This is a genomic window from Tardiphaga robiniae (assembly GCF_001618955.1).
In the GTDB taxonomy this organism is placed as follows: Bacteria; Pseudomonadota; Alphaproteobacteria; order Rhizobiales; family Xanthobacteraceae; genus Tardiphaga; species Tardiphaga robiniae_A.
On record NZ_LVYV01000005.1, the window covers coordinates 1 to 53539 of the forward strand.

General features: G+C 61.8%; 62 protein-coding genes and 1 pseudogene. 30 read left to right on the top strand and 33 right to left on the bottom strand.

Annotated elements, in window-relative coordinates; translation table 11 throughout:
* On the top strand, nt 1-286 hold a 286-nt coding region (locus tag A4A58_RS31255; RefSeq protein WP_204378172.1), incomplete at its 5' end, for a hypothetical protein.
* A gap of 499 nt (nt 287-785) precedes the next feature.
* On the opposite strand, the gene A4A58_RS08925 is transcribed toward A4A58_RS31255, so the two are convergent.
* The 4 genes from A4A58_RS08925 to A4A58_RS08940 all read right to left on the bottom strand — a co-directional run bounded on the left by A4A58_RS08925 (nt 786) and on the right by A4A58_RS08940 (nt 5004).
* Entirely contained in the window at nt 786-1640 is an 855-nt protein-coding gene (locus tag A4A58_RS08925; RefSeq protein WP_068731135.1) for a TIGR01459 family HAD-type hydrolase, read from the bottom strand.
* Between the two features lie 14 nt (nt 1641-1654).
* Nucleotides 1655-3130 (bottom strand): EAL domain-containing protein, encoded by a 1476-nt coding sequence (locus A4A58_RS08930; protein ID WP_068731136.1) that lies wholly within the window; start codon nt 3128-3130, stop codon nt 1655-1657.
* 153 nt (nt 3131-3283) lie between these two features.
* The gene (locus A4A58_RS08935; RefSeq protein WP_068731137.1) at nt 3284-4411 is read right to left on the bottom strand and encodes a YihY/virulence factor BrkB family protein; all 1128 of its coding nucleotides are present in this window, start codon (nt 4409-4411) and stop codon (nt 3284-3286) included.
* Nucleotides 4411-5004, bottom strand: coding sequence for a hypothetical protein (locus tag A4A58_RS08940; RefSeq protein WP_068731138.1), 594 nt, complete (start codon nt 5002-5004; stop codon nt 4411-4413). The genes A4A58_RS08935 and A4A58_RS08940 overlap by 1 nt, the downstream gene beginning before the upstream one ends.
* 185 nt (nt 5005-5189) lie before the next feature.
* On the opposite strand from A4A58_RS08940, the gene hisS reads away from it, so the two are divergent.
* Together hisS and A4A58_RS08950 are read left to right on the top strand one after the other, a co-directional pair.
* Nucleotides 5190-6752, top strand: coding sequence for a histidine--tRNA ligase (gene hisS, locus A4A58_RS08945; RefSeq protein ID WP_068731139.1), 1563 nt, complete (start codon nt 5190-5192; stop codon nt 6750-6752).
* 39 nt (nt 6753-6791) lie between these two features.
* Entirely contained in the window at nt 6792-6995 is a 204-nt protein-coding gene (locus tag A4A58_RS08950) for a tautomerase family protein (RefSeq protein ID WP_068731140.1), read from the top strand.
* Nucleotides 6996-6999: 4 nt separating this feature from the next.
* Here the strand turns inward: A4A58_RS08950 and A4A58_RS08955 are convergent, their stop codons facing one another.
* From A4A58_RS08955 to A4A58_RS08965, 3 genes are all read right to left on the bottom strand, one after another.
* Complete coding sequence (locus A4A58_RS08955) at nt 7000-7791, bottom strand: thioesterase family protein (protein WP_068731141.1); 792 nt, start codon at nt 7789-7791, stop codon at nt 7000-7002.
* A gap of 116 nt (nt 7792-7907) precedes the next feature.
* Nucleotides 7908-8399, bottom strand: coding sequence for a DUF3617 domain-containing protein (locus A4A58_RS08960; RefSeq protein WP_433993618.1), 492 nt, complete (start codon nt 8397-8399; stop codon nt 7908-7910).
* 101 nt (nt 8400-8500) lie between these two features.
* Complete coding sequence (locus A4A58_RS08965) at nt 8501-8794, bottom strand: hypothetical protein (protein WP_068731365.1); 294 nt, start codon at nt 8792-8794, stop codon at nt 8501-8503.
* Nucleotides 8795-8961: 167 nt separating this feature from the next.
* Here A4A58_RS08965 and A4A58_RS08970 point away from each other — a divergent pair, with 167 nt between their 5' ends.
* From A4A58_RS08970 to A4A58_RS08985, 4 genes are all read left to right on the top strand, one after another.
* Nucleotides 8962-9432, top strand: a complete 471-nt coding sequence (locus A4A58_RS08970) for a hypothetical protein (RefSeq protein WP_068731142.1) — start codon at nt 8962-8964, stop codon at nt 9430-9432.
* 86 nt (nt 9433-9518) lie between these two features.
* Nucleotides 9519-10220, top strand: coding sequence for a ribonuclease T2 family protein (locus A4A58_RS08975; RefSeq protein ID WP_068731143.1), 702 nt, complete (start codon nt 9519-9521; stop codon nt 10218-10220).
* 104 nt (nt 10221-10324) lie between these two features.
* Nucleotides 10325-11185, top strand: coding sequence for a 23S rRNA (adenine(2030)-N(6))-methyltransferase RlmJ (locus A4A58_RS08980; protein ID WP_068731144.1), 861 nt, complete (start codon nt 10325-10327; stop codon nt 11183-11185).
* Between the two features lie 253 nt (nt 11186-11438).
* The gene (locus A4A58_RS08985) at nt 11439-11654 is read left to right on the top strand and encodes a cold-shock protein (protein WP_068731145.1); all 216 of its coding nucleotides are present in this window, start codon (nt 11439-11441) and stop codon (nt 11652-11654) included.
* Between the two features lie 150 nt (nt 11655-11804).
* Here A4A58_RS08985 and A4A58_RS08990 read toward each other — a convergent pair whose 3' ends face one another.
* Nucleotides 11805-12425 carry an outer membrane protein gene (locus A4A58_RS08990; RefSeq protein WP_068731146.1) on the bottom strand — a complete coding sequence of 207 codons (621 nt, stop codon included), beginning with the start codon at nt 12423-12425 and terminating at the stop codon, nt 11805-11807.
* A gap of 317 nt (nt 12426-12742) precedes the next feature.
* Here A4A58_RS08990 and uvrC point away from each other — a divergent pair, with 317 nt between their 5' ends.
* From uvrC to A4A58_RS09020, 6 genes are all read left to right on the top strand, one after another.
* Complete coding sequence (gene uvrC, locus A4A58_RS08995; protein WP_068731147.1) at nt 12743-14836, top strand: excinuclease ABC subunit UvrC; 2094 nt, start codon at nt 12743-12745, stop codon at nt 14834-14836.
* A 121-nt stretch (nt 14837-14957) separates the two neighbouring features.
* Nucleotides 14958-15569, top strand: a complete 612-nt coding sequence (gene pgsA / locus A4A58_RS09000; protein ID WP_068731148.1) for a CDP-diacylglycerol--glycerol-3-phosphate 3-phosphatidyltransferase — start codon at nt 14958-14960, stop codon at nt 15567-15569.
* Nucleotides 15566-15817 carry a molybdopterin converting factor subunit 1 gene (moaD, locus tag A4A58_RS09005; RefSeq protein ID WP_068731149.1) on the top strand — a complete coding sequence of 84 codons (252 nt, stop codon included), beginning with the start codon at nt 15566-15568 and terminating at the stop codon, nt 15815-15817. The genes pgsA and moaD overlap by 4 nt, the downstream gene beginning before the upstream one ends.
* 24 nt (nt 15818-15841) lie before the next feature.
* The gene (locus tag A4A58_RS09010) at nt 15842-16312 is read left to right on the top strand and encodes a molybdenum cofactor biosynthesis protein MoaE (protein WP_068731150.1); all 471 of its coding nucleotides are present in this window, start codon (nt 15842-15844) and stop codon (nt 16310-16312) included.
* On the top strand, nt 16312-17349 hold the full coding sequence (gene prmB / locus A4A58_RS09015; protein ID WP_068731151.1) for a 50S ribosomal protein L3 N(5)-glutamine methyltransferase: 1038 nt from the start codon (nt 16312-16314) through the stop codon (nt 17347-17349). Before A4A58_RS09010 ends, prmB begins: the two co-directional genes overlap by 1 nt.
* 145 nt (nt 17350-17494) lie before the next feature.
* Nucleotides 17495-18892, top strand: a complete 1398-nt coding sequence (locus tag A4A58_RS09020) for an MATE family efflux transporter (protein WP_081421787.1) — start codon at nt 17495-17497, stop codon at nt 18890-18892.
* Between the two features lie 62 nt (nt 18893-18954).
* Here the strand turns inward: A4A58_RS09020 and A4A58_RS09025 are convergent, their stop codons facing one another.
* Nucleotides 18955-20067, bottom strand: coding sequence for a branched-chain amino acid aminotransferase (locus A4A58_RS09025; RefSeq protein WP_068731152.1), 1113 nt, complete (start codon nt 20065-20067; stop codon nt 18955-18957).
* A 237-nt stretch (nt 20068-20304) separates the two neighbouring features.
* On the opposite strand from A4A58_RS09025, the gene A4A58_RS09030 reads away from it, so the two are divergent.
* From A4A58_RS09030 to A4A58_RS09040, 3 genes are read left to right on the top strand one after another with little or no spacing between them, the layout of a single operon-like run.
* Nucleotides 20305-20871, top strand: coding sequence for a MarR family winged helix-turn-helix transcriptional regulator (locus A4A58_RS09030; protein ID WP_068731153.1), 567 nt, complete (start codon nt 20305-20307; stop codon nt 20869-20871).
* Nucleotides 20868-21593: a response regulator gene (locus A4A58_RS09035; protein WP_068731154.1), complete on the top strand. Its 726-nt coding sequence runs from the start codon at nt 20868-20870 to the stop codon at nt 21591-21593. The genes A4A58_RS09030 and A4A58_RS09035 overlap by 4 nt, the downstream gene beginning before the upstream one ends.
* Before the next feature lie 18 nt (nt 21594-21611).
* A complete protein-coding gene (locus tag A4A58_RS09040; protein ID WP_068731155.1) occupies nt 21612-23000 on the top strand; it encodes an ATP-binding protein in 1389 nt (462 codons plus the stop codon).
* Here A4A58_RS09040 and proC read toward each other — a convergent pair whose 3' ends face one another.
* The 3 genes from proC to A4A58_RS09055 all read right to left on the bottom strand — a co-directional run bounded on the left by proC (nt 23001) and on the right by A4A58_RS09055 (nt 24833).
* The gene (gene proC, locus A4A58_RS09045; RefSeq protein ID WP_068731156.1) at nt 23001-23834 is read right to left on the bottom strand and encodes a pyrroline-5-carboxylate reductase; all 834 of its coding nucleotides are present in this window, start codon (nt 23832-23834) and stop codon (nt 23001-23003) included.
* 70 nt (nt 23835-23904) lie between these two features.
* On the bottom strand, nt 23905-24336 hold the full coding sequence (locus A4A58_RS09050) for a GNAT family N-acetyltransferase (protein WP_068731157.1): 432 nt from the start codon (nt 24334-24336) through the stop codon (nt 23905-23907).
* On the bottom strand, nt 24333-24833 hold the full coding sequence (locus tag A4A58_RS09055) for a YbjN domain-containing protein (RefSeq protein WP_068731158.1): 501 nt from the start codon (nt 24831-24833) through the stop codon (nt 24333-24335). Before A4A58_RS09055 ends, A4A58_RS09050 begins: the two co-directional genes overlap by 4 nt.
* A 423-nt stretch (nt 24834-25256) precedes the next feature.
* On the opposite strand from A4A58_RS09055, the gene A4A58_RS09060 reads away from it, so the two are divergent.
* Nucleotides 25257-25769 (top strand): 6,7-dimethyl-8-ribityllumazine synthase, encoded by a 513-nt coding sequence (locus tag A4A58_RS09060; protein WP_068731159.1) that lies wholly within the window; start codon nt 25257-25259, stop codon nt 25767-25769.
* An 11-nt stretch (nt 25770-25780) separates the two neighbouring features.
* On the opposite strand, the gene A4A58_RS09065 is transcribed toward A4A58_RS09060, so the two are convergent.
* From A4A58_RS09065 to lgt, 5 genes are all read right to left on the bottom strand, one after another.
* Nucleotides 25781-26734, bottom strand: coding sequence for a ribose-phosphate pyrophosphokinase (locus A4A58_RS09065; RefSeq protein WP_068731369.1), 954 nt, complete (start codon nt 26732-26734; stop codon nt 25781-25783).
* Between the two features lie 166 nt (nt 26735-26900).
* Nucleotides 26901-27509, bottom strand: coding sequence for a hypothetical protein (locus A4A58_RS09070; RefSeq protein ID WP_068731160.1), 609 nt, complete (start codon nt 27507-27509; stop codon nt 26901-26903).
* Between the two features lie 198 nt (nt 27510-27707).
* On the bottom strand, nt 27708-28475 hold the full coding sequence (gene pgeF / locus A4A58_RS09075) for a peptidoglycan editing factor PgeF (protein ID WP_068731161.1): 768 nt from the start codon (nt 28473-28475) through the stop codon (nt 27708-27710).
* Complete coding sequence (locus A4A58_RS09080; protein ID WP_068731162.1) at nt 28472-29596, bottom strand: class I SAM-dependent methyltransferase; 1125 nt, start codon at nt 29594-29596, stop codon at nt 28472-28474. The genes pgeF and A4A58_RS09080 overlap by 4 nt, the downstream gene beginning before the upstream one ends.
* 1 nt (nt 29597) lies before the next feature.
* Entirely contained in the window at nt 29598-30449 is an 852-nt protein-coding gene (gene lgt, locus A4A58_RS09085; protein WP_068731163.1) for a prolipoprotein diacylglyceryl transferase, read from the bottom strand.
* A 176-nt stretch (nt 30450-30625) separates the two neighbouring features.
* On the opposite strand from lgt, the gene A4A58_RS09090 reads away from it, so the two are divergent.
* The 4 genes from A4A58_RS09090 to ychF all read left to right on the top strand — a co-directional run bounded on the left by A4A58_RS09090 (nt 30626) and on the right by ychF (nt 33583).
* Nucleotides 30626-30877, top strand: coding sequence for an accessory factor UbiK family protein (locus tag A4A58_RS09090; protein ID WP_068731164.1), 252 nt, complete (start codon nt 30626-30628; stop codon nt 30875-30877).
* A gap of 243 nt (nt 30878-31120) precedes the next feature.
* The gene (locus A4A58_RS09095) at nt 31121-31831 is read left to right on the top strand and encodes a 50S ribosomal protein L25/general stress protein Ctc (RefSeq protein ID WP_068731165.1); all 711 of its coding nucleotides are present in this window, start codon (nt 31121-31123) and stop codon (nt 31829-31831) included.
* 21 nt (nt 31832-31852) lie between these two features.
* Entirely contained in the window at nt 31853-32476 is a 624-nt protein-coding gene (pth, locus tag A4A58_RS09100) for an aminoacyl-tRNA hydrolase (protein WP_068731166.1), read from the top strand.
* A 9-nt stretch (nt 32477-32485) separates the two neighbouring features.
* Nucleotides 32486-33583, top strand: a complete 1098-nt coding sequence (gene ychF / locus A4A58_RS09105) for a redox-regulated ATPase YchF (protein WP_068731167.1) — start codon at nt 32486-32488, stop codon at nt 33581-33583.
* 72 nt (nt 33584-33655) lie between these two features.
* Here ychF and A4A58_RS09110 read toward each other — a convergent pair whose 3' ends face one another.
* A complete protein-coding gene (locus tag A4A58_RS09110; protein WP_068731168.1) occupies nt 33656-33979 on the bottom strand; it encodes a DUF4282 domain-containing protein in 324 nt (107 codons plus the stop codon).
* A gap of 178 nt (nt 33980-34157) precedes the next feature.
* Between A4A58_RS09110 and A4A58_RS09115 the strand changes: the two genes are divergently transcribed.
* From A4A58_RS09115 to A4A58_RS31100, 3 genes are all read left to right on the top strand, one after another.
* Nucleotides 34158-34616 (top strand): MaoC family dehydratase, encoded by a 459-nt coding sequence (locus A4A58_RS09115; protein WP_068731169.1) that lies wholly within the window; start codon nt 34158-34160, stop codon nt 34614-34616.
* A 9-nt stretch (nt 34617-34625) separates the two neighbouring features.
* Nucleotides 34626-35108: a MaoC family dehydratase gene (locus tag A4A58_RS09120; protein ID WP_068731170.1), complete on the top strand. Its 483-nt coding sequence runs from the start codon at nt 34626-34628 to the stop codon at nt 35106-35108.
* 122 nt (nt 35109-35230) lie between these two features.
* Nucleotides 35231-35374, top strand: coding sequence for a hypothetical protein (locus tag A4A58_RS31100; protein ID WP_172980332.1), 144 nt, complete (start codon nt 35231-35233; stop codon nt 35372-35374).
* Nucleotides 35375-35447: 73 nt separating this feature from the next.
* On the opposite strand, the gene A4A58_RS31105 is transcribed toward A4A58_RS31100, so the two are convergent.
* From A4A58_RS31105 to A4A58_RS09140, 5 genes are all read right to left on the bottom strand, one after another.
* Nucleotides 35448-35585, bottom strand: coding sequence for a hypothetical protein (locus A4A58_RS31105; RefSeq protein WP_192855898.1), 138 nt, complete (start codon nt 35583-35585; stop codon nt 35448-35450).
* A gap of 143 nt (nt 35586-35728) precedes the next feature.
* Entirely contained in the window at nt 35729-36175 is a 447-nt protein-coding gene (locus A4A58_RS09125) for a hypothetical protein (protein ID WP_068731171.1), read from the bottom strand.
* A 171-nt stretch (nt 36176-36346) separates the two neighbouring features.
* Nucleotides 36347-37240 (bottom strand): hypothetical protein, encoded by an 894-nt coding sequence (locus A4A58_RS09130; RefSeq protein WP_068731172.1) that lies wholly within the window; start codon nt 37238-37240, stop codon nt 36347-36349.
* A 122-nt stretch (nt 37241-37362) separates the two neighbouring features.
* Nucleotides 37363-37794 (bottom strand): nuclear transport factor 2 family protein, encoded by a 432-nt coding sequence (locus A4A58_RS09135; RefSeq protein WP_068731173.1) that lies wholly within the window; start codon nt 37792-37794, stop codon nt 37363-37365.
* Between the two features lie 193 nt (nt 37795-37987).
* Nucleotides 37988-38263: a hypothetical protein gene (locus A4A58_RS09140; RefSeq protein ID WP_068731174.1), complete on the bottom strand. Its 276-nt coding sequence runs from the start codon at nt 38261-38263 to the stop codon at nt 37988-37990.
* A 144-nt stretch (nt 38264-38407) separates the two neighbouring features.
* On the opposite strand from A4A58_RS09140, the gene A4A58_RS09145 reads away from it, so the two are divergent.
* Both A4A58_RS09145 and A4A58_RS09150 read left to right on the top strand, forming a co-directional pair.
* Complete coding sequence (locus A4A58_RS09145; protein WP_068731175.1) at nt 38408-38587, top strand: hypothetical protein; 180 nt, start codon at nt 38408-38410, stop codon at nt 38585-38587.
* A gap of 34 nt (nt 38588-38621) precedes the next feature.
* Nucleotides 38622-38936, top strand: a complete 315-nt coding sequence (locus A4A58_RS09150) for a hypothetical protein (RefSeq protein WP_068731176.1) — start codon at nt 38622-38624, stop codon at nt 38934-38936.
* Between the two features lie 9 nt (nt 38937-38945).
* Here the strand turns inward: A4A58_RS09150 and A4A58_RS09155 are convergent, their stop codons facing one another.
* On the bottom strand, nt 38946-40268 hold the full coding sequence (locus tag A4A58_RS09155) for a dicarboxylate/amino acid:cation symporter (protein WP_068731177.1): 1323 nt from the start codon (nt 40266-40268) through the stop codon (nt 38946-38948).
* A 198-nt stretch (nt 40269-40466) separates the two neighbouring features.
* On the opposite strand from A4A58_RS09155, the gene A4A58_RS09160 reads away from it, so the two are divergent.
* Nucleotides 40467-41489: a S1C family serine protease gene (locus tag A4A58_RS09160; protein ID WP_068731178.1), complete on the top strand. Its 1023-nt coding sequence runs from the start codon at nt 40467-40469 to the stop codon at nt 41487-41489.
* Nucleotides 41490-41492: 3 nt separating this feature from the next.
* Here the strand turns inward: A4A58_RS09160 and A4A58_RS09165 are convergent, their stop codons facing one another.
* Nucleotides 41493-42197 carry a hypothetical protein gene (locus A4A58_RS09165; RefSeq protein WP_068731179.1) on the bottom strand — a complete coding sequence of 235 codons (705 nt, stop codon included), beginning with the start codon at nt 42195-42197 and terminating at the stop codon, nt 41493-41495.
* Nucleotides 42198-42409: 212 nt separating this feature from the next.
* Here A4A58_RS09165 and A4A58_RS09170 point away from each other — a divergent pair, with 212 nt between their 5' ends.
* A complete protein-coding gene (locus tag A4A58_RS09170) occupies nt 42410-43234 on the top strand; it encodes an ABC transporter substrate-binding protein (protein WP_081421796.1) in 825 nt (274 codons plus the stop codon).
* A gap of 581 nt (nt 43235-43815) precedes the next feature.
* On the opposite strand, the gene A4A58_RS09180 is transcribed toward A4A58_RS09170, so the two are convergent.
* From A4A58_RS09180 to A4A58_RS09200, 6 genes and pseudogenes are all read right to left on the bottom strand, one after another.
* The gene (locus A4A58_RS09180; RefSeq protein ID WP_139069815.1) at nt 43816-44421 is read right to left on the bottom strand and encodes a hypothetical protein; all 606 of its coding nucleotides are present in this window, start codon (nt 44419-44421) and stop codon (nt 43816-43818) included.
* Nucleotides 44422-44683: 262 nt separating this feature from the next.
* On the bottom strand, nt 44684-45226 hold the full coding sequence (locus A4A58_RS09185; protein ID WP_068731182.1) for a hypothetical protein: 543 nt from the start codon (nt 45224-45226) through the stop codon (nt 44684-44686).
* Between the two features lie 271 nt (nt 45227-45497).
* Nucleotides 45498-45818 (bottom strand): annotated as a pseudogene (locus tag A4A58_RS29610) (transposase); the annotation flags it as partial.
* 15 nt (nt 45819-45833) lie between these two features.
* Nucleotides 45834-48863 (bottom strand): excinuclease ABC subunit UvrB, encoded by a 3030-nt coding sequence (gene uvrB, locus A4A58_RS09190; RefSeq protein WP_081421788.1) that lies wholly within the window; start codon nt 48861-48863, stop codon nt 45834-45836.
* A 40-nt stretch (nt 48864-48903) separates the two neighbouring features.
* Nucleotides 48904-49293: a calcium-binding protein gene (locus A4A58_RS09195; RefSeq protein WP_068731183.1), complete on the bottom strand. Its 390-nt coding sequence runs from the start codon at nt 49291-49293 to the stop codon at nt 48904-48906.
* A 111-nt stretch (nt 49294-49404) separates the two neighbouring features.
* Nucleotides 49405-50469, bottom strand: coding sequence for a hypothetical protein (locus A4A58_RS09200; RefSeq protein ID WP_068731184.1), 1065 nt, complete (start codon nt 50467-50469; stop codon nt 49405-49407).
* Here A4A58_RS09200 and A4A58_RS31110 point away from each other — a divergent pair.
* Nucleotides 50468-50917: a hypothetical protein gene (locus tag A4A58_RS31110; RefSeq protein WP_192855899.1), complete on the top strand. Its 450-nt coding sequence runs from the start codon at nt 50468-50470 to the stop codon at nt 50915-50917. The genes A4A58_RS09200 and A4A58_RS31110 overlap by 2 nt on opposite strands.
* The gene (locus tag A4A58_RS09205; RefSeq protein ID WP_139069816.1) at nt 50878-52068 is read left to right on the top strand and encodes a hypothetical protein; all 1191 of its coding nucleotides are present in this window, start codon (nt 50878-50880) and stop codon (nt 52066-52068) included. The genes A4A58_RS31110 and A4A58_RS09205 overlap by 40 nt, the downstream gene beginning before the upstream one ends.
* 90 nt (nt 52069-52158) lie before the next feature.
* Here A4A58_RS09205 and A4A58_RS09210 read toward each other — a convergent pair whose 3' ends face one another.
* On the bottom strand, nt 52159-52923 hold the full coding sequence (locus A4A58_RS09210; protein WP_068731186.1) for an anti-sigma factor: 765 nt from the start codon (nt 52921-52923) through the stop codon (nt 52159-52161).
* Nucleotides 52920-53498 carry a sigma-70 family RNA polymerase sigma factor gene (locus A4A58_RS09215; RefSeq protein WP_081421797.1) on the bottom strand — a complete coding sequence of 193 codons (579 nt, stop codon included), beginning with the start codon at nt 53496-53498 and terminating at the stop codon, nt 52920-52922. The genes A4A58_RS09210 and A4A58_RS09215 overlap by 4 nt, the downstream gene beginning before the upstream one ends.
* Nucleotides 53499-53539 lie beyond the last annotated feature (41 nt).

A 53539-nucleotide genomic window follows, 5' to 3' on the forward strand; every position in this document is an offset into this window, starting at 1 on the left:
TAAGGTTTATATTCCCCTTCGTCCTGCCCCACCGAGAGGGGCGATCGCGATCGTCACGTTCGCGGGGTGGGATGCGGTGGACGCCGGAGATGCGGCGTCACGCGGTTCATGGGTGACGGCTGTCTTCGGGCAGGCCGGATCGTCTGTGGTCAGGATACCACTGGGACAGGCGGCACGGTTTGCCTTCGGGTGGCAAAAACCTGCAGATCACGCGACGGACGACCAGGTCAAAACGCGTTCGGCTTACTCGCTTGAGGCACCCTGTCCCTTCGCCTTGGGACTGTAATTTTGGTGATCGGATCGTTCGCCATGGCGAAGCGCAAGCAACCGAAAAAACACCGCATGCGGAACGTCGGGCAATCGCTCGGCGCCTCCGAAAGTCCTGATGCATTACCCCATGCGGAAGACCGCATTCGCATCAGGCCCAAGGGTGCAACGGGCACCTGGCGTTCCGCACGCCCTCTCACAAGGGGGCGGGAATGCAAACCACGACGGCGCCCCCGCGCCGCAAACAATGGGGGTGATGACGCATGTCTGAAGAGCAGTGGCTGTTTGATATTTGAAGAAGCTGAGACGCGCAGGCGGTCGCGATATCCCTCCCTCAAGCGGCGAAGCCGCGCAGTGGGGAGGGTCGGCCAAACGAGGCGATGCGCAGCATCGACGAAGTCGAGGCCGGGGTGGGGTGCCTCTGCGGGCTCCGAGCTTGCGATACTACCCCCACCCGACCGGCCCTTGGCCGGCCACCCTCCCCACGCAAGCGCGGGGGAGGGAGAAGTCGCCTCAGCTCACCACTTCAATTCACGCATCAGCGCTTTCGGTGGATGGCCGAACAGTTCCTTCACTTCCGCGGCGCCCATCTGTTCGATGCCTTCGAAGTCGCCGGCATGGATGCCGCGGGTGACGAACAGCAGGTCGATGCCATAGGCATGCGCGCCGGCGAGATCGGTGCGCACGGAATCGCCGATTGCCAGCACGCGATCCAGCGCCGTGTCCTTGCCGCGCCTCGCCTTGGCCAGCGTCATGGCCTGATCGTAGATCGGCCGATGCGGCTTGCCGTAGAAGATCACCTCGCCGCCCATCTCGCGATAGAGTTCAGCGACCGCGCCGGCGCAGTAGATCAAGCGGTCACCGCGCTCGACGATGATGTCGGGATTGGCGCATACGAGCGTCAGCTTTCGCGCCAGCGCCTGGCTCATCATGTCGCGATAGTCGTCGGCGGATTCGGTCTCGTCGTCGAACAATCCGCTGCAGACGATGTAGTCGGCCTGTTCGAGCGGGGTGAGCTTCACATCGAGGCCGCGATGGATCGAACTGTCGCGGTCCGGTCCGATCAGATACATCGCCTGACCCGGCTGGCCGGCGACGAAATTGCGCGTGAGGTCGCCGGACGAGACGATGGCGTCATAGGTGTCGTCAGCGACGCCGAGCTTGCGGAGCTGCCGCTGCACGGAGTCGGCGGGGCGCGGCGCATTGGTGATCATGATCACCGTGCCGCCATTGGCGCGAAACGTATGCAACGCCTCGCAGGCTTCGGGGAACGACTCAAGGCCGTTATGGACGACGCCCCAGATGTCGCTGAGAACGATGTCGACATGTCCGGTGAGGTCGCGCAAGCGCTCGACGAAACGCAGTGTGGTCATGAATTGAGGGCCGATCAGTTCGGGCCGGTGGCGCGGCGCGCCAGCGCGGCATTGCCGGTGGTGCGCGGCGGCTCAGGCCGCGCAGGCGTGGTTGGGGCGGATCTCGCTAGGCTATTGGGGTCGGTGGGCGCCTTTGCGGGGTCCTTGGCGGAGGGATTTGGCGCACCGCCATTGGCCGGCGTTTCCGGCCTGAGCGGGCGGGGCGCCGCGAACAGGAAGCCTTGCCCGAACCGGACGTCGAAGTCGAGCAGGTCGACCACGGCCCGTTCGCCCTCGATTCGCTCGGCGATCAGATCGATTCCGAACCGGCCGAGCAGGTCGGAGAGATCGGCGGGGTGAATGTCGGAATTCGACGTCTGCTTGGGGTCGAGCAGGAGTGCTGCCGGTACCTTGATAAAGCGCACGCCGCGATCGGCGAGGTCGCGGGGCTCGATCCGCAAATCCGTGACGTGATCGATGGAGAAGCGGTAGCCGCGCTGGGCGAGGGCGGCGAGATGCTCGCTTTCGATCGGGCCGAGATTGCGGAACACGTTCTGCTTGAATTCCAGCACGAAGGACGGCGCCAGCGCGCGGTTGGCTTCGAGGAAGTCGATGCATTGCGCGAAGGTCTCGGCATTCGACAGGGTCGCGCCAGCCATGTTGCAGAACACGCCGACATCCTTGTTGCGCACCATCAGGCGGCGCAGCACCTGCATGCAGCGCAGCAGCACGATGTGATCGATCTGGCCCATCAGGCCTGCGGCTTCTGCGGGACCGATGAACTCATCGGCGGTGATCACCTGATCCTTGTCGTCGCGCAGCCGGGTCATCGCCTCGTAGAAGCGCACCTTGCGCTGCGGCAGCGTGACCATCGGCTGCAGATAGATGTCGATACGGTTGTCGGCGATGGCACTCTTCACCATGGCGGTGAACTGCGCATTATCGCGCGCTGGCGCTGCCTCCGGCCTGACGACGATCGCAGGTGCCGTCGGTGTCACGGTGTCTTCGGCGACCTCGACGGCGAGCGGCACATCGGCAGCGGTCACGGGTTTGACCGGTGGCGATGGCGGCGCGATCGCCGCAGAAACAGTCGCCGGCGCAGGCATCGCTGTCAGCATGTCTTCGTGGGTGGCGACCGATGTGGCGAGTTGCTTCACCAGCGCACCCAATTCGCCGATCTCCCCGGCGACGGTCTGGATACGGTCCTGATTGGCTGTGCCGGCGGATGCGATCTTGCTCTCGACCACGGCGAGCCGGCGGCCGAACTCGGCGACCTGCCGGGCGAGGTCGGCGGTGCCACGCGACAGATCGGTGATCTGGCCAGTGGATTCGGCGCGGTCTTTGATGCGCATCGACACCGCGTTGTAGAGGATCATCACGGTCAGCGCAGTCAGTGCGACGATGGCCGATTCGTAGCCGCTGATGCCGGCGATCGCATACAGCACCAGGCCAAGCGAGGCTGAGACCAGCACCATGCAAATGCCGACAAAAATCGTGGAGATGCGGATCATAACGCGCGCAACATCCTCACATCCAAACTCCTGCACGGCACGACAAAGGTCCGGCCGCGAGCGCTCCCGGCGCTAAGTACCCGGCCAACCTTAGCATTATTGTTGATTCGGAAAGCAGGGCTGGGAGAACTTGCCCACCGGTGCTTTTGCACCTCAGGCGCTGGCGCGGCCGAGCGTATCGGCAATGGCGGCGCCACGTGCGCCCATCGGTCGTCCCGGTCCGACGGTGGTATCCACGGCGGTCTGGTGCTCGATCTCGGAATTCAGCTCGGCCCCGCACAGAACGATGATCGCGGACATCCACATCCACATCATCAGGCCGATGGCGGCGCCGAGCGAGCCGTAAGTAGCGCTGTAATTGCCGAAATTGGACAGGTACCAGGACAGCAGCGCCGAGCCGGCAAGCCAGAGCAGGGCCGCAGCGAGGGTGCCGATGCTGAGCCATTCCCAGCGCGCGCCGGGGCGGCTCGGACCGAAGCGGTAGAGGATGCCGAGTGCCAGCACGACCACGAGCAGCAGAAGTGGCCAGCGGGAGAGGCTGATGATCGTCTTGCTGTCGGTGGCGAGACCGATCCGGTCCAGCGTCAGCGGCAGCGCAACGACGGCGCTCACCATAAGAAGGAGCGCGGCGATGGCACCGGCGGTGAAAGTGAGCGAGAGCATATTGAGCTTGATGAAGCTGCGCTTCTCGCGCTCGCCATAAACGACATTGAGCGCGTCGATCACGGCCTTCACGCCGGCATTGGCGCTCCACAGCGCCAGCGCAAGGCCGAACAGGAAGGTGAGGCCGAGCTTGGCCTGCCCATTGGCGAGCACGCGCGCGATCTGATCCTGCACGATCTGGAACGAGCCATCCGGCAGCATCAACGCCAGCGTCTGCAGATTGTCGGAGATCGTCGAGGCATCGGCGAACAACCCGTAGCAGGAGACCAGCGCAGTGATCGCCGGAAACACGGCGAGCAGGCCGAAGAATACGACGCCGGCCGCAATCGCCAGCAGCCGGTCCTCATTGATCTGCTCATAGGTGCGCCACAGCACGTCCTTCCAGCCGGTCCATGGAATCTGCAGCGGACTGGACGAATGGCGGCCGCGGCCGGGCTGAGCGAGTTCGCGGGTGAATGTCTGTGGTGGCGGGACGTCGGTGTCGCCGATCGGTTGCGGCTCATCTGCCACGGACCTCTCGGTATTGCGTGTCGAGAAAAAGCTCTGCAACGCGAGCACGGCAAAGGTTGTCGCTGCGACAAGCAGCAGACTGTCCGTGTCGGATCGGCGGACGGCCATCAGGCGTTCGCTTTGCTCGCGGGTCTGCGGACAGGGGCCGGCTGCGCAAGGCTGCGGCGCCGGGCGAAAGCCCAGCCGGCAAGCGTCGCGGCCAGAACGAGGCCGGCTTTGACGGGGCCATTGTTTGGCAGGGGCTGTGCGGAGCGTGTGCTCGGCCTGAATTCGTTCGGCGCGGGTGCGCGACGCGGTGCGGCCGATGTGACCTGCTCATGTTTGCCGGGGCTCGCATTGATCGCGACCCGCAAGCGGCTGCCGAGACTGGGAAACTGTTTCGCCGGGCGTTTCAGTCGGCTCGCAGCGAGGACAGCGAAGAGGGCAGCGAGCACCAGCAGCAATCCGCCGGTTGCGCCAAAGGCCTGAAACAGCCCGTAGCGCAGTTCGACCCAGCGAAACAGCGCGGCGGCGCCGACCAGCAAGGTGGCAATCAGAAAGATGCCTGCAGCAGCATAAAGTCCGGCAGCGACCGCATAAGAGACCGCGATGCCCTGGGTCTGCTCACTGCGGTCACGGATATAGGAGGACGTGGCGCGCTTGACCTGATTGAGCTTGAGCGCGAGCCCTGTTCGCACCAGGGCGCTTGCGAGCGGTGGCATATTGAAAGCCTCGTTCTGCGCCGGCAGATGTCTGAAATGGTATCGCGGCCGGCATTTGAAATTGAACGGGGAGGCATGACGAAGGTTCCGCCGTGGCGAACCTTGTGGCGTCGCGCATGGCCAACCTCAAGTGATCGCGGGGCCGAACGCTTGCCGGTTTCTGCCTGCGCTGGTACCACGCCGCTATGAGCGAAAAGTCTGAAAAGCCCAAAAAACCCCAGAAACTGCGCGCGCGTCTGCCGCGCGGCCTTGGCGACCGCGGACCTGCCGATATCGCCGCGACCCGGCGGATGACCGACACCATCCGCGAGGTCTATGAGCGCTACGGCTTCGAGCCGGTCGAGACCCCGACCATGGAATTCACCGATGCGCTCGGCAAGTTCCTGCCCGATCAGGACCGGCCCAATGAAGGCGTGTTCTCGTTCCAGGACGACGACGAGCAGTGGATCTCGCTGCGCTACGACCTGACGGCGCCGCTGGCGCGCTATGTCGCCGAACACTGGGACGCGCTGCCGAAGCCATATCGCAGCTACCGTGCAGGTTACGTCTATCGCAACGAGAAGCCGGGCCCCGGTCGCTTCCGCCAGTTCATGCAGTTCGACGCCGACACCGTCGGCTCAGGCTCGCCGGCGGCGGATGCCGAAATGTGCATGATGGCGGCCGATGCGATGGAAGCGCTCGGCATTCCGCGTGGCAGCTATGTGGTGCGCGTCAACAACCGCAAGGTGCTCGATGGGGTGATGGAGAGCATCGGCCTCGGCGGCGACGAGAACGCCGGACGACGCCTCACGGTACTGCGGGCTATCGACAAGATGGACAAGTTTCCGGTTGATGAGATTGCAAAACTGCTCGGGCCGGGGCGCTGGGACGGCGGCGAGGAAGGCAAGGGTGACTTTACGAAGGGCGCAGGTCTTTCAGATCATCAAGCCAGCGTCATTCTGGGATTCTTGAAGACCAGCATTGGTACCGCTGAAATCCGAAGCCGTGGAGGCTTCGGGAATTTTGCATTCAGTGGCGACTTGCTAGAACTGCTATCGACTTCAGTAACCGGTACTGAAGGTGTCAAAGAGCTCATCGAGATCGCTAATTTGACTTCTGCGTCCGGATACCAAGATGGCCGGATCCTAATTGATCCCTCAATTGTCCGCGGCCTCGAATACTACACTGGCCCGGTCTATGAAGTTGAACTCACGCTTGAAGCAAAAGATGAGAAGGGCCGTCCCGTCCGCTTTGGTTCGGTCGGCGGCGGTGGGCGTTACGATGGTCTCGTCTCGCGCTTCCGCGGCGAGCCGGTGCCGGCGACGGGGTTTTCAATTGGCGTGTCGCGACTGCAAGCGGCACTCGAACTCATTCACAAAGACAAGCCAAAGCCTGTCATCTACGGCCCCGTCGTCGTCACCGTGTTCGATCGCGACCGCGTCGCCGATTATCAGAAGATGGTCGGGAGCCTGCGCAATGCCGGCATCCGCGCCGAACTCTATCTTGGCAATCCCAAGAGCATGGGCAACCAGCTGAAATATGCCGACCGGCGCAATTCACCCTGTGTGATCATTCAAGGCTCCGACGAAAAGGCGACCGGCGAAGTGATGCTGAAGGATCTGATCCTCGGCGCCGGACTGTCGGATCTGGAAGGGGATCGCGACGCCTATCTGCAGAAGCAGGCAGAGGCGCAGACCAAGATTGCGGAAAACGATCTCGTGAGCGCGGTCCGCAAGATTCTCGACAAGCACGGCGTGAAATGGAATTAATCCACGCGCCAACAATTGGTAGAGCAATGGGAGACATCAATGCCTGAGATCACGATCAACCTGGCGGCAGGCCGCACCGACGAGCAGAAGAAGGGCATGATGCTCGACATCACCCAGGCGCTGGTGAAGAATCTCGGCGTCACCGCCGATGCCGTCGTCATCCAGATCAACGAAGCGCCGCTCAACAACAAGATGAAGGGTGGCCAGACCTTCGTCGAGCGCGCCGCCGCCGCGAAGAAGTAAGCGTCTATCCAAACACTGCGATATTCTGACGGCTGGCCATGATGGGCCGGCCGTTTCGATTCCACAGCGTCATCGCCTGGCTGGAATAACCGCCGGCGATCTGCTCGGCGACATTGCGGATCAGCCACCAGCCGTCATCGGTGGTGATCTCGTCGGTGAGCATGTCGATCGACCAGGTCATCGTGCTGATCGGCGAGGGCGTTGTGGATCGAACGGAAGCTGCCGGCGGCGGCGCGTCGGCCAAGGCCAGCAACGCCACCAGCGACGGCTGGATGCCGGGCTCGCAGTGGCGCAGCCACAGCATCATCTGCGGATCTTCGCTGCCGCTGAACGGCATCGAGCCCCCCATATGCCGGCCTTCGATATGCTCCAGGAAACGCAGCGTCGGCGGCGCACGGCGAAAGAAGTCCGGGCAATGCTCCGGTGCTTTCAGTTCCGGCGTCCCGGTCTCCACATGGGCAAAAGCCGATTCACGCGCGGCGCCGAAGCAGAACATGGCGCGGGTCGCGAGGCCTGCTTCGCCGACAAGATCGACGCTGGCGAACAGTGTCGATTTGCCCTTGCGCAGAACGCTGGCGCGCAACTGCAATGGACCGGGGGCCGGGCCGACGAAGGCGATCTGCGCCGAGCGAAGCGGCGGCACGGCGCCGAATTCATTGAGTGCAGCCTGCATGCACAGTGCCGCGGCCAGACCGCCATAGATGGTACGGCCCTGTAGCCAGTCGTCGCTGACGCTGACGGCCCAGCCGTCGCCGGAGCGGGTCATGGACGACATCAGTGCGGTGAATTCAGTCATGGAGCTGCCCTTTGGAGTTTCCTGTCGCCGGCGTTGCGCACGCCATTGGGATGATTACCATCATCTATAGCGGAGAACGCAGCGGTGGAAAACATCGAGTCAGCGGGCCTGCGGCTCTATTGCGGCCGGTGCATGCCCTTCATCTTCTCCATGTCCTTGACATTCATCTTCATGCCGCCGGGCATCATGATGTCGCCGGGCTTCTGGTCCGGCTTGCAGGCGCCGAGCCATTTGGCTTCCAGCTGCGTGGTGCTGTCGCCAGTATTGGCCTTGGCGCCGCCCGAATTCTGCGAGGTGATCTTCATCGTATAGGCAGAGTTGAAATCGCCGGTGATCTCGGCATGCGACGTGCTTGTGGTGCCGCCGATATTGCAGACCGAATCCGTGACATAGCCTGTCGCGGTCTTCTTCATCTCGTTCTTCGAACACATGTCCTTCGCCATCGGCGAGAAGGTCGTGTTCATGGACTTGTCGGTGGACTCATCAGTGCAGTGCTGCATCGTCATGCCGGGCATCCCGGCGCTGCCCTGCATCTTCATTTCCCAGAGCCCGGCCTTGCGTGCTGGCAACTCGATGGGATCGGCGATAGCGGGTACTGCCCACAACATCGCAGTGGCGCTCAAAACGGAAATATTCAACAATGAAACATAGCGTCGCATCATGCCTGGTTCTCTCCAAGCCGATGAGACGCTGTGTCGCGTAAAAAGGTTCAGTAGCGAACGCGGAGCGGCCGATCCGAGGCGCCATAAGGCACCCAGCGGCAGGCGAACGAGACGTAGGCGCCATATTCCTGCGGTGCGCTCAGGAATTTCACGACCTTGCCGTAACGCGCGCAATGGTCGATCGCCAGGGCGCGAATATCGGTCTGGCTGATCAGGGATGTGGAGATGATACCGCCGGTGTCATTGCCCTTGAATGGCGGCACCCAGTCGGCCTTGGCCGCGCTGCTCATGATCGCACCGCTCAGACCTGCAGCCAAAATCGCCAACCGAATCATTCGCATCACCGTCTCCATCGTCGTTATGGGCACCTTAGAGGGCATCGGCGACGCTGAAAAGAACGCCGTCAAGGTTCTGACGGAGTTGTGCGCCGGGTGTGGCCGCGATGCACTTGACCCTGCACGGGCTTCGCGGCACGTTCCGGGAACAATCATCAGACGGCGGATTCCCCATGCGCGACCTCATCTCATCCTGGAAGAAAGCCGTCCTGGCTGCCGTTACCGGCGCCGTTCTCGGGCTTATGACCCTGGCTCCGGGCGCTCAGGCTGCGAACCTGCTGGAGCTGAACTTCTGGCTGTCCGGGCCGAACTACGAGGGCCGTCTGGCGGATTGCGAAGCTGGTCTCTCGACGATTTCGTCGCAGTTCCAGGACAAGGAAAGCACCTTCTGGAATTCGGCGCTGCAGATCACCGGCTTCAGCCGTGTTCATGAGACCGCCTTCCGTCCTTGGCAGTCCGACAACATTCCGCGCCGCTACTGCACCGCCGATGCGATGCTGACCGACGGCAAGATGCGCCAGGTGCATTACTCGATCATCGAGGATGGCGGCTTTGCCGGTTATGGCCAGGGCGTCGAATGGTGCGTCGTCGGCCTCGACCGCGACTGGGCCTACAACCCGCGCTGCCGGGCGGCGAAGCGCTGAGCTTCGTTCGCCGACCTAAACAATTTTGTTCTTGAATTGTTCTTGATGCCTGACTAGGCTTGCCCTTCTCAGGGGTGGGGCGCGTCATGTTTCAGGCACTTCGATTTGTCGTTTCGCGAAGGTTTTTGTCGCTCGCGTTTCTGGCGCTTGCTGCGCTGACGGCCAATCCGGCCTCTGCGCAGGACCGCCGGCAGAATGCGCCCGGCGAATTCGATTTCTACGTGCTGTCGCTGTCATGGTCGCCGAGTTTCTGCGAGGCGGCTCAGGAGCGCGGCGGCAACAACCGCTCGGCCCAGATGCAATGCGGCGGCCGGCCTTACTCCTTCGTGGTGCATGGGCTTTGGCCACAGTACGACCGCGGCTTCCCGAATTACTGCGAGCGTCCGGCCCCGCGGCTGGCACGCAATATCATGCAGTCGATGCTCGACCTGATGCCGGCGCCCGGCCTGATCTTCAGTGAGTGGGACAAGCACGGCACCTGCTCCGGCCTCGGCCAGCGCGGTTATTTCGAAGCCATCCGCAAGGCGCGCGCCGGGGTTAAAATTCCCGACGAGTTTCTCGATCTGCAGCAGGCCAAGACAATTGCGCCGGACGCAATCGAGGAAGCCTTCATCAAGGTCAATCCGGGCCTCAGCAATTCGGCCATCGCCGTGACCTGCGATCGTAACCGCCTGACCGAGGTCCGGGTCTGCATGAGCAAGGATCTCCAGTTCCGCGCCTGCGAGGAGATTGACCGCCGCGCCTGCCGCCGCGATCAGGTGGTGATGCCGCCGATGCGAGGCGGCTAGCCAGCGCGTATTCCGCAAAGTGAATACCGGTTTTGCGACCGGAATACGGGCAGATAGACGTCTAAACTTTTGCGGTGTGAGCCATCGTAGCGTACTGCTGGCGCATGAATTATCGACACGCCTTCCACGCCGGCAACTTTGCCGATGTCATCAAGCACATCGTGCTGGTCCGCATCCTGACCCATCTGCAGGAGAAGCCGGCGCCGTTCCGCGTCATCGACAGCCATGCCGGCGCCGGGCTCTATGACCTGACCGGCGACGAGGCCACGCGCTCGGGCGAGTGGACCACCGGCATTGCCCGTGCGCTGCAGGCGCGCTTCACGGAATCCAGTGCGCCGCTGGTCGCGCCCTATCTCGACATCGTCCGGTCATTCAATGCGCTGCGCGAACTCAAAGCCTATCCCGGCTCGCCGCTGATCGCCCGCGCCTTGCTGCGGCCGCAGGACAGCATGGTGTGCTGCGAGGTCGAACCGCAGGCGCGCAAGAAGCTGATCTCGGCGCTGCGCAGGGACGAGCAGGCGCGCGTCGTCGATATCGATGGCTGGGTCGGTCTGCCGGCCTATGTGCCACCAAAGGAACGACGCGGTGTGGTGCTGATCGATCCGCCCTACGAAGACAAGAACGAGTTCGCGCGGATGGCTGCAGTGTTCGAGCAGGTCTACGCCAAATGGGCGACCGGCATTTACATGCTGTGGTATCCCGCCAAAAGCCGGCGCGCGACCGATGAACTGGCGCAGCATGTCGCGGCGACGGCTGCTGCATCCGCAACGCCCGGTAGATGTCTACGCCTCGAATTCAGCGTTGCACCGCAAACGGCGGATGGCCCGCTGACCTCGACCGGACTTTTGATTGTCAATCCGCCGTGGAAGCTCGCCGCCGAGCTCAAGGAAATCCTGCCGCAGCTCGAGAAGCCGCTTGGCCTTGGCGGCGCCGGACGCTTCCGGCTCGAAACGGCCAAACCCTGACGTCGCACGGCCTGCGCCGAACTACGCAAACTCCAACTATCAAACGGCGCCGCCAAAAACGGTAGTCAATCCCGGCGGAACCGTATTAAGCTGTTGTCATTATGACTGGCTTTACGTTCCGCTTCCGCGAATGGTTGCGGCGGAGTGACGTGGCCCAAATCGATATTGAAACAAGGCCTAGCTTCCGTGGAGTGAATGTCCGGTCGGTCGCAGCGCGAAAGCGCCGCGGCGGAGCATTGCGGGGAGGGACCCGATGGGCATGAGCGGTACGGTCAAGTTTTTCAATGGCGAGCGAGGCTACGGCTTCATCAAGCCGGACGATGGCGGACGGGACGTGTTTGTGCACATTACCGCAGTCGAGCGCGCTGGCCTGAAGGACCTGATCGAAGGACAGCGGATCACCTTCGAGGTCGAGCCCGACAAGAAGGGCAAGGGCCCCAAAGCGGTCAATCTGGTCATCACAGGATAGCGGCGGATCCAGCTTGGGAGTGGGCCATAAAAAATCCCGGCCGCAGCGCGGCCGGGAGTGGATGACGATGGTTTCTTGTACTTGGAGTCGACGTATCTGGAGACGAAGTACTTGAGCAGAGGTCCGGACGCGAAGCGTCCGGAGCCGGACTTAGAAGTGATAGTTCACGCCGATGCGTACGGTGCCGAAGCTGAGCGCGCTGTCGGTGCCGGTGAGCGTGTAGGTGTTCTTGGACAGATCGACATAGAGATATTCGATCTTGGCGGTCCAGTTCTGGTAGATGCCGACTTCCGCGCCGACACCCGCGGTCCAGCCGACCGAAGTCTGCGACTGCTGCAGGCCGTTCAACTCGGCTTCCAGGCTGCCAAAGGAGAGGCCGGCGGTGCCGTAGAGCAGTACGTTGTTGAAGGCGTAGCCGATGCGACCGCGCGCGGTGCCGAACCAGGGGTTCGAGAACTTGTAGGTGGCAAAGCGGTCATCGGCGCCGGTGCCCTGCAGATCACCTTCGAGACCGAACACGATGTTGCCGCTCTGCCAGTTGTAACCGCCGGTCACGCCGCCGGCGATGCCCGAGGGCTTCGCGCCGGTGTTGGAGACGCTGCCCCATTCGTAACCGAGAGTGGCGCCGAGATACGGGCCGGCCCAGCTATAGGCGTTGAGCGGCTGGGCGACGGTATAGGGGGCGCGCGAACGGTAAGGCATGTCCGCCGCATGTGCTGTTGTCGCACCTGCAGCCACGAGGGCGACTGCTGCGAACGCAAACTTACTCATCTCAACTCTCCAAAATACGCGTTACTGCCGGCCCATGGGAGCGCGCTCGGAATCTGCCGAACGAAGCCTTAGGGTTACGGAATTCCATCATTTATCGAGACGATTTATCGAGAGTTTTAGATTAAGCGGTCCTTAACGGCCCTCAGCGGCGCCGTATTGGCGTTAAAAGAGTCTTACTTTTGACGATCCGCGAATTTCCCGCGTGGACAGCTAAAATCCTGTGGCTTGCTGCAAACACCTGGGAAACCGGCTGTCGCATGGGCATTCGGGTCGGTCGGATGCTGGCGATGACCCGCCGCAGCGCCTAAATTGGGCTCATGATTCAAGACCCCACCGAGCCGCTGCACGAGACGCCATCTGAGCCCGCGGCAGAGCCAGGTTCCGACGGCCCTAGTTTCGGACAGGGCATCCAGTCGACCCTGCAGGCGCCACCCGATCTCGAACCGGAACCCGCGGCGGCCGACGACGAGGAAGACGGCGCGCTCCCGGATGCTGCCGATGACGATTTCGGCGACGTGGTCGCCGAGGGCCCGCTGGCGATCGGCCGTGCGGCCATCGAACATGCCGTGCGCCATGCGCCGACATCGCCGGGCGTCTACCGGATGCTGAATGCGGCCAACGACGTGCTGTATGTCGGCAAGGCCAAGAATGTGAAGAAGCGGCTGTCGTCCTATGCAAGGCCGACCGGGCAGGTGATGCGCATCGCCCGCATGATCGCGGCCACGGTGGTGGTGGAGATCATCTCGACCGCGACCGAGACTGAGGCGCTGTTGCTTGAGGCCAATCTCATCAAGCAGCTGCGTCCGCGATTCAACGTGCAGCTCCGCGACGACAAGTCCTTTCCGTATATTCTGATCTCGGGCGATCACTGGGCACCCCAGATTCTGAAGCATCGTGGCGCGCAATCGCGGCCCGGCCGCTATTTCGGTCCGTTCGCATCGGTCGGTGCGGTCAATCGGACCATCACGGCGCTGCAGCGCGCGTTTCTGGTGCGGTCGTGCACGGATTCATTTTTCGAGAGCCGCACGCGGCCCTGTCTGCTGTATCAAATCCGCCGCTGCTCGGGCCCCTGCACAAGCGAGATCGATTTTCCCGGCTATACCGAACTGGTGCGCGAGGCGAAGGACTTCCTGTCCGGCCGCAGCCGCGCCGTGAAGCAACTGCTGGCCGGCGAAATGGAGAAGGCGTCGGACGAACTCGCCTTCGAGCGGGCGGCGCTGTATCGCGACCGTCTGGCGGCACTCTCGGCAATCCAGTCGCAGCAGGGCATCAATCCGCGCACCGTGGAGGAGGCCGACGTCTTCGCCATCCATCAGGAGGGCGGCTATTCCTGCGTCGAGGTGTTCTTCTTCCGCACCGGCCAGAACTGGGGCAACCGGGCTTATTTCCCGCGCGCGGAGAAATCCTACACGTCCGAGGAAGTGCTGGGCTCATTCCTCGCGCAGTTCTACGAGGACAAGCCGCCGCCGAAGATGGTGCTGCTGTCACACGCCATCGAGGAAAGCGAGCTGCTGGCCAGCGCGCTCAGCGTCAAGGCTGGTTTCAAGGTCGAGGTGCTGACACCGCAGCGCGGCGAGAAGAAAGAGCTGGTCCTCCACGCGCTGACCAATGCCCGCGAGGCGCTCGGCCGCAAGCTCGCCGACACGGCGACGCAGACGCGTCTCTTGGAAGGTATGTCGAAGATGGCGGGCATGGCCACCGTGCCGAAGCGCATCGAAGTCTATGACAACAGCCATATCCAGGGCACCAACGCGGTCGGCGCAATGATCGTGGCGGGGCCGGATGGCTTCATCAAGAACCAGTACCGCAAGTTCAACATCAAGTCCGAAGGGCTCACGCCCGGTGACGACTACGGGATGATGAAGGAGGTGCTGCAGCGCCGTTTCAAGCGGCTGCTGGCACCGCCGGTTGAGGGCGAGGTGGCCAAGCCGAAAGACGATGACGTGCCGCTATGGCCCGATCTCGTCATCATCGATGGCGGTCGCGGCCAGCTTAATGCGGTCAAGGAGATCTTCGACGAGCTGAAGCTGACCGATGTGACCCTGATGGCGGTGGCCAAGGGGCCGGATCGCGACGCCGGCCGCGAGACGATGTTCATTCCCGGCCGCGAGGCTATCAAGCTGGAGCCGCGCGATCCCGTGCTGTATTTTATCCAGCGGCTGCGCGACGAGGCGCATCGGTTCGTCATCGGATCGCACCGCACACTGCGCAAGAAGGACATCCGCGAGGCCGGACTGCAGGAAATCCCGGGAATCGGCCCGACCCGCAAGCGGGCACTCCTGCACCATTTCGGAACGTTAAAAGAGATCGAGCGGGCCTCGGTGGGCGACCTTGGCAAGGTTCCCGGCATCTCGGCCGAGAGCGCCCGCAAGATTTTCGACTTTTTTCACCCTCAGCCGGGGGCCAGATGATCGCAAAGATGAACGAGACGTAATCTGGCTGTCGCATGCCTTGGGGCAGTTTTGCGGTAAACTAAGCCGCGCCGCTTCGCTGGCGGTTGACCTCTGCGCTCTGGCAGTATTGGTAAGACGGATGACAGTGACCACGAGACGGGCCGCGAATTCCGCGATGTCCCTGCCAAATATCCTGACCATGGCCCGCATTGCCGCCATTCCGGTGGTGGTAGGCTGCATCTATTCGCAGTCGATCATGGATGGCCCGCTATGGCTGCGCTGGGTCGCGCTGGCCGTCTTCATCGGCGCCGCGGTTACTGATTTTCTCGATGGCTATTACGCCCGGATCTGGAATCAGCAGTCGGCCTTCGGCCGGATGCTCGATCCGATCGCCGACAAGCTGCTGGTGGCCTCCTGCCTGCTGATGCTGGCGGCCGACGGCATCATCCATGGCTGGACCCTGTGGGCTGCCATCGTGATCCTGTGCCGCGAAATTCTGGTCTCGGGCCTGCGTGAATATCTCGCCGCACTCCGTGTCAGCGTCCCGGTCTCCAGAGTGGCGAAGTGGAAGACGACGGCCCAGTTGATCGCCATCGGCTTCCTGCTGGCCGGCGAGGCCGGCGATCAGGTGATCCCGATCACGACACAGCTCGGTCTGTTGCTGCTCTGGATTTCCGCGCTTGTCACCATCTACACGGGCTACGACTATTTCAGGGCTGGCATTCACCACCTCATTGCGGAGGAGGCATGAAGGTCGTCTACTTCGCCTGGGTGCGCGAGCGCATCGGCAAGGCCGAAGAGACGGTCGAGCCGCCGGCGGCCGTGCGCACTGTCGGCGATCTGATCGGATGGCTGAGCACGCGGGGCGACGAATATGCCTATGCATTCGAAACGCCGAAGGTGATCCGCGCCGCCATCGACCATACCCATGTGCGGCCCGACACCGTCATCGCTGGCGCCCGCGAGATTGCATTCTTCCCGCCGATGACCGGCGGCTGATTTACCAACGACTGCGTTGATCTCATGACCTACAACGTGACCATCCGCATCCAGGATGCCGATTTCGACGTTTCCAGCGAAATCGCGGCGCTGACGGCAAGCCGTACGGACATCGGCGCAGTTGTTACGTTCAGTGGTATCTGCCGTGGCAGCGAGGGCAGCGGCGACGCAACCACGGCGCTGACGCTGGAGCACTATCCCGGCATGGCCGAGGCAGAGATTGCGCGTCATGCTGATGAGGCGATGAACCGCTGGCCGCTGACCGGATTGACGATCGTTCACCGCGTCGGCCGCATCCTGCCCGGCGAGAATATCATGGTGGTGCTGACCGCGTCGGCGCACCGCCAGGCGGCGTTTCAGGCCGCTGAGTTTCTGATGGATTACCTCAAGGCGCATGCTCCGTTCTGGAAGCGCGAGGAAACCGCCGGTGGCAGCAGCTGGATTGCTGCGAAGACCGACGATGACGACGCCGCGGCGCGCTGGGATAAAAACTGATGGCAAAGAAGACTGTGAAGACAACCGCGAAGAAGGCGGTCAGGAAATCTGCGAGCAAGGCTTCTGCAAAGGCAAAGACCTCCATGAAGAAGATCGCGACTGCGACCCTGCCGAAGGTGGCGCCGGGCGAGCTAGCGACATTGCTCGATTATGTGCGCTACGCCACCAGCCGTTTCATCGAGGCCCGGCTCTCTTTTGCGCACGGCACCACCGATCCCGTGGCCGAAGCCGCCTTCATCGTCTGCGAAGTCCTGCATCTGCATCCCGACCAGTTCGAGAATTTCGCCATGGCGCGGGTGACTGCGGCTGAAGGCAAGCAGATCCTCGACATCATTCATCGCCGCGTGACGACGCGCAAACCGGCGGCCTATCTGCTCAACAAGATCTATATGCGTGGCCTGCCGTTCTATGTGGACGAGCGCACTATCGTGCCGCGGTCTTTCATCGGCGAATTGCTGGATTCGCATTTCAGCGGTGATGACGGCGAAGGCGGATCGCTGATTGACGATCCCATGGAGATCGAAAGCGTGCTGGATCTTTGCACAGGTTCTGGCTGCATCGCGATCCTGGCGAGCCAGTCGTTCCCTAATGCGCAGGTCGATGCCGTCGATCTGTCGCCCGCAGCGCTCGCCGTCGCCATGCGCAATGTCATCGATTACGGGCTCGACGAGCGACTGACGCTTTACAAGGGCGATTTGTTCGAACCGCTTGGCGATACCCGCTACGATCTCATCATTACCAATCCGCCTTATGTCGATGCGCAGGGCATGGCGGATTTGCCGGATGAATGCCTGGCCGAACCCGCGATGGCTTTCGATGGCGGCGATGACGGGCTCGACATCGTCAGGAAGATCATTGAACAGGCTGGCGATCATCTGAATCCGCATGGCGGTTTGTTGTGTGAAATCGGTCGCGGCCGCGCCAACGTCGATGAAGCCTTTCCCGATCTGCCGCTGATCTGGCTGGACACCGAAGACTCCGAAGGCGAGGTGTTCTGGGTGTCCGCTGCTGCGCTGCAAGGTCGCGGCGCCAGCTAGTCGGACATCTGGCCAAACACGCCCGCAGCGTTTATCACGGCATCTTCACGCGAATTTTGATGTGTGAATGTCCGACATCGTTGTCGGACGGATTTTGACGCGACATCTCTTACCGTCGCGACGTTCAAATCGACTGAAGGATGTCATGCTGCTGGCTGTCGATCAGAAAGCGCTAACGCGCAATCTGTGGCTCGCTGAATTGCGAGCGACGCTGGCGCTTGGCTGGCCGCTGGTGCTGACCAATCTTGCGCAGATCGCACTCACGACGACTGACGTGATCATACTCGGCCGTGTGAGTGCGGAGGCTCTGGCTGCGTCGGCGCTGGGTGTGAATGTCTATTTCGCGATTCTGATCTTCGCCATCGGCCTCGTCACTGCGACATCGCCGATGATGGCGGAAGCGATCGGTCGCAAGTTGCATGCGGTGCGAGATGTCCGGCGAACATTCCGGCAGGGTTTGTGGACGGCGCTGATCGTCTCGGTGCCGGCATGGATCATTCTCTGGCACACCGAAGCGATCCTGTTGCGGTTCGGTCAGGAGGCGCAGGCGGCTGCCGATGCGCAAACCTTCATGCATATGTTGCAATGGGGTTTCCTGCCCGCGCTCGGGTTCATTGTGCTGCGCTCCTTTGTCGCTGCCGTGCAACGTCCGCTCTGGGCGCTGGTGGTGACGGGCGTGACCATTCTGTTCAATGCTGCCGCCAACTGGGTGCTGGTGTTCGGTCATCTCGGGTTTCCGGAGATGGGTTTGCGCGGCTCCGGTCTTGCGACCACGCTGTCGAACATCTTTCTGTTCGCAGTCTTTGCGCTCGTCGTCGCATTGCATCCGAAGTTTCGGCGCTATCATCTGTTCGGCAACTGGTGGCGTGCCGACTGGCCGCGCCTCGCAAAGCTATGGCGCATCGGTTTTCCGATCGGCGCGACGCTCGCATTCGAAATTACCGTCTTCAATGCGGCAGTGTTCCTGATGGGGCAGTTTGGAACGGCCGCCATCGCGGCGCATGCGATTGCAATCCAGATCGCATCGATCTCCTTCATGGTGCCAATGGGACTGAGCCAGGCGGCAACCGTCCGCGTTGGATTGGCCAAAGGCGCCGTGGATCGCGATGGCATCACGCGAGCAGGATGGACTGCATTCGGCCTTGCGGTGGCATTCATGGCGTCGATGAGCATGCTGTTGCTGGTTGCGCCGCGTGTCCTGATTGGCGCCTTCATCGATCTGGGCAATCCCGCCAATGCCGTCGTCATCGATACGGCAATGTCGTTTCTGTTTTGCGCGGCGGTGTTCCAGATTGCGGACGGCGCGCAGTCGGTGGCTGCAGGGATGCTGCGCGGATTGCAGGATACGCGCGTGCCGATGATCTTTGCCGCATTGGGCTATTGGGGCTTCGGCATGGGTCTCAGCCTGCTATTCGCATTCAAGCTGGGCTTCGGCGGCGTCGGCATCTGGATCGGGCTGGCAGCGGGTCTGGCGGTCGTCGCACCGGTCATGCTTTGGCGTTGGACTCGGCGCGAGCAACTCGGGCTCGTGCCGGCGACTTGAGCCAAATAAAAATGCCGCAGCCTCGAAAGGCTGCGGCATTTGTTGTCTTCAGGCGCGTGGGCTTACAGGACCTTGCGGATCCAGTTGTGCGGGTCGGGTGCGCGACCGTATTGGATATCGACCAGTTGTTTGCGCAGCCCCATCGTGACGGGACCAGCCGTGCCGCCATTGATGGTAAAATCACCGCTCGCGGAGCGCACCTGGCCGATCGGCGAGATGACCGCTGCCGTGCCGCAGGCAAAGGCCTCTTTCAGCTTGCCGCTGGCAGCGTCGGCACGCCACTGGTCGAGCGTGTAGGCCTCTTCACGCACCTGCGTGCCCTTATCCTTCGCCAATGCGATGATCGAATCGCGGGTGATGCCTGGCAGAATCGTGCCGAGCGGCGGTGTCAGCAGCGAACCGTCCTCGAACACGAAGAAAATGTTCATGCCGCCGAGTTCTTCGATGTAGCGGCGCTCGACCGCATCGAGGAACACGACCTGATCGCAGCCGTGATCGCTGGCTTCCGCCTGCGCGCGCAGGCTCGCGGCGTAGTTGCCGCCGCATTTGACGGCGCCGGTGCCGCCGATCGCGGCGCGTGTGTAGTTCTCTGACACCCAGATCGACACCGGGGCGGGTCCCCCCTTGAAATAGGAGCCGACCGGCGAGGCGATGACAGCGAAGATGTATTCCGCGGACGGCTTCACCCCGAGGAAGATCTCGCTCGCGATCATGAAGGGGCGCAGGTAGAGGCTGCCTTCGCCACCTGGAATCCAGGCGCTGTCGATGCGCACGAGTTGCTCGACCGCTTCGATGAACACGGGCTCGGGCAGCGGAGCCATGGCCATACGATCGGCCGAATTCCGGAAGCGCCTTGCATTGGCATCGGGACGGAACAGATTCACGCCGCCGTCTTCACGCACATAGGCCTTGAGCCCTTCGAAAATCTCCTGCGCGTAATGCAGCACGGCCGCTGCGGGATCGAGCGGGAAATTCGCGCGGGATTCGACGCGCGCGCCATGCCAGCCGTCGGTCTGATTATAGCGGACGATGGCCATGTGATCGGTGAAAACCCGGCCGAAGCCCGGATCCCTGAGCTTTGCTGCGCGGTCCGCCTCGGACACCGCGTTCGCCGCGGGCTGAATGTCGAATTTCAACAAAGCTGCGCCATCGATTTTATCGAACGAAACTCCCATGGATCTCACTCCTGCTTACGGCGCAGCTCCTGGGGGCGGCAGCGTCGATGTTGTTCTACGTCAAGCGGACCCACGGCAAAAGCGTTTCCGGCCCCGGTAGATGACCCAGGACAGGCTTTAGCGCCATGCCGAAGTCCGGTATGGTTCTCAGATCGGCCCTATTGGGCCATGCGGCGAGAGTTCTAATATTTCGTCGCGATGGTCAGTTTTGTAAGATTGAACCCAAGATATGTCAATATGGTTGACGTAAATTCCAAGGACGCGGCGTCACGATCGCTTGAGACGATCCAGCGGCAATCCAGCGGCGATCCTGCGAAACCGCCCCGCTGGGACATCATCGAGCTGTTGTTCTTTGCCTATCGCGACTTTGTGGGCGATCCCGACGATGTGCTCGATCAGTTCGGCTTCGGGCGCGCCCATCACCGGGTCGTTCACTTCGTGCATCGCTATCCCGGCCTGAAGGTTGCCGATCTGCTCGATGTCTTGCGTATCACGAAGCAGTCGCTGGGCCGTGTCCTCAAGCAATTGCTCGATGAAGGGTATATTGTTCAGAAATCCGGCGAGGCCGATCGGCGGCAACGGCTTCTTTTCGCCACGGCCAAGGGTGAAGCTCTCGTTGCGCAGCTAGCGGGTTTGCAGACCGATCGCATCAACCGCGCGCTCAAGGATTTTACGCCGGTCGAAGTTGAGGCGATCGGCAGGTTTCTCTCGGCGATGATCGACCGCAATGATCCCGACAAGGTGCTGCAGGTCATCTTGGGCCAGGCATCCGCCAAAACTGACGGCAGGACAAACAAGACATGATGTTAGCTCAGGCCGCCAAACGTATGCCGGTGCCATTGGCCGACGATGCGCCGCATCTGCTGCTGGTCGATGACGACCGCCGTATTCGCGATCTCCTCTCGCGCTTTCTCTCAGGCGAAGGCTACCGCGTCACCACGGCGCCGAGCGCCAAGGAAGCGCGCGCCAAGCTGCTCGGGCTCCATTTCGATCTCCTGATCCTCGATGTGATGATGCCAGGCGAGACCGGCTTCGAGCTCGCACGTTTCATTCGGACGTCGTCGGCTGTGCCGATCATCATGCTGACGGCGCGGCACGAAGCCGAGAGCCGGATCGAGGGATTGCAGATCGGCGCCGACGACTATGTTGCCAAGCCGTTCGAGCCGCGCGAACTGGTGTTGCGCATCGCGAATATTCTAAAGCGCAGTGCGCCGGTGCCGGTCGAGCGCGCAGAGTCGCTGCAATTCGGGCCTTACATATATCACCTCGTGCGCGGCGAACTACGCCAGGGCGACGAGATCATCCATCTCACCGACCGCGAGCGTGACATGCTGCGTGTGCTGGCTGCAGCGCCCGGCGAGACCGTGCCGCGCGGTGAACTCACCGGCGGCGGTGGCACCGTGAACGAGCGTGCGGTGGACGTACAGATCAATCGCCTGCGCCGGAAGATAGAGACCGATCCAGCCAATCCGCTGTTTCTGCAGGCCGTGCGTGGCATCGGCTATCGTCTCGTCGCGTCGCCATAGTTCGATGAAGTTTGCACGATGACCACGCTCGACACCGGCATTACCATCCTCCGCTCTGCGGCAGGCCGCGTCTCCGCGGCGCACAGTCTGATGGGCCGGCGCTTCAAGAGCGTGATGCCCACGGGGCTCTATGCCCGCACGCTGCTGATCATGATCGTACCGATGGTGCTGCTGCAGTCGGTGGTGGCCTTCGTCTTCATGGAGCGGCACTGGAACACGGTGACGCGCCGCCTGTCGCAGGCCGTGGTGCAGGACATCGCAACGCTGATCGACGTCTACAAGGTCTATCCGCAGGATAAGGACCGCACGCAGATCAAAGCCATCGCGCAGCAGCGCCTTGGCCTCGTCGTGGATTTCCTGCCGCTCGGCGACATGCCGCCGCCCGGTCCGAAGCCGTTCTTCTCGCTGCTCGATCAGGCGCTGTCGGTCCAGATCGGTCGGCAGATCACGCGGCCGTTCTGGATCGACACCGTTGGCCGCTCCAATCTCGTGGAAATCCGCATCCAGCTCGATGATGCTGTGATGCGCATCTTCGCCCAGCGCAGCGCAGCCTATGCATCGAATTCGGAAATCTTCCTGTTCTGGATGGTGGGGACGTCCTCGATCCTGCTGATCGTCGCGATCCTGTTCCTGCGTAACCAGATCCGCCCGATCCTGAAACTTGCTGACGCCGCCGAAAGTTTCGGCAAGGGCCGCGAAGCGCTGAATTTCCGGCCGCGCGGTGCGCGCGAGGTGCGTCGCGCCGCCAATGCCTTTATCGAGATGAAGGCGCGTATCGAACGCGCGATGGAGCAGCGCACAGCGATGCTAGCCGGCGTCTCGCATGACCTGCGCACCATTCTGACGCGCTTCAAGCTTGAACTGGCGCTGATCGAGGACGGTCCGGAAGTCGATGGCATGCGCAAGGATATCGACGAGATGTCGGGCATGCTCGAGGCCTATCTCGCCTTTGCGCGCGGCGACAGCGGCGAGCAGGCGCAGCCGACCGATATGGCGGCGGCGCTGGAAGAGCTTCGCAGCGATGCCGAGCGCAACGGACACAAGGCAACGGTCACGTTCCACGGCCTGCCGATCGTTACGGTGAAGCCCGCGGCCTTCAAACGCTGCCTCGGCAACCTGGTTTCGAATGCCGCGCGCCATGCCAACGACATCGCCATCACCGGCCATCGCGATCATCGCTATCTGACGGTGACTGTGGATGATGACGGCCCCGGTATTCCCGCCGACATGCGCGAGGAAGTGTTCAAACCGTTCCTGCGGCTCGACGACGCGCGTAATCAGGACGAAGGCGGCACAGGCCTCGGCCTCGCCATCGCCCGCGATATCGCGCGCTCCCATGGCGGCGATATCACGCTGACGGATAGTCCGATGGGTGGCTTGCGGGCGGTGGTGCGGGTGCCCGTCTAGTTACTTCGCCAGTTCCTTCGACCGCGCCGTTGCCGCAGCAATCGCGCGAGTCAGTAACGGCTCGAAGCCGTCATCGGCCATCAACACGCCGAGCGCCGCTGCAGTGGTCCCGCCGGGCGAGGTGACATTCTTGCGCAGCGTCGCCGCATCGAGATCGGACTGGCGCAGGAGTTCGCCGGAGCCGGACACCGTCTCGCGAGCAAGCTTCATCGCGAGTTCGGGTGGCAAACCGGCAGCAACGCCGGCGCGAGCCATTTCTTCGGCCAGCAGGAACACATAAGCAGGCCCCGAGCCAGAGACGGCGGTGACGGCATCGATCAGACTTTCGTCCTCGACCCATTCGACCGATCCGGTGGCGCGCAACAGCGCATCGGTCAAGCCGCGTTGCTCCTGCGATACGTCGCTCGCAGCAACCGCCACGGTGATACCGCGGCCGATGGCGGCCGGCGTGTTCGGCATCGCGCGCACCACTTTGCCGCCGCAGGCCTTGGCGATGCCGGCGATGGTCGTGCCGGCCATGATCGAGACCACCAAAGACGATCCGGCGATCTCGCGCAGTGTCGGCCCGACCTCGGCGAACATCTGTGGTTTCACGGCAAGAACCAGTGCGGCGACAGCGCCGATGTCCTTCACGTCCGGATTGAGACGGACGCCCTTGGCCGCGAGCGCCTTGATCTCGTTGGAGACATACGGGTCGATCACGACGGCTCGGTTCGGATTGAGCCCGCCAGCGATCCAGCCCGTCAGCATCGCGCCGCCCATCTTCCCGGCGCCGGCCAGCACGATGTGGCCGTCGATATCGTTGAGCGCGCGTGAGGTCGTGGAGGAGGTCATCGCAAAATCCCGGCTGTCAGAACGGCCAGGACCATAACATTGCGGGGCGGGCTGCACAGCCTGAACCGGTCTAGACGAAGCTCTTTTTCAGGAAGTAGCGCGGACCGCCGCGCGGATAGTCCGGGATTTCGCCGAACACTTCATAGCCCTGCTTTTCGTAGAAGCTCCGGGCCTGAAACCAGTAGGTATCGAGCCACAGACCGATGCAGCCGCGCTCGCGCGCGATCTCTTCCGCCTTGGCGAGGACCTTCGAGCCGATGTCCTGGCCGCGGAACTGCTCGGGCACGACGAACAGCTCGACAAAGCACCAATTGAACGCCGTCTTGCCCCAGATGCCGCCGATCGGTTCGCCGGTCGCGGGATCGTGGATCAGGATCGAGAGCGGCCGGTAATTGTTCGGTCCGACCGTCTTGGTGTTGTAGGCCAGCAAGGCATTGGCGACGACCAGACGCTCCGCTTCACCGGGCGCATCCGGCACGGTGATGACGGGCGCGTTGGTCATGCTTCGCCGGCTGTATCAAACATCGCAGCAGACATTGCTTCGGAGGCGGTCTTGCCGGCCCACACCACGAACTGCATTGCCGGATAATAGCGCTCGCAGGAATGGATGGCCGAGACCAGCATGGCTTCGCACTGCGCGGTCGTCGCAATGAGGCCGTCGGGCAGCACCAGCGCCTGCCGGTACATCACCATGCCTGAGTGAGTCCAGATATCGAAATGACCGACCCACATCTGTTCGTTGATCATGGCGATCAGGCGCTGCACTTCGGCGCGGCGTGCGGGTGGAATCTTCATGTCGAAGGCGCAAGCCAGATGCAGCGCCTCGATCTCGTTCATCCAGGTGAAGGAGAGCTGGTAATCGATCCAGTCACCTTTGGAAACAATTGTGACTTCGTCTTCGCCGGAGCGCTCGAACGTCCAGTTATGATCGGCGGCAATATCCTCGACAACGGCGAGCGGGTTGAGCCGTGAATCGATAGTACCTTCGAGGAGTGACATGCCGTCGCGACCTTGCTCTTGAAATGTGATGATGCAAACAGCTGGCCGGTACGCGAAAATGTCGGAGCGTCGCTGCAGGCTGCAAGTTCTATTCGTCCAGACCTTGCGAGTTTGAAGTGATGTGATTTGCTGAATCTGCGCAACGGCACCACGAATCCATCCACAGACAAACCGGCCCTCATCCACAGGTCATCTCGCCGCAATGAGAACAAACCGGAATCGGATTCCCGGATTGCGAGTCTGTGCGGTGCGCCCTCGCGTGCTGCGAGTCCGGTTGGGATGGTAACTATTGATTCCGCCGCGGGGCCCTGCAAGCTTTCCCGGCCTTACAGGAGTCCTGTTTGGCCCCGATACAGCCTGTGGATGGCCTTGCTGGGCTGGTTCGGTTTCGGCATAGTTTGGCCGTAACGAAAGTATCAGGCCATGAACGACACGACGTCCGAGTCCTCCGCAATCCAGCACCCGCGCTTTGCCAAGCCGCAACGCGTCGCCTTCGTGCAGTCATCCTGGCATCGCGACATCGTTGCGCCCTGTTGGGAGTCGTTTCTGAGCGAGATCGAGGCACGTCATATCGGCCCGTCCCAAGTCGATCTGTTCGAAGTGCCTGGCTCGTTCGAGATTCCGCTGCATGTGCAGGTGCTGGCCAAGACGCGGCGCTACACCGCCATCGTCGCGGCCGGCCTTGTCGTCGACAGTGGTACCCGCGGCTTCGTGGCGGACACCGTCATCCGTGCGCTGATGGATGTGCAGCTACGTACCGAGATCCCGGTGTTCTCGGCCGTGACGGCGCCGGAGGATTTCCACGAGACCGAAGAGCGCGCGGCATTCTTCCGCAAGCACTTTGCGGAGAGCGGTTTCAAGGTTGCCGCCGCCTGCGCCGAGACACTGCTCAGTCTGGAACGTCTGCGCGGTCAGGTCGCGGCTGGGATCGTGTAGAGGCGCGAGCCTTAGTCGAACAGGCTCGACACCGACTCTTCCGATGCGGTGCGGCCGATCGCTTCGGCGATCAGCGAGGCAACCGAGAGCACGCGGATGTTCGGTGACTTGCTCACGGCTTCCGTGGGCTGGATCGAGTCAGTGATCACCAATTCCTTGAGCTTGGAATTGGCGATGCGCGCGGCGGCACCACCGCTCAAGACGCCATGGGTGAGATAGGCGGAGACGTCCTTGGCGCCGTATTTGAGTAGCGCATCGGCGGCGTTCACCAGCGTGCCGCCGGAGTCGACGATGTCGTCGATCAGGATGCAGGTGTAGCCGGCGACGTCGCCAATCACGTTCATCACTTCGGATTCACCGGGACGTTCGCGGCGCTTGTCGACGATGGCGAGCGGCGCGTTGATGCGTTTGGCAAGGCCGCGGGCACGGGCGACGCCGCCGACGTCGGGCGAAACCACCATCACATTGGCGAGATCGAACTTCTCCTTGATGTCGCGCACCATCAGCGGCGCGGCATAGAGGTTGTCGGTCGGGATATCGAAGAAGCCCTGGATCTGGCCGGCATGCAGGTCGAGCGTCATGACGCGGTCGGCGCCGGCATGGGTGATCATGATGGCGACCAGCTTGGCCGAGATCGGGGTGCGGCCACCGGCCTTGCGGTCCTGGCGAGCGTAGCCGAAATAGGGGATCACCGCGGTGATGCGGCGCGCGGAAGCGCGGCGCAGCGCATCGGTGATAATCAGCAATTCCATCAGATGGTCGTTGGTCGGGAACGACGTGGATTGAAGAATGAAGACATCGGAGCCGCGAACGTTTTCCTGGATCTCGACGAAGATTTCCATGTCGGCGAAGCGCCGGACGCTGGCCTTGGTCAGCGGGATATTCAGCGAGGTCGCGATTTCCTGCGCGAGGACAGGATTGGAATTACCGGCGACCAGTTTGATCGAACCGTTCTTGGCCGACATCGACGCGTCTCCCCGCGGCTTGGTGGATACAACGTTCAGCATATCGGATTACCCACAAGAACTCGTCTAGCTGAGCGAGGTGATATCAAGGACGGCTGTCCGCTGGCAACCCGTGGGCCGCTGTTTTCCTGCGTAAAAACGGGCCTCTGCTTAACGTGAACTGAAGTCAGCGCGTCTCGGCAAATGCGGTAGCCTGCACGGGCAATTCATCGGTGCTGGCGATGGCGGGTCCGTTGCCGCGTGGCGCGGGCGGCTGCTCGCCGGGCGTGGTGCCATTGATCATGCCATTGAGGCCGGTGAGCCCCGCTTGCGCGATCCGCCGCAAGACAAGGTCGTCGGCAGTGGCCCAGGCGTCGCGGCCGCCTTTGCCGGCCTGTTCCTCGCCGCTCAGGCGCAAAGCACGATTCTGGTCGCGGTCATAGACGTCCCAGACCCAGGCGATCGAGGTCTGACCGCCGCGAACCTGGGCAGCGAGATAACTGCGGACCCGGAAAGCGGCGCTGTCGTTGCGGGATACAACCGCAAGGTTGCGCAGGCGCGCTTCACTATCCAGAAGGTTGACCATGCGGTCGAAGACCTGCGGCGGCGGCCCGTCGATGGACTCGAATGCGACCGTGGGGCCGGAGGCGGTGGAAAGGCTGGCCTGCGCGTTCATGGCGCCGCCGGAAGTGGGGACATTGGCGCAGCCGGCAAGCCCAAACGCTACGGTCAGCGACAGCGCGGCCTGGATCAGGCGCGGTCTGGCTCGATCGGTCGTAAGGGCAGAAAATCGCATAGGGCGTCCCGACTTCCGTCCGTTTGCCGCAAGCGGCGCCGGACAGGTCGAGCGATATCGTTAAAATGCGTTAAGGTCTAGGGCAGCGCGGCCACAGGTCTTTCCAGGGTGAGCGAAACGGTCACCGCTCCCCGACAATTCGCGTTCAGTTTGAGGCAGTTCGGCCGCGTTAAGGATAACGGTGCGTGAACGCGCGAGTTACCGCTCAAGCACGATGGCGTGGATCTGGCGTCCGTAATCCGGCTCTTTCCGATGCACCGACCGGCGATAGCTGAACAGGTTCTTGTCGGGATAGGTGTCGATGCCGGTGTCATCGATAATGGCAATGCCGGCGCGCTCCAGCCGCATCCGGATGAAGCCGCCGAGATCGAACATCGCATGGCCGGCGCGGGTCGAGGGAATAAAGAACCGGGCAAAGCCCGCGTCGACCTGCGTGAAGCGCTCGACGAACTCGGCACCGACCTCATAGCTTGGCTGGCGGATCAGCGGACCAATCGCGACCACGATGTCGGAGCGGTCGGCGCCGAGTTTTTCCATCTCTGCGATTGTGGCCTCGAGCACGCCGGTGAAGGCGCCCTTCCAGCCGGCATGAGCGGCACCGATGACGCGGGCCTTGGGATCGGCAAACAGCACCGGTCCGCAATCGGCCGTCGTGACGCCGAGCGCCAAGCCCTCGACCTTTGTCACCATTGCATCGACGCGCGGCCGTGATGCGCCGTCCCACGGCGCGTTGGCTACGGCGACGTCAGGTGAATGGACCTGATAGGCGGTGAGGAAGTGCAGGGGGGCGACGCCCATCTCCGCCGCCATGCGCCGGCGGTTCTCCGCCACATGCGCGGGATCGTCGTTCGATCCGAGCCCGCCATTGAGGCCGGCATAGATGCCTTCGGAGACGCCGCCGTCGCGGGTGAAGAACGCGTGGCGCAGGCCGGGAATGGCTGACAGCAAAGGCGACGTGAAAGTCATGATGTTGGGGCCTCGATGCCGGTGTCGTCGCTCAGCGCCACCAGCGTGTCGATATTGGGATCGGAGATGCCGACCACCTTGAACATCGAGCCCATGCCGCCGCGGCCGCTGTCAATCAAGCGCTTCAGTGCGCCTGAGACCGTTTCCGATACTTCCGGCGTGGCCTTGGCCATCAAGGTCAGCGCGCGCGTCTCGATGCCCAAGCGCTTGAGGAATTCACCCTGCGTCACCGGCCCGTGGACGCGTGCGCCGACATCCTCCGCCGCGCGGCCGAGCGCCTGGAAATCAACATGCGCGGTGATATCGGCCATGCCGGGATTCTTCAGCGGATCAGCATAGCTATGCTGTGCGATAGCCTGCAGGGTGTCGCCGGCATCGCTTCGGACATGGCCGTAATCGATGATTAGAGCTGCGCCGCCTTCGTCGCGGACGCGGCTGGCGATCTTCATCATCTCGGTATCGGGTCGCCATTCAAACACCGCGCCGACAGGGGCTGCGCGCACCAGTGGCGGCAGCAGCACGTCGAAGCGCGGTAGCGGATCAGTTGATGCGCTGAACATCAGCTGGCCGTTGCTGTCGATATCCACCATGCGCTCGTGCCAGCCGCCTTCGCGCTTCACGGCCTGATGGATCGGCAGGACGTCGAAATATTCATTGGCAAGGATGATCGACGGGCCTGCGGGGACGGTTTCGATACTGTCGTGCCAAGTGATGTTGCGGGCGCCGGACAGCGTTGCCTTCTGCTTCTCGCGCAGCACCGGATTGATTTCGACGAGATGTACGTTGAGCGCCTGATACAGCGGCGGTAGCACGCGCAATGCGCGCAGCGCATCCGCCATCATGGTGCCGCGGCCGGGGCCAAGTTCGATCAGGTGGACGAAGGGCGGCGCGCCGATCGCGCGCCAGACCGAGGCCGACCACAGGCCAAGCAGTTCGCCGAACATCTGGCTGACTTCGGGCGACGTGGTGAAGTCGCCCTCGCGACCGAGCGGATCACGGGAAATGTAGTAGCCGTGGTGCGGATGGGTCAGGCACAGCTGCATGTAGCGCCACACCGGCATAGGTCCGGTGGACTTGATCAGGCGCTTGATTTCATCCTGCAGCGGCGATTGGTCGGTCACATCAGGCCTTCTTGCCCGGGCTCAATTCGAGCGATGCCTGCGGCTTTCGCCAGGCGCGCACCATCAAAACGAGTCCCACAAATATCATCGGTACCGAGAGCAGCATGCCCATGGTGAGGCCGCCCCACAGGAATCCGAGTTGCGGGTCCGGCTCGCGAAAGAATTCGCCGAAAATACGTGCCAGCGCATAAAAAAAGATGAAGGCGCCGAGGATCAGGCCAGGCCGCTTCAGCGCACCGGCCCGGATCATCAGGGCCAGAATGAGAAACAGTCCGATGCCTTCGAGGCCGGCTTCATAGAGCTGGCTGGGATGGCGCGGCAGCGGCCCGCCATTGGGGAACACCATCGCCCAGGGCACGCTGGCGTCCGCGTGGCGGCCCCATAATTCGCTGTTGATGAAATTGGCGAGGCGTCCGAGCAGCAGCCCGATCGGGCCGACCGCGCAGGTGATGTCGCCGAGCGACAGGACCGACAGCCCACGCTTCCAGCAGAACAGAAACACGGCAAAGACGCAGCCCATGAAGCCGCCATGGAACGACATGCCGCCCTTCCATAGCTCGAAGATCTCGGCGGGATGGGCAATGAAGAAATCCAGATTGTAGAACAGCACATAGCCGGTGCGGCCGCCGACAATGATGCCGATCGTCACCCACAGGATGAAGTCGTCGAAATCCAGTAGCGAGATCGGCGAGGGGCCACCCCAGAGCTTCGTGCTCTTGATCAAAGCGCGGGCATAGATCCAGCCGAGCACGATGCCGCCGATATAGGCCAGTGCGTACCAGCGAATGACGATCGGGCCGAGCGCGATGGCGATCGGATCGAAAACGGGGAAGGCGATGGTGAGGAACGGCATGTGGTGGGCTTACGGCTCCCGATGCCGCCAGTAAAGCATTGGCTTGTGACGAATTAAGGGACTTGAGCAGTTGTGAACGCGAAACGCAGGCGATACTTGAACTGCGCGGCCGGGATCGCCATTGTCGACCTACAATTTAATCCCGCGTGTTTGTTCATCCGACCGGAGTTCTTGCCATGACCCAGACCAACAATCGGTTCTTCGACGAGATCGGCCGCCTGATGAATGATGCCGCCGGCGCGGCTCAGGGCGTCAAGCGCGAGGTCGATACGGTTGTGCGCAATCAGGCTGAGAAGATCCTGCGCGACCTCGATATCGTGAAACGTGAGGAGTTCGAGGCGGTCAAGGATATGGCCCGGCTCGCCCGCGAGGAGAACGAGACGCTGAAGGCCCGGATCGCAGCGCTGGAAGCCAAGCTCGGCGGGTGAGCGGCAGCCCTGCCGGTGGCCTGCACGGCGCGCCGGACATCGGCTGCCTGCCCACAAATGGCTAAAATAGGCCCCTGGAAGGGCTCCGCCGACGAAGAAAAAGCCCGTCATTTCCTTGTCTTTTTGGCGTTTCGGCGGTAGAAGCCGCCCACGTCCGCAGCCCCCGCACCCCTGGAGGCTTGCTGCAGCGTGGAAACGGGCCGCTTTGCGGCCTTTAACTTTTAGAAAACAAGGACTTAAACGATGGCGACCGTCAAGGAATTGAAGGCGACCTCACGTCCGGTCGGCGGCAAGGGGGCCGCACGGGCAGAGCGTCGCGCCGGCCGAGTGCCCGGAGTGATCTATGGTGACAACAAGCCCCCCGTGGCGATTTCGGTGAATGATGCCGAACTGCGTCAGCGCATTCTGGCAGGCCGGTTCCTCACCACGATTTACGACATCGAGCTCGAGGGCAAGAAGCACCGCGTGATTCCGCGCGACTTCCACCTCGACCCGGTCAAGGACTTCCCGCTCCACGTCGACTTCCTCCGCCTCGGCGAAGGCGCGACCATCCGCGTCAGCGTTCCGCTGCACATCAAGGGTGCTGAAGGCGCTCCGGGCGTGAAGCGTGGCGGCACCATCAACATCGTGACCCACACGATCGAACTGGAAGCCGAAGCCGAGAGCATTCCGCAGTTCCTCGAAGTCGATGTCGGCCAGCTCGATATCGGCACGTCGCTGCATATCACCGACGTTGTTCTGCCGAAGGGCGTGAAGACGCTGGCTCGCGATGCCGACCTGACGCTGGTCACCATCGTGCCTCCGTCGGGCTACGGCGAAGAAGCTGCGACGCCTGCGGCTGCTGCTGCGGCTCCCGCCGCTGCTGGTGCCAAGGCTCCGGCTGCCGGCGCCAAGGCGCCTGCCGCTGGTGCAAAGGCTCCGGCTGCTGCCGCCGCTCCGGCGAAGAAGAAGTAATCCGGCGCGGAGCTCCGCGTCATGCTTCTCTTTGTTGGTCTCGGAAATCCTGGTGCCAAATACCAGGGCAACCGGCACAATATCGGGTTCATGGTTCTCGACGACATCGCGCGGCGTCACGGTTTTGGACCGTGGCGCCGTCGCTTTCAGGGCGAGACCTCCGAAGGCACGCTGGACGGCGAGCGTGTCGTCCTGCTGAAGCCGATGACCTTCATGAACGATTCCGGCCGCTCAGTTCAGGAAGCGTCCGCCTATTTGAAGATTTCACTCGGCGACATCGCCGTGTTTCACGATGAGCTTGAACTGCCATTCGCGAAAGTACGCGTGAAGATCGGCGGCGGCATTGCCGGACATAACGGTCTGCGCTCGATCTCCGCGCATATCGGCAACGACTATCGGCGCGTTCGCCTCGGCATTGGACATCCCGGTGCCAAGGAGCTGGTGCATAATCACGTGCTGAGCGATTTCGCCAAGGCCGAACGGCCGCAGCTCGAAGCGTTCGCCGACGCGGTGACCGAACATGTAAGCTTGCTGATCGGTGGTCAGGACTCGTCGTTTCAGAACAAGGTGCATCTGACGATGCAGGCCAAGGGTTTCACGTCGAAGGACGACAACGGCTCCGCTGAGAAGCCGTCGAAGAATTAGGACAGGGTCATGGGTTTCAAATGCGGGATCGTCGGGCTGCCGAATGTCGGCAAATCGACGCTGTTCAATGCGCTCACCGAAACGGCGGCGGCGCAGGCTGCGAACTATCCGTTCTGCACCATCGAGCCGAATGTCGGTGAAGTTGCGGTGCCGGACAAACGCCTCGACAAATTGTCCGAGATCGGCAAGTCGCAGCAGATCATTCCGACGCGCCTGACCTTCGTGGATATCGCGGGCCTGGTGAAAGGCGCGTCGAAGGGCGAAGGCCTCGGCAACCAGTTTCTCGCCACCATCCGCGAAGTCGATGCTGTCGCCCATGTGGTGCGTTGCTTCATCGATGACGACATCACGCATGTCGAAGGCAAGATTGATCCGCTCGCCGATATCGAGATCATCGAAACCGAGCTGATGCTCGCCGATCTGGATTCCTGCGAGAAGCGCATCGACAACCTGACCAAGAAGGCCAAGGGTAACGACAAGGACGCCAAGGAACAGCTCGATCTGGTCGAGCGCGCTCTGGTGCTGCTGCGTGACGGCAAGCCGACCCGCTTCCTCGAGCGCAAGCCCGAGGAAGAGCGTGCTTTCGGCATGCTCGGCCTGCTGACCTCGAAGCCCGTTCTCTATGTCTGCAACGTCGAGGAAGGTGCGGCCGGCGAGGGCAACGAATATTCGAAGCGGGTCGCAGAACATGCCGCGAAGGAGGGCGCTGTTGCGGTCGCCATCTCCGCCAAGATCGAATCCGAAATCGCGACGCTGTCACGTGCCGAACGCGTGGAATTCCTCGATACGCTCGGGCTTGAAGAAGCGGGCCTCGATCGCCTGATCCGCGCGGGCTATTCGCTGCTGCACCTCATCACCTACTTCACCGTCGGCCCCAAGGAAGCCCGTGCCTGGACCATCACCCAGGGCACCAAGGCACCGCAGGCTGCAGCTGTCATTCATACGGATTTCGAGAAAGGCTTCATCCGCGCGGAAACCATCGGCTATGACGACTATGTCAGGCTCGGCGGCGAAGCTGGCGCGCGCGATGGCGGCAAGCTGCGGCTGGAAGGTAAGGAATATGTCGTCGCTGACGGCGACGTGCTGCATTTCCGGTTCAACACGTAAGTAGGGCGCTTGAAATCCACGCCGTCATCCTTCGAGGTGCACACCTCGGGATGACGGCGTATTTTTCTGCACTCAGTACTGCTGGCCGTGGCCGTGATCTTGCCCGAGGTTTTGCCCCTGATCCCGTAGCGCGCCGAGATGCTCGTTGATGCGGAACACGATCAGAACGAACTCAGCCGCAATACGTGCGAAGATGATGCCGACGATCACGCTGGCGAGGCTCGACATCACGAGGACGAAACCGCCGAACGGGCTGATGGCCATTGCGGCGAGACCGGAAAAGATCCCGGAAATGCCGAACAGAATGATCAGTGCGATCACCAGCCAGTAGAACGTCTTGATGATGGTGGGCGTAATGAAACGGTCCCATTGAAACAGATCGCGAAATTCGAACATCGGTGAAATCCCCCGCCGTGTAGATGAGTGACAAATTCAATTGGATTGAGAAACGGCTTCAAATATCCCGGCCCGACCACATTGACGGGCAGGATCGCGGGAAAGCCATGCAAGCGACCGGGTTGAGATTGCTGCAAATAACGGCCACAATCAGGCTTCCTCGACGGCATTCCCCATTATGACCCTGACATTTGAAGATTTTAAGCCCGGCTACTTCGGGACCTTCGGGCCGCGCCATATTACGCGCGACGAGATTATCGCCTATGCCCAAGAATACGATCCGCAGCCGATGCATCTCGATGAAGTTGCGGCAAGCGCGTCGATGCTCAAAGGACTATCCGGCTCAGGCTGGCACATGTGCTCGCTGATGATGCGGATGATCTATGACGGCTTTCTGCACAAGACCGCATCGATGGGCTCGCCGGGCGTGGATCAGATGCGATGGCTTGCGCCGTTTCGCCCGGGCGACGATCTCACGCTGGATGTCGAAGTGATCGAGGCCCGCGCATCGCAAAGCCGGCCAACCTTGGGCATCGTCAAATTCAAGTTCAGCACACGCAATGCCAAGGGGCAGACGATTTCCGAGATGATTACGCCGATCATGATCGGGCGGCGCCAACCCGCGTCCGGGAACTAGGGTTACAGCATGCGCTATCTGGAAGACATCCAAATCGGTATGCGCCGTGAGCTCGGCTCGTTCACATTTACGGCGGAGTTGATCAAGGCGTTTGCCAGGCAATTCGATCCGCAACCGTTCCATCTCGATGAAGAGGCCGGCCGCAAATCGCTATTCGGTGGTCTGGCTGCGTCGGGCTGGCATGTGGCGTCGGTGTGCATGAAGTTGCTGGTGGCTGACGGCCAGCGTGCAAAGGCGGAGGCAGAGGCGCGTGGCGAAGCGCCTCCAGTCGGCGGGCCATCGCCCGGCTTTCGTGATCTGCGCTGGAGCCGGCCTGTTCTTGCGGGCGACACCCTGACCTATAGCAGCGAGGTCGTTTCCGTGCGCGCGACGGCAACGCGTCCGGGCTGGGGCATCTTGCAGTCGAAGAACGTTGCCGTTAATCAGCGCGGCGAGGAGGTTTACAGCTTCCTCGGTTCGGTCTTCCTGCCGCAACGGGGCGATGCGGCTTAACCATTTCAAACTTTATCGATGGAACCTGAACTCTGTTAAGGGGTTCTGAACCTTGTGAGCGTGATCTGCGACTCACACATATAGCGACTAAGACGACGTTGCAGGACTATTTGGGGACGACAATGGCTGACCGTACCGGACTGAAATTTGTGGGCTTCATCTTTGCGAGCGTGACGCTTGCGGTGATGCTGGCCACTTGCATGGTGGTCAAGGGTTATGCCGATGGCGCCTATACGCTCGAGAGCAGCGCGGTCGTAAGTCAGTAATTTTTACGATTTGCTAACCAGACCCGCGCCCGGCTGCGCGGGTTTTTCGTGAGTGAGGTCGATGATCGCGACCTCAGCGACTCCAGGCCCAGGCGAGCAGCGCCACGGCCACGAACAGCAACCCGACAAACCGCAAGATAATGGTCCCCATCCTGGGCGCGTTGCTGCGCGCCGGAATGGGATCGGTGTTGTTCGGCCGAATGGTCTCCACGGATCGATTCCCCCAAAAGCAGTTCGCAGGTGCTGCGTAACCGTTGGTCGGGAACAAAACGAATAAAGTTCAATTGAACGGGCTCATGAAAAAGCCGCCGCCCTTTCGGGCGGCGGCTTTTGATTCGGGTGGTCTAGTGCCGATCAGTCGTGACGTAGACCGTCAGCGGTACGCTTCCACTGAGCGACATTGTCGGCGATCAGGCGGGTCGACTTCATCGCGGCCTGGCTAAGCTGGGCGTAGCCGGAAATCTCGCGCTGAACGCGCTGGCCTTCGGCGTGGAGCAGGTCGCGCAGGCTCTCGAGTTCGGAAACCAGCTTCTCGATCTCGCCGAGCGAGGTGCCGGCGACGCGCTGGATCAGCGAATTGACGCTGTTCACGGTAGCTTCGGTCGTCCCTTCCAGCGGCGCATCGGCGCTGCTGGTGGTGGTGGTTTCGCTTGAATTGTTCACCATGCCAGGCACCGGACGACGGAGGTAAGCGATATCGTTGCGCACGAAGTCGCGGATGCCCGCTTCGACTTCAGACACAGCGGCGAGGTTGCTGTCGTCATCTTTGGCTTCTGTCTGTTCTGAACGAATGGCACTCATCAGCTCTTCCTTGTTTGTGTGAAGTAAACTTCACAGTGAGCGAGCGCGGTCCCCCGCATGACAAATTTACGTGTACATCTGCGCAGTGGATTTTGACGAGATCGCGGCGAATATGCGGCAGGGCGCCGATCTTTGCCGGCAATCGTCTGGCAAAGTGTATTAAAACTTACTTTACCAACTATGCTTGAAGCCGGCCGAGAACGTCTTGTTGGTCACGCCCTGAACGGTCTCGCTGATCGATCCGGAGACGTTGACGCCGCCAAACAGCTTCTGCTCGGCGCCGAACTTGCGCAGCCATTTGTCGTCGGTGGTTGCGAGCGATTGTCCGGCGATGAAGCTGGTGCCGGTATCGGTGATGTTGAAGCGCGCGAGCTGGTCGGTCTCATAGCTGCGCGTCGGGCGACCGTTGTAGCCAATGGCTGGAATGCTGCCTTGCTGGATCACGTTGTAGCCGCTCTGCAGCGTCAGCGAATACTGATCGCCGGCAATGGGTACCGACTTGCTGAGCGAAGTGCCCAGTTTGGTTTGATCCGCACCCGGATCGACACGCGCTTCGATCGCCGTCTTGTCCCAGATTGAGCCCACGCCGGGAGCAGTCGCGGCCGCCCAGGCTGCACCGCCCGATTGGGCCTGCGCCGTACCGTCTCCGAATTGATTGCGGTAGGCATCGGCTGCGCTGCGCGGCGCGTTTTGCCGGGCGACATTGATGTCGGCGCCGACGCGCGTATCCCAGAATGGCGTGACCGACTGCTTGACCGAGAGTGCGGACGCGCCGTTGCTGTCGTTGGAAGTCCAGCTGGACGACGGGCTGCCGACGATCAGCGACGAGCGCTTCTCGCGGAGTGATGCCTTCGCCGTCGGTGAATCGTCGGCGTTCAAGAGGCTCCAGTCGGGTTCCGGGGTATTTGCAGGAGGAGTGGGGGTGGTGTCGACCGACTCTATTTCACCGGGAGGCGGCGCAACGTCGACGAGGCCGCGCCACGGATTCTGCGCGTGAGCCGGGAAGGCCAACGCGGTTCCGGCGGCCGCGATGAGCGCCCAATATGTCGGTTTGACTGAAGCCATCGTGCCACTGCCCAGCAAGATCGCGGATCGATTGGCACATAATACCATCAGGCCCGGCGGAATTGTGGCGTCGCAACATTTCGCTGGGGATGGGCGTTGGCGATTGGCAATCGCCGTGCTGCTCAGGCGATCTTCGGCAGATGGATAGGCCGGCCCAATGCCTGTTCGACCAGGTCGAACGTATCCACGACCACGCGCATGCTGGTCAAACGCCCGGCCTTGAACTGCGCGAATTGCGCCAGCCGCAGGCTGATGGGACGGTTCGAATCCAGCGCGGTCAGCGAGAAGCGCATCATTGCAGAGCCAGATTCATCACCAAGGATCATCGACTCACGCTCGAAGCGATGCACCCGCACATTGTCGGCGATCTGCTTGCAGACATCGAGCACGGCGGCTTTGCCGTGACGCGCACCGAGAAACGGAAACATATCAATCGGCCCGTAGACCGCCCACTCGATATTGTCGTCGATGATGTCAGTGAGGTGGTCGAGCTGGCGTTCGTTGATGGCGCGATGCAACGCGCGCGAGAAACGCCAGAGGCTGTGCTCTGTCATTGGGATAGTCCTGAAAATGGTTGAAACACTTGCGCGCCGGGGCAACGTTGCCCGGGCGGTCTGCACAAATTGCTTGATAGCTGAAGTAATATAATTTCGCTAAAATTCAACGGATTATTTTGCAATGCACAAATGTTCGTGGTGAGGAGCTGCTCACCAAAACGTTAAGCTGCACTGCGGCGTCGGCATAACCTTACCGGTATGTCTGCTCGTGGTCCTGCACGGGGAGCCGCTCCATGGCGACATCGCCGATGCGGGCAGCCATGACGCCGAACAGGAGGGCCCCGCTGACGGCGCCGAGGAGTGCGCCAATGGGCATGAAGGTGAAAAACACCAGCATGGCGCTATAGCCCTCGAAATTGCTGGTCTTGAACAATTCGACCCAGGCAACGCCGGCGCCGATCCCCACGGCCGCTCCACCGAGCAACCCCAGAACCAGACCCAGCAAGATCAGCAACGCGATTTTCATGCAGCGCCCCCACTCAACATTTTATGCGTCAAATAACGGCGCCAGAAGGTTCAACGGCGGGCGGGGATTTCATGTGCTGGAGCCTGGTTAAGGAACGCAGTTTGGGCGGCTGCGTTGCTCTCGACCTGCAAGGGGAGATTCCCGATGACCAAGCACATCCAGCCCGTTCCCGAAAATAACTGCAGCGACAAGGGACCCGGCAGCGCGCCGAAGGTCACGCTCGATAACACCAAGGGTCATCGCGACGACGAGAAGCACAATATTCGCGAGCAGGGAGCGCACGGCAATCTCACGCAGAACACCAGCAACCGCCGGTCGGGGTGATCGCAATGCAGCGGGCGGTTTCTATATAAGAGGAATGGCCAGTAAACCCGTCGTCACCGCCCGCTTGCGCCGCGCGTCGCCCGTTCTCGTCTGCAAGAAATGCCTTGGTCGCATTGATGACGGCAAGGCGCTGCGCAAATCGCTCAAGTCGGACTTGAAACGCCGCAGCGCGAAGCAGGACGTGAAAAGTCCACGCGTGGTGCTGACGAGCTGCCTTGGCATCTGCCCGAAACGGGCCGTCGTCGTGGCGAACGCGGCGACGCTACAGAACGGGCAGTATCTGTTGCTGTCAGGTGCGGACGCCAGCGCAGAGGCGGTGACGGCGCTGATGCCGGATCGGGTGCCCTAGACAGGGCGATCAGGCGGCCGATTTCTCCGGCAGCTCTCCTCCCAGCGGCCGGCGCTCCATCTCTTCGCCGAAATCGATCGGATGCAGCAGCGCTTCATGGAGCTGATGGCGATCGAGTTCGCCTTCCCAGCGGCTGATGACGATGGTGGCGACGCCGTTGCCGATCAGATTGGTGAGCGCACGGCATTCGCTCATGAACTTGTCGATGCCGACGATGATGGCCAGTGCGGTGATCGGAATATCGGGGATGATCGACAGCGTCGCGGCCAGCGTCACGAAGCCCGCGCCGGTGACGCCCGATGCGCCTTTCGATGTCAGCATCGCCACGCCGAGCACCGCGGCCATCTGGCCGAAGGTGAGATGCGTGTTGGTGGCCTGCGCCAGAAACAGCGTGGCCAGCGTCATGTAGATATTGGTGCCGTCGAGATTGAAGCTGTAGCCGGTCGGAATGACGAGACCGACCACCGGCTTCGATGCGCCCAGGGCTTCCATCTTGGTGATCATGCGCGGCAGCACGGTCTCGGACGACGAGGTGCCAAGCACGATCAGCAGCTCGTCCTTGATATAGCCGATGAAGCGCAGGATCGAGAAGCCGAAGGCGCGCGCGATGCCGCCGAGCACCAGCAGCACGAACAGCAGTGACGCCAGATAGAAGGTGAAGATCAGATAGCCGAGATTGACGAGGGCGCCGAGGCCGAACGAGCCGATGGTGAAAGCCATTGCACCAAAGGCGCCGATGGGCGCGAGCTGCACGATCATGCCGATGATGCGGAAGAACATCTTGCCGGCGAGATCAACGCCTTCGGCAATCTTTTCGCCGGGCTTGCCCATATGCGAGATCGCGAAGCCGGACAGGATCGCCACGAGCAGCACCTGCAGCAGATCGCCTTTGGCCAGCGAGTCGAAATAGGACGTCGGAATGATTCCCATCAGATGGGTGATGAAGCTTTCCTCCTTGGCGCGGCTGACATAGCTGGCGACGGATTTCGCGTCTAATGTAGAGGGATCGATATTGAAGCCGGCGCCGGGCTGCAGGAAGTGGCCGACCAGCAGGCCGATCAGCAGCGCCAGGGTGGAGACCGTCTCGAAATACAGCAGCGTCTTGCCGCCGATGCGGCCGACCTTGCTCATGTCGCCGATCGAGGCGATGCCGTGCACCACGGTGCAGAAGATCGCCGGCGCGATCATCATCTTGATCAGCGCGATGAAGCCGTCGCCGAGCGGCTTCAGGGCCTTGCCGGCATCTGGATAGAAGTAGCCGACGGTGACGCCGATCGCGATCGCGATCAGCACCTGGATATAGAGAATGCGATACCAGGGTTGCTTGGCCATCGTGGTTTCGTCCCTTGAAAAGCGCTCATCACCATCGACAGCCGCGCGCAAAACATAGGTGTGCTGAGCTGCGGCGTAAAGTCACGGTTTGAACAGACCTGAGGTTAAAGCGCGATGCAGCCCCGCCATGTCCACTGCGCATGCTGCACTTGCAGTGGTGCGCGCCGGGGCCATTTAAATGTCAAAGGAAGCATCGCCATGCTTGATATCACCGCACATCCCTTAGACGACGATTCCGCGACACCCGCCGTTGCCGCAGTGCCGAACGATGCTGCGCTGCTCGATGCATATTCGAACGCGGTCATCGATGTCACCGAACGCGTCGGTCCCGCGGTCGTGCGTGTCGAGACCGGAGCGAAGACGCCGAATGCCCGCGAACGCGGCGGGCTGGGCTCCGGCATCGTCATCTCGCCGGACGGCCTTGTCCTGACCAACAGCCATGTCGTCGGCAATTCGAAGCATATTCGCCTGCGCGATACCGAAGGTGTCGTCACCGATGCCCGCGTGCTCGGCGCCGATCCCGATACCGATCTCGCTTTGCTGCGGGCCGATGGCGCGCGCGAGTTGCGTTATGCGGGCCTCGGCAATTCCAAGAACCTGAAGCGCGGCCAGCTCGTGGTCGCCATCGGCAATCCGCTCGGCTTCGAATCCACGGTCACCGCCGGTGTCGTCTCGGCACTCGGCCGCTCGATCCGCTCGGTGAGCGGGCGCAATATCGAGGACGTGATCCAGACCGATGCCGCGCTCAATCCCGGCAATTCCGGTGGCGCGCTGGTGTCGTCGCGCGGCGAGGTGATCGGCATCAACACCGCGATCATCCAGGGCGCGCAGGGCATCTGCTTTGCGGTGGCCAGCAACACCGCGCAATTCGTGCTGTCGGAGATCATCCGGCACGGCTATGTCCGCCGCGCCTTCATCGGCGTGTCCGGCCAGACCGCGCCGATCCCGCGCCGCCATGCGGTGCTCGCCGGCATCGAGAACACCATGGGCGCGCTGCTCGACCAGATCGAGCCCGACGGTCCGGCGTTCAAGGCTGGTCTGTTGCCCGGCGATGTCGTCGTCAGTCTCGATCACGTGCCGGTGAATGGCGTCGACGATCTGATCCGCATTCTTGATCGCGACCGTATCGATCGGACGATCGAGATCGACGTGCTGCGGATGGGCCGCTTGCGCGCCATCGACATTCATCCCCTCGAGCGCAAGGTGCTGGCGCGCGCGTAACCATCAGGCCTTGTGCAGCAGCGACAGCTCGGCTTTCAGGCGCAGGCTGCGCTTGCCGGCGAGGGCGGTGGCTTCGAATGCCGCGCAGCCGTCGCTGCAGCTGCCGGAAAAGCCGATGCCCACTTCATAGCCGGCGAACAGCGAACTTCCGCCGGCTGCGGGCGTGTGTTCCTGATTGACGATCTCGCCCTTCCAGCGGCCGCCGGCTGAGCCATAGGCGCCAAGATAATAGAAGCGCGCGTCGCCGCCGAGAATGCGGCCGTCGAACAGCAGCATCACGCCGGTCAGCCCGTCCTCGACGCCGTCGAGGGTTTTCATGTGCAGCGAATACAGCCCGTTGGCGATGCCGCCATCGCCCACGGTGCCGGTGTCCGGGAAATCCTCTTCGTCGAGCCGCGTCATCACGGATTCGAAGGCTGGCCCCTTGCCCTGCGCGTCGCCGCCCGTGAACCTGTAGTTCTTGCCGTCGTGGATGCCACGCACGCGGATCGAGCCGTCGTCGTCGCCATAGAGCGTGCGAAACTGCGAGCCGACATGATGGCGCTGGCCGTGGATCACCGCATGGATGGCATCGTCGGCTTCCTCATAGGTGCCGATATGGGCGAAAGCGGTGTTGCCGCCCAGCATGCGGCCGTCCTTGCAATACATGACGCTGCGACCGACCACGTCGCCCGCCCGATAGTCACATTTGTAGAAACCGTCGAACACTTCAAGCCACCCACTGCGCCAACGGGCACCAGTGTAGACGCTCGCGTACTGCGATAACAGGCATTCCCGGGCCGGGCATATCAGCCATCCCGTCCGCGTGACGAAGAGGTTGGTCGCGCCGGGCTGATCACGCTCTCGTCGAAGCCCCTGGTCGCCGATTGTCGCGCGGCGGGTTTGCGGGCATGGTCGCGCCGAAATCGGGGAGGCCTATGATGCGTGTTTTACGATGGATGGTGCTGTTCATGACCGCTGCATTCCCGGCCTTCGCCCAGCCCGCGGTCCAATCCGTTCAGGCATCGCCCGAGGTGCTGCGCGATCTCGCCCCCACCGGAAAACTCCGCGCCGCGATCAATTACGGGAATAGTGTCTTGGCCCAGAAGGGCCCCGACGGCGCGCCGCGCGGCGTCTCGGCGGATCTCGCCGCCGAACTTGCGAAGCGCCTCGGCGTGGCCGTGGACTACGTGCCCTATGAAGCGGCGGGCAAGGTGTTCGAAGGCGCCAAGGCTGGCGCCTGGGATGTCGGCTTCATTGCCATCGAGCCGGTGCGCGCGCAGGAGATCATCTTCACCGCGCCCTATGTCATCATCGAGGGCACCTACATGGTCCCCGTGAATTCGCCGCTAAAGACGGTCGACGACGTCGACAAGGACGGCGTCAAAATGTCGGTCGGCCTCGGCTCGGCCTACGACCTCTATCTCACCCGCACCATCAAGCATGCCACCGTGCTGCGCGCCGATGCCGGCGGCGGCAGCGCTATGATCCGCAAGTTTCTCGACGAGAAGCTCGATGCCGCCGCCGGCGTGCGCCAGCAGCTCGATGCCTATGCCAAGGACCATCCGGAGATGCGCGTGATGTCCGGCCATTTCCAGGAGATCCAGCAGGCGATGGGCATGCCGCGCATTGCCGACAAGCCGCGCACGGCTGGCGTTGTCTATCTTGCCGCCTTCGTCGAGGAGATGAAGGCGTCGGGCTTCGTCGCCGAGGCGCTGAAGCGTAGCGGCCAGGTCGCCGACGTCGCGCCGCCGGCGGGGAAGTAACGACGCGGGAGAAGCCCGCCGTCGTTCGCTCAGATGTACATGTCAAACAGCCACGTGACATCGTTCTCGCGGGCGAAAGCCCCGAGGTGAGCTGCGGTCTTCCCCTCGAAAATTGAGGGGAATGGAGCGCCGCAAGGCGCACCTTGATAGTCAGTCGCTGCGTCCAGTCCGGTTGCGACACCGTTCCGTCCACAGCGCGACGCCTTGCGGCGCTCCATCACGGCGATTTCTGTTCCAGGGACCGTGCTTCCGGGTACTGGGCACGAGCCTCGGCCCGCTGATCCGGCGGCTTTCGCCGCCTTTGTCCGCACCCGTCCAGCCGCAAGCGGCAGAGCCCCGTAGTGGGCCCGGACGGCTACCCCGGACCTCCCGAGTGCGTGCTTGCGAGGCACGTCCGCGGGCGCCGTATCCTGCTCCACTCTCAAGACGCCCTCGAGAAGCGCCCTCGTGAACAGGACGGAAGGGGGTGTATGGCTTTTTAGGAATTTTGTCAACAAGGAATATAAATCGCGCTTATAGGGAGCGCCGCAAGACAGACAAAGGGCTTTCCAAATTCTATATAGCGTCTGATAATTACGTCGCTATGCGACGGGCGGTTGTTCAGGCGACGGGCGGAAAAGCATAGAAATGTCGCGGTTGAGTGTCGCTATATCAGTCGCGATCTTGCGAATGCCATTGAATGTCAACGCCCAGTGAATGCTAGTGCGCCCACCTTCTGACTTCGTTTTCTTGGGCTTGTCGCCGGGCTGACGTAAAAGCGCCGCATCTGCTTCCGGGTAGAGGTTGTCAGGATTGTTCCAAGAGTCTTCTGGCATTCCGCCGCCCCAAAGGCGGTGCATTACTTCATGTCGCTGTGAAGCGGTATTCCTAATGCTGCGGACAAAGGTTGCCGCATTTGATCGCAATGGTTCTGGCGATTTGAGTTCAATCTGGCGCTGAAAGAAATCCAGCGTATCTCTCAGGTTTCTTACCTTCTTATATTGAGACAGCAATTCGTCATCACCTTCGATAAAATTCCTTATTTCCATGTCGATGAGAGTTTCCAGCATCCCCCATTGAACTGCCACCATCCCAATGGCCCATAATTGGCGATCCGGGACGGCGGGGTTAAAGTGGAATCGATTTCTCGACGGAAACCAAAGAGGGTCGTTTTGCAAAATGGGTGGTTCTAAAGAAGATTTAGACATGACCAAGCACCTGATGGATTCGCTCGTGCGCATGAAGCCAAGCCGCACGAGGATCTGAAGGTCGAAAAGAAACCCTCGACTAAGAAAAAGTCGGCCAAAAGTGATTAAATGCAGCCTCGATTCCATCGACGAGGTGATGTTCCTGCCTGACTTGAGTGAGGTTTGTTGTCGTTATGGCTTTGATATCGGGAACGGATCGCTGCTTTTCCTGATGGAAAGCGACGATCCCCTCTTCGACTATTCGATCAGCAAGGACGGCAACTTATTTCTTGGGAATTCTGATAGTGATCCCTGATCCCGGCCCCGGTGGAATTCCTAGGGCCGTTTCCACACCGTTACTCTGACTGGCGCGCACGTCGATAAGTACAGTCTGCGGGTCTACCAAGAGGCCAATCTTACTTTCAGATTCTGGCCGTGGCTGGCTTACTTGCTTAGCTCGATACACTTCCAGCCGCGGGATGCCTTCGTCCATAGCCCGGAGGCAAAGACCGCGTACAAAGTACCTGTTGAATTCGCTTTCGGCTAACATCTGTGCTGCGTTTACTGGCACCGCAGCAGTGTAGTAGCCGAATCCCTTCGGCTTTTTTCTTTGCGTAGTAGAATTGAATTGACCGTTGGCACTACTTGCCAAGGTGTCATCATTGCCAGTCTGCGCTGCAACTAGGATAAGATCAGGCCAATTACCTTGCCCGCTTTGGGTTAGGTAGCTACTCCGGTACACCTTGTCGGCCTGAGTATCCGCTCGAATTTCTTCGAGCATGAACTTACGAGTGATCGAATCTAAGTCTTCGAAATTCAGTCCCATGTTTCTCTCCTAATGGAGAGGGACGAGCTTGACCTTTTTTATAGAATCCCAATTATGGGTACACTCACTACACTGCAGCTCACGACCCGTCCCTCGGGTTATTGAGCTATCCGAGAAGGCCGGTTGGCGCCGGTTGTTCTCCGCGAATCTCTCGACTTCCAGTCTGCCATGGAACTGGCGCTGGGAGTCGAAGGTTCCTTATTTGTCCCGTTTATGAACAGCCTTACGACAAGCGCGAAAGCGCTTAACCGCCTGCTTCTTGTGGGTGATTTTAGTTAGCTGGACGGTACGTCAGGCGCTTACCCTTGAGAGCCTTCGCCGTCCGTTCCCCATCGGTAACACCAAGGCCGGATCGGTTTTTGTAGCGGAACTGGCATTCCGTCAGGTAACGCGCAGCTGCTGTTCACCGCAGAACGTGTAGGTGGCGCGCATACCGCGCTTGAACACGGCGAAGAAGTTTTCGACGTTGTTCGTGGCGAAGCCGAGCTTGTTTACATACTCGCGGCCGGTGTGGTTCATCGTCTGATGATCGCCGTAGGTGTTGCCGGTGTAGGTTTAGAGCGCTCTCGTTAGTCACGAGAGTAGCCTTGCGTCAATGTGCGCCTAACTACCTCTTCTTCCACCCGCCCCGATGCCCCGGCGCGCCGCCGGTTGACCTTGGCGCGGGGCCAAACTCCGGCCCGGACTCGCGGCTGTTCTTCGGCTGGAAGATCTTGCTCTCGGTGCCCGGACCCATTTCATCCAGCGTCGGCTTGCGCGGACGTTCGACGTCCTTGCCGCGCGCGGGCTTCACTTCATGCCAGTTCGCGATGCCCATCTCGTCGAGCCCGGGCTTGTGCACTTTCGACGATGCGCCGCCCGCTGATGAACTCTTGCCGAACTTGCCGCGCGCCTTGCCTTGCGCGGCCTTGTCGAGACGCGCGGGCAGGTTCGCCGCGTCGCCATATTTCTTCTCGCCCTTGTAGGCACCGCCGCGTGCGGCGACGCCGCGCTGCTTGACGGTGGGGTCGTCGACCACGGCCAGTTCGGTGGCGCGCAGGCGCTTGACCTCGTCGCGCAGCCTTGCGGCTTCCTCGAAGTTCAGGTCGGCCGCCGCCTCGCGCATCCGCACTTCCAAATCGGCCAGCACGGCTTCAAAATTGTGCCCGATGGTGATGGCATCCTCGGCCATGCCGCCGCCGATATCCACCAGCACGCGGTCGCCTTCATAGACCGAGTTCATGATGTCGCCGATCGACTTCTTCACGCTTTCCGGCGTGATGCCGTGCAGAGTGTTGTATTCGACCTGCTTCTCGCGGCGGCGATCGGTTTCGGCGATGGCGCGCGTCATCGAGCCGGTCATCTGGTCGGCATAGAGAATGACGCGGCCGTCGACATTGCGCGCGGCGCGGCCGATGGTCTGGATCAGCGAGGTCTCCGAGCGCAAAAAACCTTCCTTGTCGGCGTCGAGCACGGCGACCAGCGCGCATTCGGGAATGTCGAGGCCTTCGCGCAGCAGGTTGATGCCGACCAGCGCGTCGAACGCGCCAAGGCGCAAGTCGCGGATGATCTCGATGCGCTCGATGGTGTCGATATCGCTGTGCATGTAGCGCACGCGGATGCCCTGCTCATGCAGGAACTCTGTCAGGTCTTCCGCCATGCGCTTGGTCAGCACGGTGATCAAGCTGCGATAGCCGGCCTGCGCGGTGGCGCGGACCTCGCCGAGCAGATCGTCGACCTGGGTGCGCGCCGGGCGGATATTGATCGGCGGATCGATCAGGCCGGTCGGGCGAATGACCTGCTCGACGAACACGCCGCCGGATTCCTGCAGCTCCCAGCCGGACGGCGTCGCCGACACCGCGACGGATTGCGGGCGCATCATGTCCCACTCCTCGAAACGCAGCGGCCGGTTGTCCATGCAGGAGGGCAGGCGGAAGCCGTATTCCGCCAGCGTCGCCTTGCGGCGGAAGTCGCCTTTGAACATGCCGCCGATCTGCGGCACGGTGACGTGGCTCTCGTCGGCGAACACCAGCGCATTGTCCGGCACATATTCGAACAAAGTCGGCGGCGGCTCGCCCGGCCGGCGGCCGGTGAGATAGCGCGAATAGTTCTCAATGCCGGCGCAGGACCCGGTGGCTTCCATCATTTCGAGATCGAAGGTGGTGCGCTGCTCCAGCCGCTGCGCTTCCAGCAGGCGGCCCTGATTGTGCAACTGGTCGAGCCGCCACTTCAGCTCTTCCTTGATCGACTTCATGGCCTGGATCAGCGTCGGCCGCGGCGTCACATAATGCGAGTTGGCGTAGATCTTGATGAATTCGAGCTCGTCCTGCTTGTGGCCGGTGAGCGGATCGAACTCCTCGATGCTCTCCACGGTGTCGCCGAACAGGTTCACGCGCCATGCGCGGTCTTCATAGTGGGCCGGAAAGATGTCGATGACATCGCCGCGCACGCGGAAGGTGCCGCGCGTAAAGTCGTGCTGGGTGCGCTTGTATTGCAAAGCGACGAGATCGGCGATGAGCTGGCGCTGGTCGATGCGCTCGTCCTTCTTCAGCGCGAAGGTCATCGCGGTATAGGTTTCCACCGAGCCGATACCGTAGATGCACGACACCGACGCCACGATGATGACGTCGTCGCGCTCAAGCAGGGCGCGCGTCGCCGAATGGCGCATGCGGTCGATCTGCTCGTTGATGGACGAGTCTTTCTCGATATAGGTGTCGGTGCGCGGGACGTAGGCTTCCGGCTGGTAGTAGTCGTAGTAGCTGACGAAATATTCGACGGCGTTGTCGGGGAAGAAGCTCTTGAACTCGCCATAGAGCTGCGCGGCCAGCGTCTTGTTCGGCGCGAGAATGATCGCGGGGCGCTGCGTCGCCTCGATCACCTTGGCCATGGTGTAGGTCTTGCCGGAGCCAGTGACGCCGAGCAGAACCTGCGTGCGGTCGTTGCGGTCGATGCCCTCCACCAGTTCCTTGATCGCGGTGGGCTGGTCGCCCTTCGGCTCATATTCCGACTTCAGCTCGAAGCGCACGCCGCCTTCGGATTTCTCCGGGCGCGGCGGACGATGCGGCGTCCACACTTTCTGGTCCTTGAACTCCGGACGGCCATCGCGCACCAGCGCTTCCAGGGCATCGGCGGTGGCCTGCACGCCGAGCGCTTCCATCTTGTTGCGCGGCGGCCGCGCCATGGCAGCGGCATCGTCTTCCTCGGTGGCGAAGCCGAGCTGCTTCGCGAGTTCCGGATCCAGCGTCGGGATCGAGGCCGAGGTGTTGTAATTGGCCTGCGGCGCTTCCTCGAGGCCCTTCTGCTCGCTCAGCCGCGGCGCATAGGGCGCGACGACGGGCTGGGGAAACGGCTGCAATGGCGTCGGGCGCATGCCCGAAGACCTTGCTAAATCGTCGCCCTCGAACTTCTTCGGCGTGGATTTGCGCGCGCGATGCACCGCCGCCTCGCCGCCGGAGCGGCGCTCGAAGGAATTACTCGGCGGCGGCTGCAACCCGGTGCCCGAGCCCATGCCGGCATCGCCGCGATTGATCGCGGGATTCAGCAGTTCCGCCAGCGCAGGCCCGATCGGCTTGACGTCGGGACGGCCGGCGCCAGGCTTGGCGGCGGGTGTCTTGATTGATTTTGCGGGCTTTTTCGGAGAGTCGGGTTTCTTCGCCATGGGCGGAATATGGGGCGAGTCCGGTGGCGATAAAAGGGCCCTACTTCAGCAGCTTCAACAGCTTCTTGCCGGCCGGCGTGGCGAATTCCCTGGCGTCGACGGTGCCGTCATTATCGGGGTTTGCCGCGCGGAACCGGGTTTCCACCACGGCGAGATATTCCGCTTTGTCGAGGGTGCCGTCCTTGTCCGGATTGGCGGCGGCGAATTCACCCTTGCTCATACGGCCGCGCAATTCACGGGCGTCCAGCGTGCCGTCCTTGTCGCGGTCGAGCAGGTCGAACAGTTTGCCGGCGGCCGCCTTGGCCTCGGCGAGGTCGACGGTGCCATCCTTGTCGGGATCGAGCTGCGCCAGGAAAGAGGCCGACCACGCCGGCACCGCGGCCAGCGACAGGGCGAGCGACAACAGAACGGTCCGACGCGACAACGCCATGGCAGCCTCCCTTGAATACTATCCTTGATTGCAAGGATGCCTGAACGGACTCGTCCATTCAAGGGGACGAGACTTGCTGTCCCGCCTCCCGCCTGCAGGGGTCCGGCTTCATCACGCCTGTCCGGCGACTGGTTCCGCCCGCAGGCGCTTGAGCGATTCGGGCAGGCGCGCATCGACCCAGGTGCCGATGTCGCGCTGGTGGCGATGGACATACAGCCCCAGCGCAATGATGCCGATGCCGATCAGCGACAGCGCGAACGGGAACAGCATCGAATCCTTGAAGATCTTCTCGGCGAGATCGCCGAGATAGATCGCAATGCCGATGGTGCCGAACACCGCGAACACCCGCCGCGACAACGCGACCGAGATCAGCAGGAAGCCGACATTCAGCGCGCAATACAGCGCCTTGTCGAGATTGGTGCCGTTCGACGTGGCGGTGATGCCGCCCCAGAATGTCAGCACGCCGAACAGATAGAGCCAGAACGCGAAATCGCCGCTGCGCTGGCGCAGGTTGACGATCACCGCAGCAACCAGAATGCCGAGGCCGAACCAGATCGAAATCTTGCGCGACATCTCCCAGTTGCCGTAGCCCGCACCGGTGATCCACGGCACGACGTCCATCGACAGGAACCACAGCGCGACCGCCATGATGAAGACGATGAAGGGAAAGCGATAGAATTGCAGTGCCACGATCGCAGCGGCGATAGTCGCAAGCTCCATGAAGACGAAGCTGCCTTTGATCCAGACATAGAAATCGCGCATCGCCTTCGGCCGGCCGAACTCGGTCCATGCACCGTAGGCATCCTGTATTCCGAACACGGCGAGCGGCGTCATTGCCACAGCCACTGCGATGAGCAGTCCGCCCGGCGTGCGCAGCTTCTTGACCGTCCAGAGATAGTGACCGGCGGCGGTGAACAGGCCGGCATAGACAAGTGCAGTGGCGGTCAGGGCCGGCCCGCCCATTTGCGAAAACGCCAGCGTCGAGAACAGCCCCATCGCTGATATCACCACCAGCGCGCCGGCATACCAGAGCAAATGCACGACATCGAATTTGGGCCTGGCAGCCGGCTGCTCCGGCACACGCGCAGTGAGGAAAGCCAGCAGGGCGTCGAGCTGCGTGGAAGGAAGCACGCCGGCTGTGACAGCCGCGCGCAGATCATCGGTCGAATATCGCATGCACTCTCTCCGCAACGCGCCATTCGACGCCGAACATTGGCCCTTTGTCGCTTACACGGGCCGGAGCGTTCAATGGCCAAAAACGATCGCTGCGAGACTACAACACCCGCGCGGCATTGCCCTTGAACAATACAGGCCCGATCGGATGGCCGGTCGGCGAGCTGTCTTCGGCTCCAGGGTGATCTCGAACAGCTGGTCGGCGACGATTTCCGGCGACAGTCGGGACCTCGCCGAAGCGACGGGCGCCGCCGTGCTGCGCCAGGTGCGCGAATGGACACTCAACCCAGAAGCGATTGATGTGGATAAATCAATCAAAGGAAATGCCCTGATAAATATCAACTACGGGATGTGTCGCGAATCTGGCGAGCTTCACCTCATTACAAATCGAAGATTTGCTTGGGGGCGATCATGTTTTCAGGATTCGCGACGCGCTTTACTGCGCGAATGACGGCGCTTGTTCTGGTGGCGTCAATGCTGACGGGGTGTGCGGAGATCAATCGAAGAGGAGGTGTCATTGCAGATGTCGAGGATTATGTCCTCTTCGTCGCACATACCAAAAGTCATCGCTTGTTTCGATCATACATGCTGATCGGCGTTCTATTGGCTGCCGCCCGACAGGGTAGCCACAATGAGATCGACAAGTCTGCAATAGCTGGGAATCTGCAATCTGCTCTGGCGATAGCGTATGAAAGCTATGCTTGTCTTTACACCAATTCAAAGAACGAAAAATGGATAGAGGCTGCCGTTACAAAGATAGGCAGCTATGAAGCGACGTCATTTCCCGAACCGGCGGTGTGCCAATTCTTCGATGAGAAGATGGCTCGCCTCGATTATGCGTTGTACAGGCTCGCATTGAGTTCATTGTTCAATGAAAGAAGTAACGCTCAACTCGCAAGCATTCGTGACAAGCTCATAGGTGAGCTTCCGGTGATCTCAGCGTCTGCAAAAGCAGCTATTTTTGCCAATAAAGCTGTCAGTCAAGCCACCACCATTGTCGACGATCTGCTCAATTTGAGTTTTTCAAGTGCAGGTCCCGTCCTGACGTTGCTCCCGTTGTACCGTGACGCGCTTGAGATGAACATGTGGGTCATTACGGATAATCTTACGAAGATCTGTGGCGATGTTGAGGGATCCGCCGAAGCGGTGCCCGTCAACTACCGACCGGTGGAAACCGGCTATCCGATGGATTGCACCACGAAGGCCTACGCGAAGTCGATATTGAGCAATGGCAATGGAAACCTAGCGCTCTGGCGAGATTTCGTGTGGCGCATGAATTATTCTGTTGGTTCAATCGAGGCCTATCAGCCGCATTTCCTTCTTGTTTCGCGTCTGATCTGGCGGTCGTGCGAGAATCTGCTCGCGAACTGCAGTAATGTCATGACAAGTTCGTTCGAGTTGGCGGCCAAACAATCTCTGATAGTGAATTGGAACACCAAACAGCTAAAGAGAACCTATAGCGCCGAAGTGCCGACCTCTTCCCGGCTTGCCCGTCAACCTGTGCTGCCGCCGTTAATCGGTACAAGCTCGCCGAAAGACGTTGTTCCTCAAGGCCGAGAGCCTGATGCTACAGGGGCAATCGGTGAACCTAAAAAGCAATAGATATCGCCTCGCGCCAACGGATGACGTCAAGCAGGACGACCTGTCAGCATTGTTAAACATTTCGTCCCGCTAGTTCTTGGGGAGAGGCCCTTACAACGCCCTTGCCGCATTCCCCTTAAACAAAATCGGCCCCGTCGGTCTTCCGATCGGCGAGCCGCCTTCGGGCTCCAGCGTGATCTCGAACAACTGATCTGCCACAGTATCCGGCAATGCTTCCAGATCGAGCTGCAATGTCCGCGACTGTCCGGTGAGACCGATGGACTTCGGGCCGATATTGCGATCCCACAGGGTCCAGACCTGCAGCGTGCGGCCGGCGGGGACGTCGATCGGGCGCAGCGGGATCAGTTCGACGCGGCCGTCGGAGAAGGTGTTGACGATGGCGCCGGTTTCCCTGGTGGCGTCGTTGACCAGCACGGCGACATAGATCGGCTTGCGCTGCGCCAGGGCGATCAGTTCGCGGCGGAGCTGGCGCGAGGTGGCGAGTGCGCCGATCAGGATCACCACAAGCATCAAGGCCGCGAACACCCCGCCGATCCCGGCGCCGCGCCAGAAGCCGATATTGTCCCACAGCGTTGCGCCGCGTAATGCAGCGCGGGCGCCGGGCAGCGGGATCGCGGGTTTGATCTTTGTGGAGTCGGCGATGCGGTCCCACAGTGCGGCGCTGGGAGCGAGCGCTTCGGCCGTGGCGTCGAGATCGGCCAATCGTTCGCGCCAGGTGCTGACGGCCCTGGCGAAATCGGCATCGTCGGTCATGCGCGCTTCGGCTGCGGCAAGCTCTGCGCCGTCAAGCAGGCCCATCACATAGTCGGCCGCGAGATCGTCGGTGGAATGCGTGTTGTCGTCGTGCATGCTCATCCCATGCACTCCTGCAGCGAGGACAGACTGCGGCGGACCCAGCTCTTCACGGTGCCGAGCGGCACCTTCAGCCGTCCGGCCAGTTCGCCATGGCTCATGCCATGGACATAAGCCAGCACCACGACATCGCGGCGCGGACGGTTGATGCGCTCCAGGCATTTGCGCAGCGCCGATGTCTCGGGCATCCGCGTCATCGTCGCCTCGCAGTCGATATCGAGCGCGCTGTCGTCGGACGCATCATAACGATGCTCGTTGCGGTGAATGCTGAGCGCGCGGTTGCGCACGACAGCATAGAGCCAGCCGCGGGCGCTGCCGCGATGCGGATCGAACGAGGCGGCGGCACCCCAGATCCGCACGAAGGCATCGTGCACGGCTTCCTCCGCGAGATCCTGCCGGAACAGGATGCGGCGGGCGACCCCGATCATCTTTGGGGCTTCGCTGTTGTAGATCATCTGCAGGGCTGCGCGATCGCCGGCTGCACAGCGCGCCAGCGCAGCCGACAGCTGCGCCTCACGCGCGTGGTCGAGGCCCGCTTCGTCGCGCCGGGTCTCGGTGATGGTGCCATTCCCAGTCATGTCCATGCCCTTGCATGGGCAGTCTACCTTCGCCGCGCGCA

What these genes read in the sequence shown, in the direction of transcription:
- A4A58_RS08925 (WP_068731135.1), bottom strand. Translation starts at nt 1,640, where the DNA reads ATGACCACACTGCGTTTCGTCGAGCGCTTGCGCGACCTCACCGGACAT.
- A4A58_RS08930 (WP_068731136.1), bottom strand. Translation starts at nt 3,130, where the DNA reads ATGATCCGCATCTCCACGATTTTTGTCGGCATTTGCATGGTGCTGGTC.
- A4A58_RS08935 (WP_068731137.1), bottom strand. Translation starts at nt 4,411, where the DNA reads ATGGCCGTCCGCCGATCCGACACGGACAGTCTGCTGCTTGTCGCAGCG.
- A4A58_RS08940 (WP_068731138.1), bottom strand. Translation starts at nt 5,004, where the DNA reads ATGCCACCGCTCGCAAGCGCCCTGGTGCGAACAGGGCTCGCGCTCAAG.
- hisS (WP_068731139.1), top strand. Translation starts at nt 5,190, where the DNA reads ATGAGCGAAAAGTCTGAAAAGCCCAAAAAACCCCAGAAACTGCGCGCG.
- A4A58_RS08950 (WP_068731140.1), top strand. Translation starts at nt 6,792, where the DNA reads ATGCCTGAGATCACGATCAACCTGGCGGCAGGCCGCACCGACGAGCAG.
- A4A58_RS08955 (WP_068731141.1), bottom strand. Translation starts at nt 7,791, where the DNA reads ATGACTGAATTCACCGCACTGATGTCGTCCATGACCCGCTCCGGCGAC.
- A4A58_RS08960 (WP_433993618.1), bottom strand. Translation starts at nt 8,399, where the DNA reads ATGTTGTGGGCAGTACCCGCTATCGCCGATCCCATCGAGTTGCCAGCA.
- A4A58_RS08965 (WP_068731365.1), bottom strand. Translation starts at nt 8,794, where the DNA reads ATGCGAATGATTCGGTTGGCGATTTTGGCTGCAGGTCTGAGCGGTGCG.
- A4A58_RS08970 (WP_068731142.1), top strand. Translation starts at nt 8,962, where the DNA reads ATGCGCGACCTCATCTCATCCTGGAAGAAAGCCGTCCTGGCTGCCGTT.
- A4A58_RS08975 (WP_068731143.1), top strand. Translation starts at nt 9,519, where the DNA reads ATGTTTCAGGCACTTCGATTTGTCGTTTCGCGAAGGTTTTTGTCGCTC.
- A4A58_RS08980 (WP_068731144.1), top strand. Translation starts at nt 10,325, where the DNA reads ATGAATTATCGACACGCCTTCCACGCCGGCAACTTTGCCGATGTCATC.
- A4A58_RS08985 (WP_068731145.1), top strand. Translation starts at nt 11,439, where the DNA reads ATGGGCATGAGCGGTACGGTCAAGTTTTTCAATGGCGAGCGAGGCTAC.
- A4A58_RS08990 (WP_068731146.1), bottom strand. Translation starts at nt 12,425, where the DNA reads ATGAGTAAGTTTGCGTTCGCAGCAGTCGCCCTCGTGGCTGCAGGTGCG.
- uvrC (WP_068731147.1), top strand. Translation starts at nt 12,743, where the DNA reads ATGATTCAAGACCCCACCGAGCCGCTGCACGAGACGCCATCTGAGCCC.
- pgsA (WP_068731148.1), top strand. Translation starts at nt 14,958, where the DNA reads ATGACAGTGACCACGAGACGGGCCGCGAATTCCGCGATGTCCCTGCCA.
- moaD (WP_068731149.1), top strand. Translation starts at nt 15,566, where the DNA reads ATGAAGGTCGTCTACTTCGCCTGGGTGCGCGAGCGCATCGGCAAGGCC.
- A4A58_RS09010 (WP_068731150.1), top strand. Translation starts at nt 15,842, where the DNA reads ATGACCTACAACGTGACCATCCGCATCCAGGATGCCGATTTCGACGTT.
- prmB (WP_068731151.1), top strand. Translation starts at nt 16,312, where the DNA reads ATGGCAAAGAAGACTGTGAAGACAACCGCGAAGAAGGCGGTCAGGAAA.
- A4A58_RS09020 (WP_081421787.1), top strand. Translation starts at nt 17,495, where the DNA reads ATGCTGCTGGCTGTCGATCAGAAAGCGCTAACGCGCAATCTGTGGCTC.
- A4A58_RS09025 (WP_068731152.1), bottom strand. Translation starts at nt 20,067, where the DNA reads ATGGGAGTTTCGTTCGATAAAATCGATGGCGCAGCTTTGTTGAAATTC.
- A4A58_RS09030 (WP_068731153.1), top strand. Translation starts at nt 20,305, where the DNA reads ATGGTTGACGTAAATTCCAAGGACGCGGCGTCACGATCGCTTGAGACG.
- A4A58_RS09035 (WP_068731154.1), top strand. Translation starts at nt 20,868, where the DNA reads ATGATGTTAGCTCAGGCCGCCAAACGTATGCCGGTGCCATTGGCCGAC.
- A4A58_RS09040 (WP_068731155.1), top strand. Translation starts at nt 21,612, where the DNA reads ATGACCACGCTCGACACCGGCATTACCATCCTCCGCTCTGCGGCAGGC.
- proC (WP_068731156.1), bottom strand. Translation starts at nt 23,834, where the DNA reads ATGACCTCCTCCACGACCTCACGCGCGCTCAACGATATCGACGGCCAC.
- A4A58_RS09050 (WP_068731157.1), bottom strand. Translation starts at nt 24,336, where the DNA reads ATGACCAACGCGCCCGTCATCACCGTGCCGGATGCGCCCGGTGAAGCG.
- A4A58_RS09055 (WP_068731158.1), bottom strand. Translation starts at nt 24,833, where the DNA reads ATGTCACTCCTCGAAGGTACTATCGATTCACGGCTCAACCCGCTCGCC.
- A4A58_RS09060 (WP_068731159.1), top strand. Translation starts at nt 25,257, where the DNA reads ATGAACGACACGACGTCCGAGTCCTCCGCAATCCAGCACCCGCGCTTT.
- A4A58_RS09065 (WP_068731369.1), bottom strand. Translation starts at nt 26,734, where the DNA reads ATGTCGGCCAAGAACGGTTCGATCAAACTGGTCGCCGGTAATTCCAAT.
- A4A58_RS09070 (WP_068731160.1), bottom strand. Translation starts at nt 27,509, where the DNA reads ATGCGATTTTCTGCCCTTACGACCGATCGAGCCAGACCGCGCCTGATC.
- pgeF (WP_068731161.1), bottom strand. Translation starts at nt 28,475, where the DNA reads ATGACTTTCACGTCGCCTTTGCTGTCAGCCATTCCCGGCCTGCGCCAC.
- lgt (WP_068731163.1), bottom strand. Translation starts at nt 30,449, where the DNA reads ATGCCGTTCCTCACCATCGCCTTCCCCGTTTTCGATCCGATCGCCATC.
- A4A58_RS09090 (WP_068731164.1), top strand. Translation starts at nt 30,626, where the DNA reads ATGACCCAGACCAACAATCGGTTCTTCGACGAGATCGGCCGCCTGATG.
- A4A58_RS09095 (WP_068731165.1), top strand. Translation starts at nt 31,121, where the DNA reads ATGGCGACCGTCAAGGAATTGAAGGCGACCTCACGTCCGGTCGGCGGC.
- pth (WP_068731166.1), top strand. Translation starts at nt 31,853, where the DNA reads ATGCTTCTCTTTGTTGGTCTCGGAAATCCTGGTGCCAAATACCAGGGC.
- ychF (WP_068731167.1), top strand. Translation starts at nt 32,486, where the DNA reads ATGGGTTTCAAATGCGGGATCGTCGGGCTGCCGAATGTCGGCAAATCG.
- A4A58_RS09110 (WP_068731168.1), bottom strand. Translation starts at nt 33,979, where the DNA reads ATGTTCGAATTTCGCGATCTGTTTCAATGGGACCGTTTCATTACGCCC.
- A4A58_RS09115 (WP_068731169.1), top strand. Translation starts at nt 34,158, where the DNA reads ATGACCCTGACATTTGAAGATTTTAAGCCCGGCTACTTCGGGACCTTC.
- A4A58_RS09120 (WP_068731170.1), top strand. Translation starts at nt 34,626, where the DNA reads ATGCGCTATCTGGAAGACATCCAAATCGGTATGCGCCGTGAGCTCGGC.
- A4A58_RS31100 (WP_172980332.1), top strand. Translation starts at nt 35,231, where the DNA reads ATGGCTGACCGTACCGGACTGAAATTTGTGGGCTTCATCTTTGCGAGC.
- A4A58_RS09125 (WP_068731171.1), bottom strand. Translation starts at nt 36,175, where the DNA reads ATGAGTGCCATTCGTTCAGAACAGACAGAAGCCAAAGATGACGACAGC.
- A4A58_RS09130 (WP_068731172.1), bottom strand. Translation starts at nt 37,240, where the DNA reads ATGGCTTCAGTCAAACCGACATATTGGGCGCTCATCGCGGCCGCCGGA.
- A4A58_RS09135 (WP_068731173.1), bottom strand. Translation starts at nt 37,794, where the DNA reads ATGACAGAGCACAGCCTCTGGCGTTTCTCGCGCGCGTTGCATCGCGCC.
- A4A58_RS09140 (WP_068731174.1), bottom strand. Translation starts at nt 38,263, where the DNA reads ATGAAAATCGCGTTGCTGATCTTGCTGGGTCTGGTTCTGGGGTTGCTC.
- A4A58_RS09145 (WP_068731175.1), top strand. Translation starts at nt 38,408, where the DNA reads ATGACCAAGCACATCCAGCCCGTTCCCGAAAATAACTGCAGCGACAAG.
- A4A58_RS09150 (WP_068731176.1), top strand. Translation starts at nt 38,622, where the DNA reads ATGGCCAGTAAACCCGTCGTCACCGCCCGCTTGCGCCGCGCGTCGCCC.
- A4A58_RS09155 (WP_068731177.1), bottom strand. Translation starts at nt 40,268, where the DNA reads ATGGCCAAGCAACCCTGGTATCGCATTCTCTATATCCAGGTGCTGATC.
- A4A58_RS09160 (WP_068731178.1), top strand. Translation starts at nt 40,467, where the DNA reads ATGCTTGATATCACCGCACATCCCTTAGACGACGATTCCGCGACACCC.
- A4A58_RS09170 (WP_081421796.1), top strand. Translation starts at nt 42,410, where the DNA reads ATGCGTGTTTTACGATGGATGGTGCTGTTCATGACCGCTGCATTCCCG.
- A4A58_RS09180 (WP_139069815.1), bottom strand. Translation starts at nt 44,421, where the DNA reads ATGTCTAAATCTTCTTTAGAACCACCCATTTTGCAAAACGACCCTCTT.
- A4A58_RS09185 (WP_068731182.1), bottom strand. Translation starts at nt 45,226, where the DNA reads ATGGGACTGAATTTCGAAGACTTAGATTCGATCACTCGTAAGTTCATG.
- uvrB (WP_081421788.1), bottom strand. Translation starts at nt 48,863, where the DNA reads ATGGCGAAGAAACCCGACTCTCCGAAAAAGCCCGCAAAATCAATCAAG.
- A4A58_RS09195 (WP_068731183.1), bottom strand. Translation starts at nt 49,293, where the DNA reads ATGGCGTTGTCGCGTCGGACCGTTCTGTTGTCGCTCGCCCTGTCGCTG.
- A4A58_RS31110 (WP_192855899.1), top strand. Translation starts at nt 50,468, where the DNA reads ATGCACTCTCTCCGCAACGCGCCATTCGACGCCGAACATTGGCCCTTT.
- A4A58_RS09200 (WP_068731184.1), bottom strand. Translation starts at nt 50,469, where the DNA reads ATGCGATATTCGACCGATGATCTGCGCGCGGCTGTCACAGCCGGCGTG.
- A4A58_RS09205 (WP_139069816.1), top strand. Translation starts at nt 50,878, where the DNA reads ATGTTTTCAGGATTCGCGACGCGCTTTACTGCGCGAATGACGGCGCTT.
- A4A58_RS09210 (WP_068731186.1), bottom strand. Translation starts at nt 52,923, where the DNA reads ATGAGCATGCACGACGACAACACGCATTCCACCGACGATCTCGCGGCC.
- A4A58_RS09215 (WP_081421797.1), bottom strand. Translation starts at nt 53,498, where the DNA reads ATGACTGGGAATGGCACCATCACCGAGACCCGGCGCGACGAAGCGGGC.